The organism is Alteromonas sp. ASW11-130 (genome assembly GCF_026183735.1).
Classification (GTDB): Bacteria; Pseudomonadota; Gammaproteobacteria; order Enterobacterales; family Alteromonadaceae; genus Alteromonas.
Window position 1 is genome coordinate 57,672 of record NZ_JAPFRE010000019.1, and the last position, 57,671, is coordinate 115,342.

The 57,671-nt window shown below is 45.1% G+C and carries 53 protein-coding genes and 1 riboswitch (1 of these 54 only partly in view); of the genes, 22 read left to right on the plus strand and 31 right to left on the minus strand.

The annotated features are described in order from the left end of the window. Positions 1-146: the 5' portion of a DUF1289 domain-containing protein gene (locus tag OPS28_RS07205; RefSeq protein WP_265608780.1), read on the minus strand. 142 nt of this gene lie to the left of the window's left edge; the window shows 146 of its 288 coding nt (coding positions 1-146); its start codon is at positions 144-146; the stop codon falls past the left edge of the window. A 34-nt stretch (positions 147-180) separates the two neighbouring features. After that, the gene (locus OPS28_RS07210) at positions 181-414 is read right to left on the minus strand and encodes a hypothetical protein (protein ID WP_265608781.1); all 234 of its coding nucleotides are present in this window, start codon (positions 412-414) and stop codon (positions 181-183) included. 815 nt (positions 415-1,229) lie between these two features. Here OPS28_RS07210 and OPS28_RS07215 point away from each other — a divergent pair. Next, complete coding sequence (locus OPS28_RS07215; RefSeq protein ID WP_265608782.1) at positions 1,230-1,460, plus strand: hypothetical protein; 231 nt, start codon at positions 1,230-1,232, stop codon at positions 1,458-1,460. Positions 1,461-1,472: 12 nt separating this feature from the next. Further along, positions 1,473-1,964 (plus strand): hypothetical protein, encoded by a 492-nt coding sequence (locus tag OPS28_RS07220; RefSeq protein WP_265608783.1) that lies wholly within the window; start codon positions 1,473-1,475, stop codon positions 1,962-1,964. 287 nt (positions 1,965-2,251) lie between these two features. Here the strand turns inward: OPS28_RS07220 and OPS28_RS07225 are convergent, their stop codons facing one another. Beyond that, positions 2,252-5,410 carry an efflux RND transporter permease subunit gene (locus OPS28_RS07225; protein WP_265608784.1) on the minus strand — a complete coding sequence of 1,053 codons (3,159 nt, stop codon included), beginning with the start codon at positions 5,408-5,410 and terminating at the stop codon, positions 2,252-2,254. Then, positions 5,410-6,630 carry an efflux RND transporter periplasmic adaptor subunit gene (locus tag OPS28_RS07230; RefSeq protein ID WP_265608785.1) on the minus strand — a complete coding sequence of 407 codons (1,221 nt, stop codon included), beginning with the start codon at positions 6,628-6,630 and terminating at the stop codon, positions 5,410-5,412. The genes OPS28_RS07225 and OPS28_RS07230 overlap by 1 nt, the downstream gene beginning before the upstream one ends. 138 nt (positions 6,631-6,768) lie before the next feature. Between OPS28_RS07230 and OPS28_RS07235 the strand changes: the two genes are divergently transcribed. The 6 genes from OPS28_RS07235 (at position 6,769) to arsB (ending at position 10,868) form a co-directional block, all read left to right on the plus strand. After that, positions 6,769-7,794 (plus strand): LysR family transcriptional regulator, encoded by a 1,026-nt coding sequence (locus OPS28_RS07235; protein ID WP_265608786.1) that lies wholly within the window; start codon positions 6,769-6,771, stop codon positions 7,792-7,794. Positions 7,795-7,796: 2 nt separating this feature from the next. Continuing rightward, positions 7,797-8,204 carry an alternative ribosome rescue aminoacyl-tRNA hydrolase ArfB gene (gene arfB / locus OPS28_RS07240; RefSeq protein ID WP_265608787.1) on the plus strand — a complete coding sequence of 136 codons (408 nt, stop codon included), beginning with the start codon at positions 7,797-7,799 and terminating at the stop codon, positions 8,202-8,204. A 122-nt stretch (positions 8,205-8,326) separates the two neighbouring features. Continuing rightward, complete coding sequence (locus OPS28_RS07245) at positions 8,327-8,653, plus strand: metalloregulator ArsR/SmtB family transcription factor (RefSeq protein ID WP_265608788.1); 327 nt, start codon at positions 8,327-8,329, stop codon at positions 8,651-8,653. Continuing rightward, positions 8,653-9,117 carry an arsenate reductase ArsC gene (locus OPS28_RS07250; protein ID WP_265608789.1) on the plus strand — a complete coding sequence of 155 codons (465 nt, stop codon included), beginning with the start codon at positions 8,653-8,655 and terminating at the stop codon, positions 9,115-9,117. Before OPS28_RS07245 ends, OPS28_RS07250 begins: the two co-directional genes overlap by 1 nt. Positions 9,118-9,143: 26 nt before the next feature. Next, the gene (gene arsH, locus OPS28_RS07255; RefSeq protein WP_265608839.1) at positions 9,144-9,839 is read left to right on the plus strand and encodes an arsenical resistance protein ArsH; all 696 of its coding nucleotides are present in this window, start codon (positions 9,144-9,146) and stop codon (positions 9,837-9,839) included. Between the two features lie 3 nt (positions 9,840-9,842). Next, complete coding sequence (gene arsB / locus OPS28_RS07260; protein WP_265608790.1) at positions 9,843-10,868, plus strand: ACR3 family arsenite efflux transporter; 1,026 nt, start codon at positions 9,843-9,845, stop codon at positions 10,866-10,868. Positions 10,869-10,927: 59 nt separating this feature from the next. On the opposite strand, the gene lpdA is transcribed toward arsB, so the two are convergent. From lpdA to ampD, 6 genes are all read right to left on the minus strand, one after another. Further along, on the minus strand, positions 10,928-12,346 hold the full coding sequence (lpdA, locus tag OPS28_RS07265) for a dihydrolipoyl dehydrogenase (RefSeq protein WP_265608791.1): 1,419 nt from the start codon (positions 12,344-12,346) through the stop codon (positions 10,928-10,930). 150 nt (positions 12,347-12,496) lie between these two features. Next, the gene (aceF, locus tag OPS28_RS07270; RefSeq protein ID WP_265608792.1) at positions 12,497-14,482 is read right to left on the minus strand and encodes a pyruvate dehydrogenase complex dihydrolipoyllysine-residue acetyltransferase; all 1,986 of its coding nucleotides are present in this window, start codon (positions 14,480-14,482) and stop codon (positions 12,497-12,499) included. Positions 14,483-14,500: 18 nt separating this feature from the next. Further along, a complete protein-coding gene (aceE, locus tag OPS28_RS07275) occupies positions 14,501-17,173 on the minus strand; it encodes a pyruvate dehydrogenase (acetyl-transferring), homodimeric type (protein ID WP_265608793.1) in 2,673 nt (890 codons plus the stop codon). Positions 17,174-17,344: 171 nt separating this feature from the next. Further along, positions 17,345-18,091, minus strand: a complete 747-nt coding sequence (locus tag OPS28_RS07280) for a GntR family transcriptional regulator (RefSeq protein WP_265608794.1) — start codon at positions 18,089-18,091, stop codon at positions 17,345-17,347. A 226-nt stretch (positions 18,092-18,317) separates the two neighbouring features. Then, on the minus strand, positions 18,318-19,157 hold the full coding sequence (gene ampE, locus OPS28_RS07285; RefSeq protein ID WP_265608795.1) for a regulatory signaling modulator protein AmpE: 840 nt from the start codon (positions 19,155-19,157) through the stop codon (positions 18,318-18,320). Next, complete coding sequence (gene ampD / locus OPS28_RS07290) at positions 19,154-19,705, minus strand: 1,6-anhydro-N-acetylmuramyl-L-alanine amidase AmpD (protein ID WP_265608796.1); 552 nt, start codon at positions 19,703-19,705, stop codon at positions 19,154-19,156. Before ampD ends, ampE begins: the two co-directional genes overlap by 4 nt. A 107-nt stretch (positions 19,706-19,812) precedes the next feature. On the opposite strand from ampD, the gene OPS28_RS07295 reads away from it, so the two are divergent. The 9 genes from OPS28_RS07295 to OPS28_RS07335 all read left to right on the plus strand — a co-directional run bounded on the left by OPS28_RS07295 (position 19,813) and on the right by OPS28_RS07335 (position 27,061). Then, positions 19,813-20,313, plus strand: a complete 501-nt coding sequence (locus tag OPS28_RS07295) for a retropepsin-like aspartic protease family protein (protein WP_265608797.1) — start codon at positions 19,813-19,815, stop codon at positions 20,311-20,313. Positions 20,314-20,332: 19 nt separating this feature from the next. Then, a complete protein-coding gene (nadC, locus tag OPS28_RS07300) occupies positions 20,333-21,190 on the plus strand; it encodes a carboxylating nicotinate-nucleotide diphosphorylase (RefSeq protein WP_265608798.1) in 858 nt (285 codons plus the stop codon). Between the two features lie 229 nt (positions 21,191-21,419). Then, positions 21,420-21,836: a pilin gene (locus OPS28_RS07305; RefSeq protein WP_265608799.1), complete on the plus strand. Its 417-nt coding sequence runs from the start codon at positions 21,420-21,422 to the stop codon at positions 21,834-21,836. 83 nt (positions 21,837-21,919) lie between these two features. Then, entirely contained in the window at positions 21,920-23,131 is a 1,212-nt protein-coding gene (locus tag OPS28_RS07310) for a type II secretion system F family protein (RefSeq protein ID WP_265608800.1), read from the plus strand. Positions 23,132-23,218: 87 nt separating this feature from the next. Continuing rightward, complete coding sequence (locus OPS28_RS07315) at positions 23,219-24,094, plus strand: prepilin peptidase (RefSeq protein ID WP_265608801.1); 876 nt, start codon at positions 23,219-23,221, stop codon at positions 24,092-24,094. A gap of 2 nt (positions 24,095-24,096) precedes the next feature. Then, a complete protein-coding gene (gene coaE, locus OPS28_RS07320; RefSeq protein ID WP_265608802.1) occupies positions 24,097-24,708 on the plus strand; it encodes a dephospho-CoA kinase in 612 nt (203 codons plus the stop codon). A gap of 458 nt (positions 24,709-25,166) precedes the next feature. Continuing rightward, the gene (gene zapD, locus OPS28_RS07325; RefSeq protein ID WP_265608803.1) at positions 25,167-25,919 is read left to right on the plus strand and encodes a cell division protein ZapD; all 753 of its coding nucleotides are present in this window, start codon (positions 25,167-25,169) and stop codon (positions 25,917-25,919) included. A gap of 35 nt (positions 25,920-25,954) precedes the next feature. Further along, positions 25,955-26,185, plus strand: a complete 231-nt coding sequence (gene yacG / locus OPS28_RS07330; protein WP_265608804.1) for a DNA gyrase inhibitor YacG — start codon at positions 25,955-25,957, stop codon at positions 26,183-26,185. 9 nt (positions 26,186-26,194) lie between these two features. Further along, positions 26,195-27,061 carry an aspartoacylase gene (locus OPS28_RS07335; protein WP_265608805.1) on the plus strand — a complete coding sequence of 289 codons (867 nt, stop codon included), beginning with the start codon at positions 26,195-26,197 and terminating at the stop codon, positions 27,059-27,061. On the opposite strand, the gene mutT is transcribed toward OPS28_RS07335, so the two are convergent. The 3 genes from mutT to OPS28_RS16980 all read right to left on the minus strand — a co-directional run bounded on the left by mutT (position 27,056) and on the right by OPS28_RS16980 (position 31,168). Continuing rightward, positions 27,056-27,442, minus strand: a complete 387-nt coding sequence (gene mutT / locus OPS28_RS07340; protein ID WP_265608806.1) for an 8-oxo-dGTP diphosphatase MutT — start codon at positions 27,440-27,442, stop codon at positions 27,056-27,058. The genes OPS28_RS07335 and mutT overlap by 6 nt on opposite strands. Further along, on the minus strand, positions 27,442-30,150 hold the full coding sequence (gene secA / locus OPS28_RS07345) for a preprotein translocase subunit SecA (protein ID WP_265608807.1): 2,709 nt from the start codon (positions 30,148-30,150) through the stop codon (positions 27,442-27,444). Before secA ends, mutT begins: the two co-directional genes overlap by 1 nt. 133 nt (positions 30,151-30,283) lie before the next feature. Beyond that, entirely contained in the window at positions 30,284-31,168 is an 885-nt protein-coding gene (locus OPS28_RS16980; protein ID WP_269468623.1) for a M23 family metallopeptidase, read from the minus strand. A gap of 325 nt (positions 31,169-31,493) precedes the next feature. On the opposite strand from OPS28_RS16980, the gene OPS28_RS07355 reads away from it, so the two are divergent. Next, positions 31,494-32,255 carry a hypothetical protein gene (locus tag OPS28_RS07355; protein ID WP_265608808.1) on the plus strand — a complete coding sequence of 254 codons (762 nt, stop codon included), beginning with the start codon at positions 31,494-31,496 and terminating at the stop codon, positions 32,253-32,255. A gap of 115 nt (positions 32,256-32,370) precedes the next feature. Here OPS28_RS07355 and lpxC read toward each other — a convergent pair whose 3' ends face one another. The 17 genes from lpxC to OPS28_RS07440 all read right to left on the minus strand — a co-directional run bounded on the left by lpxC (position 32,371) and on the right by OPS28_RS07440 (position 51,383). Continuing rightward, on the minus strand, positions 32,371-33,282 hold the full coding sequence (gene lpxC / locus OPS28_RS07360; RefSeq protein ID WP_265608809.1) for a UDP-3-O-acyl-N-acetylglucosamine deacetylase: 912 nt from the start codon (positions 33,280-33,282) through the stop codon (positions 32,371-32,373). Between the two features lie 152 nt (positions 33,283-33,434). Further along, on the minus strand, positions 33,435-34,598 hold the full coding sequence (gene ftsZ, locus OPS28_RS07365) for a cell division protein FtsZ (RefSeq protein WP_265608810.1): 1,164 nt from the start codon (positions 34,596-34,598) through the stop codon (positions 33,435-33,437). A gap of 107 nt (positions 34,599-34,705) precedes the next feature. Continuing rightward, on the minus strand, positions 34,706-35,935 hold the full coding sequence (gene ftsA / locus OPS28_RS07370; RefSeq protein ID WP_265608811.1) for a cell division protein FtsA: 1,230 nt from the start codon (positions 35,933-35,935) through the stop codon (positions 34,706-34,708). A 7-nt stretch (positions 35,936-35,942) separates the two neighbouring features. After that, the gene (locus tag OPS28_RS07375) at positions 35,943-36,683 is read right to left on the minus strand and encodes a cell division protein FtsQ/DivIB (protein WP_265608812.1); all 741 of its coding nucleotides are present in this window, start codon (positions 36,681-36,683) and stop codon (positions 35,943-35,945) included. Beyond that, positions 36,683-37,654 (minus strand): D-alanine--D-alanine ligase, encoded by a 972-nt coding sequence (locus OPS28_RS07380; RefSeq protein ID WP_265608813.1) that lies wholly within the window; start codon positions 37,652-37,654, stop codon positions 36,683-36,685. Before OPS28_RS07380 ends, OPS28_RS07375 begins: the two co-directional genes overlap by 1 nt. Then, positions 37,651-39,093, minus strand: coding sequence for a UDP-N-acetylmuramate--L-alanine ligase (gene murC, locus OPS28_RS07385; RefSeq protein WP_442863975.1), 1,443 nt, complete (start codon positions 39,091-39,093; stop codon positions 37,651-37,653). The genes OPS28_RS07380 and murC overlap by 4 nt, the downstream gene beginning before the upstream one ends. Next, a complete protein-coding gene (gene murG, locus OPS28_RS07390) occupies positions 39,093-40,166 on the minus strand; it encodes an undecaprenyldiphospho-muramoylpentapeptide beta-N-acetylglucosaminyltransferase (RefSeq protein WP_265608815.1) in 1,074 nt (357 codons plus the stop codon). Before murG ends, murC begins: the two co-directional genes overlap by 1 nt. Next, complete coding sequence (ftsW, locus tag OPS28_RS07395; RefSeq protein WP_265608816.1) at positions 40,159-41,436, minus strand: cell division protein FtsW; 1,278 nt, start codon at positions 41,434-41,436, stop codon at positions 40,159-40,161. Before ftsW ends, murG begins: the two co-directional genes overlap by 8 nt. Further along, positions 41,433-42,740, minus strand: a complete 1,308-nt coding sequence (gene murD / locus OPS28_RS07400) for a UDP-N-acetylmuramoyl-L-alanine--D-glutamate ligase (RefSeq protein ID WP_265608817.1) — start codon at positions 42,738-42,740, stop codon at positions 41,433-41,435. Before murD ends, ftsW begins: the two co-directional genes overlap by 4 nt. 13 nt (positions 42,741-42,753) lie before the next feature. Then, a complete protein-coding gene (gene mraY / locus OPS28_RS07405; RefSeq protein WP_265608818.1) occupies positions 42,754-43,836 on the minus strand; it encodes a phospho-N-acetylmuramoyl-pentapeptide-transferase in 1,083 nt (360 codons plus the stop codon). Continuing rightward, positions 43,830-45,233, minus strand: a complete 1,404-nt coding sequence (locus OPS28_RS07410; protein WP_265608819.1) for a UDP-N-acetylmuramoyl-tripeptide--D-alanyl-D-alanine ligase — start codon at positions 45,231-45,233, stop codon at positions 43,830-43,832. Before OPS28_RS07410 ends, mraY begins: the two co-directional genes overlap by 7 nt. Next, positions 45,230-46,759 (minus strand): UDP-N-acetylmuramoyl-L-alanyl-D-glutamate--2,6-diaminopimelate ligase, encoded by a 1,530-nt coding sequence (locus tag OPS28_RS07415; protein ID WP_265608820.1) that lies wholly within the window; start codon positions 46,757-46,759, stop codon positions 45,230-45,232. Before OPS28_RS07415 ends, OPS28_RS07410 begins: the two co-directional genes overlap by 4 nt. Continuing rightward, positions 46,749-48,521 carry a peptidoglycan D,D-transpeptidase FtsI family protein gene (locus OPS28_RS07420; protein ID WP_265608821.1) on the minus strand — a complete coding sequence of 591 codons (1,773 nt, stop codon included), beginning with the start codon at positions 48,519-48,521 and terminating at the stop codon, positions 46,749-46,751. Before OPS28_RS07420 ends, OPS28_RS07415 begins: the two co-directional genes overlap by 11 nt. Next, complete coding sequence (gene ftsL, locus OPS28_RS07425; protein WP_265608822.1) at positions 48,521-48,850, minus strand: cell division protein FtsL; 330 nt, start codon at positions 48,848-48,850, stop codon at positions 48,521-48,523. The genes OPS28_RS07420 and ftsL overlap by 1 nt, the downstream gene beginning before the upstream one ends. Beyond that, entirely contained in the window at positions 48,847-49,782 is a 936-nt protein-coding gene (gene rsmH, locus OPS28_RS07430) for a 16S rRNA (cytosine(1402)-N(4))-methyltransferase RsmH (RefSeq protein WP_265608823.1), read from the minus strand. The genes ftsL and rsmH overlap by 4 nt, the downstream gene beginning before the upstream one ends. Further along, complete coding sequence (gene mraZ, locus OPS28_RS07435; RefSeq protein ID WP_265608824.1) at positions 49,779-50,237, minus strand: division/cell wall cluster transcriptional repressor MraZ; 459 nt, start codon at positions 50,235-50,237, stop codon at positions 49,779-49,781. Before mraZ ends, rsmH begins: the two co-directional genes overlap by 4 nt. A gap of 378 nt (positions 50,238-50,615) precedes the next feature. Continuing rightward, positions 50,616-51,383 carry a SapC family protein gene (locus OPS28_RS07440; RefSeq protein WP_265608825.1) on the minus strand — a complete coding sequence of 256 codons (768 nt, stop codon included), beginning with the start codon at positions 51,381-51,383 and terminating at the stop codon, positions 50,616-50,618. A 273-nt stretch (positions 51,384-51,656) separates the two neighbouring features. Between OPS28_RS07440 and OPS28_RS07445 the strand changes: the two genes are divergently transcribed. Beyond that, positions 51,657-52,853, plus strand: a complete 1,197-nt coding sequence (locus OPS28_RS07445) for a dipeptidase (RefSeq protein WP_442863974.1) — start codon at positions 51,657-51,659, stop codon at positions 52,851-52,853. On the opposite strand, the gene OPS28_RS07450 is transcribed toward OPS28_RS07445, so the two are convergent. Next, a complete protein-coding gene (locus OPS28_RS07450) occupies positions 52,850-53,872 on the minus strand; it encodes an alpha/beta hydrolase (RefSeq protein ID WP_265608826.1) in 1,023 nt (340 codons plus the stop codon). The genes OPS28_RS07445 and OPS28_RS07450 overlap by 4 nt on opposite strands. A 171-nt stretch (positions 53,873-54,043) precedes the next feature. Next, positions 54,044-54,156, plus strand: a riboswitch (cyclic di-GMP riboswitch). 98 nt (positions 54,157-54,254) lie between these two features. On the opposite strand from OPS28_RS07450, the gene OPS28_RS07455 reads away from it, so the two are divergent. The 3 genes from OPS28_RS07455 to OPS28_RS07465 all read left to right on the plus strand — a co-directional run bounded on the left by OPS28_RS07455 (position 54,255) and on the right by OPS28_RS07465 (position 57,652). Continuing rightward, positions 54,255-54,950, plus strand: coding sequence for an AAA family ATPase (locus tag OPS28_RS07455; protein ID WP_265608827.1), 696 nt, complete (start codon positions 54,255-54,257; stop codon positions 54,948-54,950). Beyond that, positions 54,910-55,251 carry a replication protein RepA gene (locus tag OPS28_RS07460; RefSeq protein WP_265608828.1) on the plus strand — a complete coding sequence of 114 codons (342 nt, stop codon included), beginning with the start codon at positions 54,910-54,912 and terminating at the stop codon, positions 55,249-55,251. Before OPS28_RS07455 ends, OPS28_RS07460 begins: the two co-directional genes overlap by 41 nt. A 310-nt stretch (positions 55,252-55,561) precedes the next feature. Continuing rightward, positions 55,562-57,652, plus strand: coding sequence for a tetratricopeptide repeat-containing diguanylate cyclase (locus OPS28_RS07465; protein ID WP_265608829.1), 2,091 nt, complete (start codon positions 55,562-55,564; stop codon positions 57,650-57,652). Positions 57,653-57,671 lie beyond the last annotated feature (19 nt).

Here is a 57,671-nt window from a genome sequence, read left to right on the forward strand (position 1 = left end):
ATTTTTAGCCAGTATAGGCGTTCCTCACGGCTTCTGAAACAGCCTAAACAAAAGCCTCGCGGCCCTGACTGACACACACCAATACAGGGGCTGGGTACCTCGAAAAATTCCAATTGTGAAGGAGACGGTTCTCCTTTGGCTGCCATAGTATTGTATTCTGATGTGCATAGGTGATAAAAATTAGTCTACCAGTGTATATTCAATAGTGGAAACCACCCGCGCTTTTTTAATGTATTGGAGAAGATTGTCATTGGCAGTGACGGAGCATTGTTCTTGAGTTGCACTTATGGCTTTCCCCGAAGCGCTAACAGGAGCTTGCACAAATTTACAGTTTGTAGAATCGCCCCCTACCTCCCGCATTCCTCGTGACGCTTCCCCCATATCAACCTTCATTTGCTGCGAACGTGAAAACAAATATTCCCTGCTGGCCTTCTAATCAGGGCAAGTAAATACCCCCCATCACCTATCCGATCTAAAATGGAGTGCTTTAAGGTTCTATATACTTTGTACACTGTCAAAAAATTTGCTGTTGGATCGGAGCGCACGGTAGCGAAATTTCGCCCGTTCATCACCATAATGTGAGTTTATTTATCTCCCATTTTAGGGACGCCACTTGTTACCGCCCCGTTGTCCAAAACACAGGCAGCTAAAAACTTTGTCATTATCAGAGTCATTTTTTTGCTCCCATGCAAGGCTACTAATTAATCCCCCGTTTCATAAATATCTGTAGATCCCTTGAGCATTCTTATTCTGAACGCCCCTTTACAAGACAACCCGCTCTCACGTTTTAACCGTGGCAACGACATTAGTAAATTTACGTCCGAGGAACGTAACTCCCAGCACCAGGTCCTATGCAATAATGCGGACGGTTGCTTTGTACATTTACGCGATTGACGTTAGCTAAGTGCCCCATGTTAATCATCCACTATGGCATAAGGATGGCTTATAAAAGGGAGAATGAAGCCGAACGCTGAAGATGATATTTTTTTCATTTATGCATGGGGACAGGAAAATAAGGAATGCGACAGTGGGGTAGCTACTCCCCTAACCCTATGAAATTTATGAGTAAATAAATTCGGCGACCAAAACGTGTAAAATGTCTTGAAATTTTAAAGAAGAAGCAATGAACTTTTAAACAAAAATGTTGTGAAATGTATCCATTGGCTATATATAATTAGTACTAGGCTAAACATACCAGTTTAGCCGTGTTGCACGTTTTGGAGGTTTTTATGGCTATTCAACGTAATCGGGCTGGTTCACGTAAAACAGTGGATTTGGACGAGAACACCAACCAGCAACTAGAAAGACTAAAGGAAGTTTTTGGGACCACATCAAATTCTGACGTTATTCGCAAAGCGATTAAGTTATCTATTCTTTTGGCTAATGAAGCTGACAACGATAACTCCGTTGTCTTTGAAAGAAAAAATCAGGACAGAGTACTATTACGACTAGATTCTTAAGGGATATCAGGGATGCCGGACGGTAAACAGGAAGAGACGACTTCTGCACAAAAATCCACGCTGAAAGAGACCGTCCAGGCGAAGCATGAAGCGACTAAATCCGGTGCTGAAACTGATTCAGCACCGTCACCCGACCAACGCCAGAAAAAAGATAAACCAACCGAGTCAATGGGTTTGGAGGATGCAGTCACAAATGACGCTGCCATAAAAAGGGTCGAGCGTGAAGCCGCCGTTGAGATATTACGTAATGAAGCAGAATTAAGGAAAAACGCTGCTGAAGACATTTTAAATTTATTTAGAAAAGCCAATCTGTTCGTACTGGGGTTTCTCATCATTCTCCTGATAGTAGACATATCCTTAATCTACGCTGGAGAAGCGAGTGTCGAAGATCGCATCGTTAATGAGAAGGTAGTGATGTCATTAATTGGTGCTACCGTAATTCAATTAGGCACTATCATGATCTCGCTATCTAAATATCTTTTCCCTACGTCGGACAATAACTAAGTAAAGTCAGGCACTTTCGTTTCTATAGCTCGCGCCTACCCTATTTTCTAGCTGCAATAATAAATACGTTTAGCTGCTGCACCACCAGTCTTGAATGACCTCGTCACCATGCACGTTCTATAGCCTCACTGGTGGCGTAGAGGAGGGTGTGGATTTGCACACTGATATTGAAATAGTGCTTGAGTGCACAACGCGGCCAATATGAACTCCATTGGCCGCTTTCTGTCATGACACCTAGCAAAATTCAAGCGTGAGCAGTTCGCCACACCCTCTATTGCGCATGAGTATTATTTACTTAGCACTAGTTCGGTGGCTGGCTGTTTTGCTCGCGTTCTGCGAAGTAGTGAATAGAACACCGGGGTCAAAAGCAAACCAAAAATAGTGACCCCTATCATACCTGCAAACACCGCCACGCCCATGGCTTGACGCATCTCAGCTCCCGCACCGGTTGAGATCACCATAGGTAATACACCCATAATAAACGCAATGGACGTCATGAGGATCGGCCTTAAACGCAGTTTGCTTGCCTCTAATATTGCCTCTAAGGTATTCATGCCCTGCGCTTCCAAGTCTTTGGCGAACTCAACAATCAAAATTGCGTTTTTAGTCGCCAAGCCAACTAAAACGATCAAGCCAATCTGGGTAAACACATTATTATCTCCCCCAGCTATGCCCACGCCCACTAATGCGCTTAACAAAGTCATGGGAACAATCAATATTATCGCTAACGGTAAGGTTAAGCTTTCATATTGCGCCGCAAGCACTAGAAATACCAACAGTACCACCAAAGGAAATACGATGAGGGAGGCGTCACCAGCAAGTATTTGCTGATAGGTCAGATCGGTCCACTCATAGCTCATCCCAATCGGTAATGTTTCATCCAGAATTTTTTCTATTGCCGCTTTAGCTTGATCTGAACTGAAACCCGCCGCCGGCGCTCCATTAATTTCAGCCGTGTTGTAACCGTTGTAATGCATTACGCGATCCGGCCCAGCACTATGTTCTACTGATACAAATGAGCCTAGCGGGATCATCTGGCCTTCACTATTGCGAATTTTGTACTGAGGGATCTGGTTCGTATCCTGCCTGAATTGCGAATCTGCCTGTACATTGACCTGATAAGTACGGCCAAACAAGTTAAAGTCATTCACGTACACAGAGCCTAAATATGCTTGCAATGTACTGAACAGACTGTCGGTTGTTACACCCTGACTTATCGCCTTGGTGCGGTCAACATCTACGTCTAATTGGGGAACATTCACCCTGAAGCTTGAAAACGTATCCGTTAATGCCGGATCTTGCCAGGCTTTTCCTACTACCTGTTGAGTCACTTCATCAAGCGTTTTAAAACCTAAGTTAGCTTTATCCTGAATTTGTAATTTGAATCCGCCAATGGTACCCAGCCCCATCACTGGCGGAGGTGGGAAAATGGCAACAAATGCCCCTTTTATTGCGCCAAATTGCTGATTTAACTGCACCGCAATAGCACCAGCGGACAGTTCAGGTGTCGTTCTTTCTGCAAAGGGTTTAAGTGGTGTGAATAACACGCCTGAACTGCTGCTATTGGTAAACCCGTTAATATTTAGACCTGGAAATGCCACAGCATCCGCTACACCAGGGTGTTGCATGGCAATTTCCGACATTTGTCTAATCACATCTTCGGTGCGATCCAAGGAAGCCGCATCAGGTAATTGAGCGAATGCTACCAAATACATTTTATCTTGCGCCGGCACATAGCCCGTAGGTGTACTTTCAAATTGTTGCCAGGTCAACGCGAGTAAACCCATGTATAGCACAAGTACCACACCACCTTTGCGTACTAAACGATTGACCCCACGGGTATACGCCTTGCCACCACGGTTAAACATACGATTAAATGGCCCAAACACACAGCGTCCCAACAATGAATCCATCACTTTGGTTAATGCGTCTTTTGGCGCATCGTGGTTTTTAAGTAGCAGTGCGGAGAGGGCAGGACTTAAGGTTAGCGAGTTAATTGCTGAAATAATGGTAGAAATAGTAATAGTTAACGCGAACTGTTTATAAAACTGGCCGGTTAATCCAGACATAAAAGCGGTAGGGATAAATACCGCAGCCAGCACCAAGGTGGTGGCAATAATGGGCCCTGTAACCTCTTTCATCGCTTGTTGGGTGGCTGCAACTGAGCTCAAGCCCTGGGCGATATTTCGCTCGACATTTTCCACTACGACGATAGCATCATCCACCACGATACCGATAGCCAATACCAAGCCAAACAATGACAACGCGTTAAGTGAAAACCCCATCAATTGCATAAACGCAAAAGTACCCACCATAGAGACTGGAACTGCCACTAATGGAATAATGGAGGCGCGCCACGTTTGCAAAAACAGTACAACCACCAACACAACTAACAGCACGGCTTCGAGTAATGTATTGACCACTGCTTCTATCGACCCTCGAACAAATACCGTTGGGTCATAGACAATTTCATATACCAATCCCTCAGGAAAGTTCTGCGATAATTTTGCCATGGTAGAACGAACGTTATCGGAGATATCGATCGCGTTTGAACCGGGCGCTTGAAAGATTGGGATGGCAGCTGCTGGTTGGTTGTTTAGTAAAGAGCGTAGTACGTAATAATCCGCCCCTAATTCGACCCTGGCGATATCTTTTAAGCGCGTAAGTTGTCCTGTGGATGAACGCTTAACGATAATGTTTTTAAATTCGCTTTCGTCCTTTAAACGTCCACGTACGTTAATGAGTAAATTGAAATCACTGTTACCTGAAGGTTGAGCCCCTAGACTACCGGCGGCCGCCTGCTGGTTTTGTGCGCGAATGGCACTGACCACATCCGTAGGGTTTAAATTGAGTTCTGCCATACGGTCTGGATTGAGCCACACCCGCATACTAAATTCGCCCGCGCCAAAAACCCGAGCCTGTCCCACACCTTCCACCCGTGCCAGTTCGTCTTTAACAAATTGCTGGGCGTAGTTTGACAAGTAAAGCATGTCATAGCGGCTATCGGGCGACGTTAAATGTACTACCATTGTTAAATCAGGCGATGACTTTTCGGTCACTACGCCCAAACGCTGTACTTCTTGCGGTAATCTTGGTAGTGCGCGATTAACTCGGTTTTGCACAAGCGTGGTCGCCTCCCCCGGATCAGTGCCGATAGCGAAGGTTAACGTTAATGTCATTCGTCCATCTGAAGTGGATTGTGACGAACTATATAACAAACCTTCTACCCCATTGATCTCATCTTCCAGGGGGCTGGCTACAGTTTCTCCAATTACTTTGGGGTTTGCACCTGGGTAGTTTGCCGTGATCACGACAGTTGGTGGTACGACATCAGGATATTCAGTAATCGGAAGCTGCCACACCGACAGTGCACCAGCGATAAATATCATCAGTGAAATAACACCTGCGAAAACTGGGCGCTTGATAAAAAATTGCGCGATATTCATCAATTGCCTCCCGCTGAAATACTTGAAGATTCACGCATAGCGGTAGCAATTTCGGCCCGTTCTTGCCATTTCATAAGCGCGTTAAGTGCTTCTTGGGGCGCCATATCAATTTCATTCGGTGCGACTACCGCACCGGGGCGAACACGCTGTAAGCCATTAAGTATTATGGCTTCGCCAGCTTGCAGACCTGATTCAACGACGCGCAACTTGCCTAATTTATCGCCTACTATGATGGGCCGATAACTAATGGTGTTGTCGGGACCAACCACAAAAACAAACTTGTTATTTAGATCAGTACCTATTGCTTTTTCGCTGATCAACACGCGGGGTTGTGTTTCACTGCTGGTCAGTTTGATATGCGCAAACATACCCGGCAGCAATTTACCATTTTTGTTGTCGAACACTGCGCGAACGCGGATCGTGCCAGATGTAGGATTAACCTGGTTATCAATAAAATCCAATTTCCCCCAGTAATTTTTTTCCGGGTTGGAGCCTACTTGTAAAGCAACCGCTAGATCAGAAGGTATTGTACTGTGTGTCTCACGTTTAGCTAAAAAATCTAAATAGGTTTGCTCATCCACATCAAAATATGCATGCAGCTTGTCAGTAGATACCACAGTAGTCAGCACAGTATCACCCGCTTTCACAAAATTGCCAGCGGTAACATTCGCGCGGGAAATACGGCCGGTAATGGGGGCTTCTATTCTGGCAAAGCCTCTTTGCAAGCGTGCGATATCAAGTTGTGCCGCCACAGCCGCTACTTGTGCCTCAGCTTGCGTAACGCTTGCCTGACGAGTATCAAGTACTTCTTCAGACACAGACTGAGAGGCTTTCAATTTGTTGGCACGGGATAAATCCTGTTGCGCAAGTTTAAGCTGGCTCTGCACGCTTTCTAACTGCGCTTCGAGATGCTTTACTTCGGCCTGAAATTGACGATTATCAATTAGAAATAAGGTGTCGCCTTTTTCAACCTTATCGCCTTCCCGAAAAGCGACGTAGTCTATATAACCAGACACGCGAGGACGTAACGTAACGGTTTGCGGTGCTTCCAATCGCCCACTGAAAGAATCCCATAACGCTACTTTTTTACTAATAACCTGAGCGGTATCAACAGGAGTAGCGTGCGGGCCCTGATTGGGCTGCGCGCGATTTACTTCACCGCACGCTAGTAGAATAGTGGTGACCCAAAGGACAATACTGAACTTGAAAGAAATATGCATCTTCGCTACCTGAAAATTGGATTGAGCGCATTATGCCTTCGACAATTCAACATTAATAATTATATTTCCATATACATTTCATCACACAATGTTATATATTTGCACTTCGCCACCCCCCAAGTGAAAAGGTAACGTTTTATGCGCAGCAACGATCTTAATCTACTGATGATTTTTGACGCCATCATGACAGAAGGGGCCATAACTCGTGCAGCCGATCGCTTGGCTATGACCCAACCTGCGGTTTCTAATGCGTTGTCACGTATGCGTATTGCGTGGAAAGATGAACTTTTTGTAAAAGATGGACGGGGTATTCAGCCTACGTCTTTTGCTTTAAATTTATGGAGTCAAATTAAGGGACCACTAGGGCAATTGGAAGATGCCGTTAACCCAAGTCATTTCGATCCAGCTACGGCAAGACGCACATTTCGCATATCTGCATCCGATATTATCGTCGATATGTTGTGGGGACCATTGCGTCACATTATTGAAACTGAAGCGCCTGGAATAAACATTTACGCTATGCCGAATGCTGCGGCGAATACTGAAAAGGTATTGAATGACGCAGAAGCCGATTTGGTGATTGGTAAGTTTCCGATGGCTGATAACGTCATTCGAAGCGAGCAAATTCTTGAACCTAGTTATGTATGTATAATGCGCCCAAATCATCCGCTTGCTAAAGAAGAACTGACATTACAGGGTTTTGCAGATGCGGATCATCTTTTAGTGTCTATCTCAGGTGATGTGACGGGTATTACAGACCAAGCACTTATGAATGTCGGACTGACACGCCGAGTCGCGATGTCTGTCAATCATTTTCATGCCGTAGCGCCTTTACTTCAACAAAGTGATTTAATTTGTGTGGTACCGTCCATTGCAGTTGAAAAAGAAGTTTTCTCAGGCAAGCTGGCGGTATTCGAAACCCCGATTGAGTTAGCTAAAACGCCAATAGGTGTAATGTGGCATAAACGCCAAGACCATGATTTAGGCTTGCAATGGTTACGACGTTTGGTAACCCAATTTTTGCGAGAGCGAAGCGATCAGCATAAAGCACTGCTTTCTCGCTGTTGTCGCAAAGGCTATTGTCCTGATGCATTAAAGGAACTGATGGCAAAACGAGCCAATGAAGATTGTACGTTACCTGTTGTTGATATGAAAAGGGCATAAAAATGTCAGGCTATAATGCTAAGTTAGGTGAAGCAGATGTTGAATTAAGTGCCATTCGCGCACAGGGTTCTGGCGGGCAAAACGTTAATAAAGTAAGTAGCGCGATACACTTACGTTTCGACATTAATGAATCGACGTTACCTGACGAAGTAAAAGTGCGTCTTTTGAGAACTAAAGACTCAAGAATTACGACTGACGGTGTATTTGTATTGAAAGCCCAGCAATATCGAACGCAAGAGCAAAACCGAGCCGATGCAATATTGCGGTTGAACGAGTGGATAACTGAATCAACCAAAGTGCAAAAAAAGCGTCGCCCCACCAAAGTTTCCCGGGCTGTAAAAGCCCGTCGGCAGCAAGCCAAAAAGGCTAACAGCGATAAAAAATTACGTAGACAAAAACCTGATTTCTAATATCTAGGTTTGACATACGAAATTTCATATATATGATACGCCATATATCACTTCCAGCCTCATCAATATATTTATGCGCTGCGTGAGCGCCCATTTTTACGGGTTGGGATAAAGGAGGCTATATGGGGTTTCCCCTGCAATTTTTTAAATGTCTGGCAGACGATACCCGTCTAAAAATCTTATTGCTTATTGCGACCCGCGAAGAACTCTGTGTATGTGACTTCCAGTCCTCACTTAAACTGAGCCAACCCAAAATTTCCCGTCATCTTGCGGAATTGAGACGGTGTGAATTAGTGCAGGATGAACGTCGCGGGAAATGGGTATTTTACCGCCTGCATGACCAATTACCCGAGTGGGCGCATGATGTACTCAAACTGACTCACTACAACTGTCCTGAATATTTAGTAGAAACCCTTAAACAACTTTCCCCTTGTTGCGAGAATGACTAATGAAAATCCTTTTTATCTGCACCCACAATCGGTGCCGTAGTATTTTGTCTGAAGCTATTACTAATCAGTTAACCGATAGCAATGTGGTCGCACGCAGTGCAGGCAGTCAACCCGTGGGTGAAGTCCACCCTCTTTCGCTTAAGTATCTTAAGCTAACAGGGTTCGATACAAGCGGACTTTTAAGTAAATCCTGGGATAAACTTGAAGACTTTGCCCCCGATGTAGTCGTTACCGTCTGTGACAGTGCAGCGAAAGAAAGTTGCCCGGTATGGTTTGGCGAGGCAATTAACGTTCATTGGGGATTAGAAGATCCCTCGAAAATGAATGATGCATCACAAGCGGAACAAGCGTTTTTGCACACTATTGACATCATCAGTACACGTGCAAAAGCCCTAAACTACATTGCTCAACAACCAAAAACAGAATGGCACCACGCGTTAAAAAAATTAGGAGCGAATGAGTGAGTGTAACCGATTTATCTACCCCCAACTTGAACGAAGATGAGTTTATCATCCCTGAACAAGCGCAATTGAAGCGTCAAGCGTCAACACATAAACCCCGTATTTTGTTACTGTACGGTTCGCTTAGAAAACGTTCATTCAGCAAATTGGTCGTTGAGGAATGTGCTCGATTACTAATCCGAATGGGCGCGGAGGTGCGCATTTATGATCCAAAAGGATTACCTCTCCCTGATGGTGATGAAGACACACACCCTAAAGTTCAGGAATTAAGAGAACTTGTCGTATGGTCTGAAGGTCAGGTGTGGTGTTCACCTGAAAGGCACGGTTCAATGACGGGAATTATGAAGTCACAGATTGACTGGGTCCCCCTTTCGTTAGGTGCGGTGCGGCCTACTCAGGGAAAAACACTGGCCGTAATGCAAGTTGAAGGCGGATCTCAGTCGTTTAATGTAGTCAACCAATTGCGGGTGTTGGGCCGCTGGATGCGCATGATCACTATCCCTAACCAGTCGTCAGTAGCCAAAGCATTTCTTGAATTCGACGACGATAACCGTATGAAACCCTCAGCCTATTACAATCGAATAGTTGATGTAATGGAAGAGCTAATGAAATTCACATTGCTTACTCGCGACAACAGCGATTATCTGGTCGATCGTTACTCAGAACGGGTCGAAACTGCTGAGCAGTTATTACAACGCGTAAACCAAAAAAATAATAAAGGATAAAGTATGGGCTTGTTTGAACGTTACCTCTCTGTTTGGGTAGGGTTGTGTATTGTCGTTGGGGTGGTCGCTGGAACTTTGTTTCCTGATTGGTTCGCCTTAGTTGCCGATCTGGAATATGCACATGTGAATTTAGTAATCGCTGTGCTTATTTGGTTAATGATTTACCCAATGATGATCCAGATTGATTTCGCCTCACTCAAAGACGTAGGCAAAGCCCCTAAAGGCTTAGTGTTAACCTTGGTGATCAACTGGCTAATTAAACCTTTTACTATGGCGTTGTTAGGTTGGTTATTCTTTGAGGGCATTTTTGCCCAGTGGGTTGACCCACAATCGGCCAGCGAGTACATCGCGGGCATGATTTTATTAGGCGTCGCACCTTGTACCGCCATGGTATTTGTGTGGAGCCATTTAACTAAAGGTGACGCGAACTACACCCTCGTACAAGTGTCTGTTAATGACGTTATCATGGTGTTTGCATTTGCCCCTATTGCCGCTTTTCTGCTTGGGGTAAGCGATATTGAAGTACCTTGGGAAACCCTGCTGTTATCTGTAGTGATTTATGTTGTGCTGCCTTTAATCTTAGGTATGGCTACACGTCAAATTCTACATAATGATAAGGATGATATGCGCTTAAATCACTTTATCGCGCAATTAAAGCCCTTCTCGATTATTGGCTTACTGCTTACGATAATTTTATTGTTTGGCTTACAAGCTGATACTTTGCTGGAAAAACCACTTGTTATCGGCATGATCGCAATCCCGTTGCTTATTCAAACCTATGGCATCTTTGCGTTAGCTTACTTTATTGCGCTGAAAATGCGTTTGCCTCATCGCGTGGCCTCGCCAGCGTGCATGATTGGTACGTCGAACTTCTTCGAGCTTGCCGTTGCTATGGCTGTTTCATTATTCGGCCTGCACTCTGGTGCTGCTTTAGCAACCGTTGTGGGGGTATTGGTAGAAGTTCCCGTAATGCTGTCACTGGTGTGGTTTGCCAATCGCACCCGGCATTGGTTTGAAACACCGGCGTAAACCGCTGCTAAAAAAAACGCCCGCATAAAGCGGGCGTTTTTTTATGTCTAATAACGAAGTTACTTCTTCTTCGCCTTAGGATTTGGCATATCAGTAATGCTTCCTTCGAAGATTTCTGAGGCCAGACCGATTGACTCATTAAGGGTTGGGTGAGCATGGATGGTTAATGCTACATCCTCTGCGTCTGCGCCCATTTCAATGGCAAGCCCGATTTCACCAAGCATTTCACCGGCGTTCGTCCCAACCATAGCCCCACCGATAACACGACCTGATTCTTTATCAAAAATCATCTTGGTCATACCATTAGTAGCATCAGATGCAATTGCACGACCTGAAGCAGACCATGGGAAAGTAGCCGTCTCATAGCTTACGCCCTGCTCTTTCGCTTCTTTCTCAGTTAAACCAACCCAAGCAACTTCTGGCTCAGTATAAGCAACTGATGGGATGCAACGAGGGTCAAAGTAATGCTTCTTACCAGAGATCACTTCTGCGGCAACATGACCTTCGTGGACGGCTTTATGCGCAAGCATTGGCTGACCAACTACATCACCGATAGCATAAATGTGTTCAACATTAGTTTTCATCTGTTTGTTAACATTGATGAATCCGCGGTCGTCTACTTCGACGCCGGCTTTATCCGCATCTATTAATTTACCGTTCGGGCGTCGGCCCACTGCCACTAACACTTTATCGTAACGAACAGCTTCTGAAGGCGCTTGTTTACCTTCGAACGTGACATACAGACCGTCTTTCTTTGCTTCTACGTTAGTGACTTTGGTTTCAACCATAACGTTGAACTTTTCTTTGTACGACTTCATGAACACTTTCATGATGTCTTTATCGGCCGCAGGAATTAACTGGTCTAAAAATTCAACCACGTCAATTTTGGAGCCGAGCGCTTCGTATACTGTGCCCATTTCCAGCCCGATAATACCACCACCTAGCACTAACATTTTTTCAGGCACGTCTTTAAGCTCAAGTGCACCCGTTGAATCAATTACGCGATCGTCTTCGGGAATGAAAGGTAATGATACCGGCTCAGAACCTGCTGCGATTATTGCCTGCTCAAACTTGATAGTAGTTTTACCGTCTTTACCTTCTACTTCCAGTGTATTTGCACCCGTGAACTTGCCGTAACCTTGTACGTGCTTCACTTTGCGCATTTTGGACATACCTGACAGACCTTTGGTCAACTGACCTACTACGCTATCCTTGTAGCTGCGCAACTTATCCAGGTCAATTTTCGGTTCACCAAAGGTTACGCCGTGAGCGCCTAAATGACTGGCCTCCTTGATTACCTTAGCCACGTGTAAAAGCGCTTTGGAAGGAATACAGCCTACGTTAAGGCAAACACCACCTAAGGTGTCTCGGGCGTCAACGATGACGGTTTCGATGCCTAAATCGGCTGCACGGAATGCGGCTGAATAGCCACCTGGTCCTGCTCCTAATACGACTAACTGAGTTTTGATTTCGCTCATTGTGACCTCAAATCTGTCCTGTTTTTATAAAACGAATAAAGCTGGATTTTAACCAGTCGCTGGTAGGGCGTAAAGCTAACTAGTCAAAAAGCCTCATAAAATGTGTAAATCGGGGATGATGCATCATCATCCCCGGCTGCTAAATCAGATTTACAATAAAATCTGTCTTAAATCTTCCAGCACTTGTTTCAAGTGCACCGCAAAACGCGCCGCCACAGCACCATCGATAACCCTATGGTCGTACGAAAGTGATAAGGGCAACATCAGGCGCGGTTCAAACTCAGTACCGTTCCATTTGGGTTTCATATCACTTTTCGATACCCCCAGGATCGCCACGTCAGGTGCGTTAACAATGGGTGTAAATGCAGTACCACCAATACCGCCCAGACTTGAAATGGTAAAGCAGCTACCTTGCATGTCTGCAGATTTCAACTTCCCATCCCGGGCTTTTATGCTAATTTCCATCAACTCTTTGGAAAGTTCATGGATGCCTTTTTGATCCACATCGCGCACCACTGGGACCACTAAGCCCCCGGGCGTGTCCACTGCAATACCTATATGGTAATACTTTTTCTGAATTAAAGACTCGCCGTCAGCAGAAAGTGAAGTATTAAATATCGGATAAGCTTTTAATGCATCCGCTACCGCTTTCATCATAAATACCAGCGGCGTTATCTTGATTCCTAGCTTACGTTTTTCAGCCACCGCATTTTGATCTTTCCTGAATGCTTCCAGGTCGGTGATATCCGCTTCTTCAAACTGCGTGACATGGGGAATGGTTACCCAGTTCCGATGCAGATTCGGCCCGGAAATTTTCTGAATGCGCGTTAATGGCTTCTTTTCCACTTCACCGAATTTGGCAAAATCCACTTTCGGTGGTGCAATTACCTGTAACCCACCTTCGCCTTGAGCAACTGAACCTGCCGTTGCTTTAGGACGAGCAAGTTCATATTTCACATATGACTGCACATCTTCTTTTAGAATACGATTTTTAGGACCACTGCCTGAGACCTGCGTCAGATCTACACCAAACTCTCTCGCCAAACGTCGAACCGATGGCGATGCGTGTACCTTGCCGGACTTCTGTTTTTCACCCGCTGACGGGTGGTGCGGAACCGGAGGGGGTTTAGGTCGACTGGTATCCTGTGTAGATTCTGCTTTGCGTGATGACGCAGTAGAGGCGGATGGTTGCTCGTCAGACGATGACTTTGCCTCGCCCGCTACTTTAAGCATTAAAATAGCTGAACCTTGAGAAACCTTATCACCTTGCTTAACCATCAACTTAGTAACCGTTCCACCTTGGGGTGCTGGTACATCCATAGTCGCCTTATCGGTTTCTAAGGTAATCAAACCATCTTCGGCGTTAATCGTGTCCCCTTCAGCAACCAATAGCTCAATGATGTCAACGTCACTCGCATCCCCAATATCGGGAACAGATACTTCAATTTCCTGTTCTTCACCTGTAGAAGCCGAAGAGGAAGCATCGGCTTGAGCAGACTCTTGTGCTTCTTCAGCGACATCTTCCTCACTACCCGCGCTTTCAAGTAGGAGGATTAATGACCCTTCGCTGACTTTGTCACCTACGTTAACTTTTAGCTCTTTAATTTTCCCTGCTTGAGGTGCGGGCACATCCATAGTTGCTTTATCTGTTTCCAACGTGATAAGGCCATCTTCCGCTTCAACCGAATCCCCTATAGCAACCAGAATTTCGATAATTTCAACCTCTGCGGCGTCGCCAATATCGGGGACTTTTACCTCGACTGTGCCGCCGGTTCCGGAAGATTTCGCCGCTGCTTTTTCTTGCCTAGGCTGATCTTTCGATTCTTCTTGCGCTTGCGGTTCTTCTTTGCTTTCGTCAGCTTCGTTAGACGTGTCTTCATTGTCAGCATCCGTTTCATCAGACACTTCAATTTTTGCTAGTAAGTCACCTTCACTGATTTTATCGCCTACTTTCACACATAGCTCTTTAAGCTTGCCAGCAAAGGGAGCGGGTATATCCATACTGGCTTTGTCACTTTCAACCGTGACCAGAGAGCCTTCCTGTTCTACATCATCTCCCGCAGAGAGACAGAGCTCAATAACTTCCACGCCTTCTTCACCTAAATCAGGTACGCGTACTTCTTTAATATTCGACATATTAATGTTCTCCCTGAGTTATGCGTAAAGCGGGTTAATTTTTTCAGCGTCGATGTTCAACTTTTCCATCGCGCTAGTGAGCGTTTTCTTATCCACGTCACCTGCTTTAAATAGTTCGTAAAGCGCAGCAAACGCGATGTGATTTGCGTCCACCTCGAAGTGTTTACGCAGATTGGCGCGGCTGTCTGAACGGCCAAAACCATCTGTTCCCAACACTCGGTAACTACCGGGAACGAATGCCCGCACCTGGTCAGCATAATTCTTAATATAATCTGTGGCGGCAATAGTCGGGCCGTCAATTCCTTCTGCTAACACTTCCGTGATATAAGGTCTACGGCTGTCTTTATCAGCATGTAACATATTATGACGGTCACAATCGAAACCATCTCGGGCTAATTCGTTAAACGAAGTCACACTGTATACTTCAGAGACCACGTCAAATTGTTCTGCTAGCATATTCGCAGCTTCGCGAACTTGCAGGAGAATCGTACCCGATCCTAGCAATTTAACCTTTCGTTTGCGCTTCTTGTCCCCAACTGTATCCAACAGGTAAATACCTTTGACAATGCCCTCTTCTATTCCTTTTGGCATTTCAGGTTGGGCATAGTTTTCGTTCATTACGGTTAAGTAGTAGAATACATTTTCCTGCTCTTCCATCATTCGGCGTAAGCCGTCCTGAACGATAACCGCAATTTCGTATCCGTAGGTTGGGTCATAGCTTACACAATTGGGAATCAGTGCGGCTTGTGTATGACTGTGTCCGTCCTGATGCTGTAAGCCTTCACCGTTGAGCGTTGTTCGTCCTGCCGTTCCCCCCACAAGGAAACCCCGTGCCTGACTGTCGCCCGCCGCCCAGGCAAGATCGCCTACGCGCTGGAAACCAAACATAGAGTAGTAAATGTAAACCGGAATCATCGGCAGATCGTTTGTACTGTACGACGTACCAGCCGCCAACCATGACGCCATGGCGCCTAGTTCATTGATACCTTCTTGCAGTACCTGACCTTTTTTATCTTCACGGTAATAAGCTACCTGGTCAGAGTCCTGAGGCTCATATTTTTGACCCTGAGAAGAGTAAATACCCACTTGACGGAATAAGCCTTCCATACCAAAGGTACGTGCTTCATCTGGAATAATCGGCACCACACGTTTACCAATCTGCTTATCTTTTAACATGGCCGTTAACACGCGCACAAATGCCATGGTAGTTGATATTTCGCGATCACCAGAGCCTTTCGTTACCGCTTCAAATGCTTTTAACTGAGGTGCGGGTAATTCTTCACTGCTCTTATCTAAGCGCCTAGGCATAAAGCCATGCAACGCATCACGACGGGCGCGCAGATACTTCATTTCTTCACTGTCATCGTCGAACTTGTAGTAGGGCAAGTTTTCCAGCTCTACATCTTCTACTGGAATATTGAAACGATCACGATAAGCCTTAACCGCATCCATATCCATTTTCTTGACCTGGTGGGCAATATTTTTTCCTTCGCCCGCTGCGCCCATGCCGTAACCTTTAACGGTTTTCGCCAGAATAACCTGAGGACGTCCTTCTGTGTTTACTGCGCGGTCATAGGCTGCGTAAACTTTAACAGGATCATGACCACCACGATTCAAGCGCCAGATATCTTCGTCTGACATATTGGCGACCATTTCTTTTAGTTCTGGGTACTTCCCAAAGAAATGTTCGCGCGTATATGCGCCACCTTTGGCTTTATAATTTTGATATTCACCATCGACCGTCTCGTTCATCAGGTCCAGTAATTTTCCTGATGTATCCCGAGCAAGCAGTGGATCCCAATAGCGGCCCCAAATAACTTTGATGACTTCCCAGCCTGCGCCTCGGAACGTCCCTTCCAATTCTTGGATGATCTTCGCGTTACCACGCACCGGCCCATCAAGGCGTTGTAAATTACAGTTGATAACAAACGTTAGATTGTCTAACCCTTCACGCGAAGCAAGACCAATTGCGCCCAAGCTTTCTGGCTCGTCACACTCACCATCGCCTAAGAAACACCATACACGCTGTTGCGAACAATCTTTCAAACCACGATTGGTTAGATATTTAAGGAAACGCGCCAAATAAATTGCCTGCATTGGACCTAAGCCCATTGATACAGTAGGAAATTGCCAGAAATCCGGCATTAACTTTGGATGCGGATAGGAAGACAGCCCGTTACCTTCCGCTTCTTGGCGGAACATATCCAGTTGGTCTTCGCTCAAGCGCCCTTCTATGTACGCGCGAGAATAAATACCAGGAGAAACGTGGCCCTGAATAAATAAAAAGTCGCCACCATCTTTGTCATTCGGGGCGCGGAAGAAGTGGTTAAAACCCACATCATATAGCATAGCCGAAGAGGCAAAGCTGGAGATATGCCCCCCCAATTCAAGATTCTTCTTGGATGCACGCAACACCATCATTAAAGCGTTCCAACGCAACGCATTACGAATTTTAGCTTCCAGCGTTTGATCGCCAGGCATAGTCGGCTCTTGCCCTGGCGGAATGGTGTTTATGTATGCAGTAGTGGCATCATAGGGTAAGTGGGCACCGTTTCTACGTGCTTTTTCAATCAATGATTCCAACAAAAAGTGCGCTCTTTCGACGCCTTCTTCTTCTAAAACAGACTCTAACGACTCCAGCCATTCTTGTGTTTCTTGCGGATCCACATCTTGGTGCATCATCTCAGTCATGGTGCCATCCTATTTTTGCTGATATAGAAAACCGCCTTTAGCTATTATTCTAAAGGCGGATACTAATGTTAAGTTTTACTTACTGTAAGCTGTTAAAGCTCACCCTATTCGCTATTCAATGTAGAATTGCTTTAATTTTACTTTTTACTTTTTACTTTTTACTGCTTACTCTTAAGATTCCAGTCGACGCAGCGCACGTTGCACTCTGCTATCCCGCTGATTAATGCTTAACAGTGTTTGTTCAATATAAGCCAGATGATCGTTACACGCTTGTCTGGCCGCATCCGGATCCCGTTTCGCAATAGCAGCAACGATCGTTTTGCGTTGTCCAGCTAATTCGTCATATACGTTCACGTGTTTTGACAACATGGTCAGGTTACGTTCAATGTTGTCCACTAACATGCTTTGCATGGTACGCATCACGTGAAGTAACACCATATTATGTGACGCTTTCGCCATAGTCAGATAAAACTGTCCCAACCCTTCAGCTAGCTCGCGTGGCGTCTGCCCTGAGTCCCTACCTGGCAGATTCGCTAATGCTTCCTCCAGTGCCATGTAGTCTTCGGGTTGTCCCCGCAAAGCCGCGTAATAAGCAGACATGCCTTCAAGTGCATGCCTAAACTCTAGTAAATCAAACTGAGTTTCAGGCCTTCTGCTAATGAGTGACATCAACGGATCCATCACCGCCGCATTGATGTCCCGACTGACATAAGTTCCTCCGCCCTGTTTACGCTCTACCAGGCCTCTGGCCTGGAGGTTGCCAATGGCTTCGCGCAAAGAAGGACGCGACACATCAAACTGCGCAGCTAATTCTCGCTCAGGAGGTAGCTTTTGACCCGCCAGCAATGAACCATCTAAAATCATAGACTCCAATTGCTCAGTGATCACGTCAGCCAGTTTTTTGCGCCCGTGTTGCATCTGGTCCCATTCCAAAACAAATTTATGCGTGCTCAATTTGTAAACAATATTGAGTCTTGCAGGTAAATTGGTAATACCATTTTACCCGCGTAGTGTAGGTGAGATTGTCAGATTGGTAAACTATTACCGAGGTTTAAAAAACATTACTGTAGCGTAATTATATCGCTTAGCCTTTACTTATCATGAAGTTACCATTCATCAAAAACTGGTCTGACATGAGTTTTAGTTAGTCTGTGATACCGATAATGGTTAAGAATGCAACAACTACAACGGTCATTTTCATTGTTCTCTTGGCCAATTCCACATAACTTGCTGGGGCAGAGTGAAATTCTTCACTTGTGGCGTTATCTGCGGTGGCTTGGGTCGCAACGTGGGTGATGACCTGCTTAGCCGAAACTGAGATATTTGTGAGGTACTTTAGCCATGTAGGGAGTGCTCGGGTAAAGTCCCCAATAAACAGATAACCTGCCGAGGTTATTCGCGCTGGAACATAGTTAAGCCATTCATACCATATATTCAATTGTTTTGAAGGCAATTTTTTGGCGTTACCCGCGAGAATCGTCCAGTCTCTCACTACTGCATATAACACCACTCCAGCGGCACCAAATACAGTGAACCAGATTACAACTGACGTATAAAATTGAAAGTTAACCCAGGCTAATTCTCGCCCTATCGTTCTATTTATAGCAACAGGGTTATTTGCGGGCACAGTGGGTAACAGCTTTTGGGCTGTCAAATAACAAGCCTCATTATCTTTTCTGACCCATGCTTCGCGGTAATTGCGATACTGATTAGCGGCATTAGCTTGTCGCAATGCAGCCATTACAATAAAACATTCTAGTAGAAATTGAAGCAATCCAGGCAACCAATCAGCAAGAAGGTATGCCATCAGTACGGGAAAAAAAATCGCTAAGGTAATTGAGATCATGTCTGTTTTGGGTGATACCAGCTGTTTCTCAATTAGCCATTCTGCATAGCGGCCTGTAGACCACATCGAATAAAGCTGCGCTTTTCTTTTTAACGTTCGGTCAAGCAGTAATGCTATTAAAATAATGATAAGGGTCATTTCGCGGTTCCTTGACTAATTGATTGTCTGAACAGACACCAGTTAAACGCTTCGCCGGGATCTGTTTTTCGTCCAAACGCAATATCGCAATGTCCGACTATTCTTCCTAACGTAATTGCTGGGTAATGGGTAATGATTTCGTTAGTCAGAGCGACTAAACTCGCATATTGTTCCCCGGTGAATGGCGTAGTATCAGTTCCTTCCATTTCAATGCCGATAGCGAAGTCATTGCAACGGTTACGCCCTTGAAAAGATGACAATCCGGCGTGCCACGCTCGTTTACAGAACGGGACATACTGCTCGACCTCACCGTTTCGCCGGATAACACAATGTGCTGAAACTTTTAAATGGGCGATTTCTTTAAAGAAAGGATGCGCGTTAGGGTCTAAAGTCCCGCTGAACAAGTCTTCTATATAATCCCCGCCGAATTCACCCGGGGGTAATGAGATGTTATGGATAACCAAAAGCGAGATATCGCTAGCTTCAGGCCGTTCATCATAAAATGGCGATTGTTTTTGGATGGCTGACGTATAGTAGTCGTAGGGCACAACAGACGCTCCTATTCAAACAGTGAGTAAAGTCTGACAGCCACAAATGTAATCTACAAGTGAAAATGGTATAAAGGGCAAAATGTTGTTGATGTGGGAAAGTAGACATGACTGAATCAGGCGGAAAATGGATGTATATTCTGGCGTGGTTATGTGGCTTAGGATTGCTTGCAGCTGTGTTTAATAACGTATTGGAAAAGCGCTACAACCCTAACCAACAACCAGATTCGTACCGTTCAGGTGGCCAGGTGGAAGTAAAGCTTAAGCAGAACCGATTCGGCCACTATGTGACAAGTGGCACCATAAATGGGCAGACGGTGACCTTTATTGTTGATACGGGGGCAACTGACGTAGCAATTCCTGCTCATCTGCAAAATAAACTGTCACTTACACCGGGCCGTACCGGTTTAGCCAACACCGCAAATGGAACGGTTCGTATTGCCTTAACTGAAATAGATACGTTAACCATTGGTGATATTCGCTTGAACAACGTTAGAGCAAACTTAAATCCGGGTATGTCTGGGAATGAAATTTTGCTTGGAATGAGTGTTTTGCGCCAACTAGAGTTTACTCAGCGTGGAGAATGGTTAATATTGCGTACCTTTTAAAATAATTGGATTACCGCACATGAATCGCCCGTCTCAGCAGGATATCAGTAGCCAAGTCAAACACGCTCTTGAGGAAGATCTCGGAGGTAGCATTAATATTGAAAACGATATTACTGCCTGTTTAATTGATACTAACACCACAGCACAGGCTAAAGTCGTCACCCGAGAAGACTGTACTGTATGCGGGGTCGAGTGGGTAAATGAAACGTTTTTCCAAATAGATAGAACGCTGGAAATTACGTGGTTTGTGAAAGATGGTGATCAAGCGCTAGCAGATGCAACACTGTTTACTGTGAGCGGAAACGCCCGCGCTATTCTTACCGCCGAACGAACCGCGCTTAATTTCTTACAAACCTTAAGTGGAACCGCCACAACGACAGCCAGATACGCCAAGCTTTTAGCACATAGCGATACTCAAATACTGGATACGCGCAAAACGTTACCGGGTATGCGACTTGCCCAAAAGTACGCCGTGACATGTGGGGGCGGCAAAAACCATAGAATAGGTTTGTTCGACGCCTTCTTAATTAAAGAAAACCACATTGCTGCCTGTGGCTCTATACCTAACGCAATTAGCACAGCAAAACGCCTGCATCCTAAAAAACCCATTGAAGTAGAAGTCGAAAACTTCGATGAACTAGAACAAGCGGTTGATGCGAAAGCAGATATTATTATGTTGGACAATTTTACTAACGAACAGATCCAACAGGCAGTCGACATCAATCAGGGACGGAGTAAACTGGAAGTGTCAGGCAATATTACTGATGAAAGGCTGTTTTCGTTGTCGAAACTAGGTGTCAATTACGTATCGTCAGGTGCGTTGACTAAACACGTTAATGCGATAGACTTATCGTTACGATTAACAATAAAGGATTGATATATATGCGTTTAATCGAGGATCGAAAGTTATAAATTCGTCTCCCCAGGAGCGCCAAAGATAATCAAACCTAACACTTACGTATAACCGCTCATACTTGTCAGTAAGCAATTGGCCTCTATACTGAGAATCAAGTACCGGGGTCGTAACAAAATTAAACGCCTCAGGTATAGGTAGAAATGAAATTGAAACTGCTAACAAAGCAAGACTAACGTCCCGGAGAAAGACCATGAACCAAGTACAAGCTAACAACCAAAAAGGCTTTACCTTAATCGAATTAATGATTGTTGTAGCAATCATCGGTATTCTAGCTGCGATTGCTTTGCCAGCTTACCAAAACTATACGCAGAAAGCGAAATTCACAGAAGCTGTGAATGCAACTGCCGCTGTTAAGTCTGCGGTTGAAGTGTGTGCACAAACCGTTGGCGGCGCTACCCCATTGAATGACTGTGACGGTGGCTCAAATGGCATACCAGCTGATACCACTACACTTACCACTACAAACGGTGTGGTAGTTTCAACTGCTTCTGCTGCTTCTGGTATAACAAAAGCGGACGGCACTGCAGCGACATATACGCTTACTCCTACTTTCGCAGACGGTAAAGTAACTTGGGTAGCAGTTTGTGACCCAGCAACACTTTGCTAATTGTCAAAGAATATTGTAAAGATAAAGCCCAGTGATAACTGGGCTTTGTTGTCTCCAGCGCCTTTAAAAGTCAGGTTATTATCATGGCAAAAGCAGCATCCATCTTTGTATGGCAGGGAAAAGATAAAGCGGGGAACAATCGCAAGGGCGAAATTTCTGCAATGTCGCTTGCCGAAGCAAAAAATTTACTACGCCGCCAAGGTATTTCTGCCAACAAAGTAAAGAAATATGCAAAACCCTTGTTCGGTGGGGGTGGTAAAAAAATTGAGCCTGCTGATATTTCCGTTATGTCCCGACAAATCGCTACCATGCTGGGTGCTGGCGTAACACTTATCCAGTCATTGGAAATGATCGCGCAAGGCCATGCCAAACCTTCTATGCGCAAAATGCTCGGTGAGATTACCGAAGAAGTTAAAGCTGGTACTCCACTATCAAATGCGCTGCGTAAGCATCCTGAATATTTTGATGATTTGTATTGCGACTTAGTGGCTACAGGAGAGCAGTCGGGTGCGCTTGAAACCATTTACGACCGCATCGCTATTTATAAAGAAAAAGCAGAAGCATTAAAGTCAAAAATTAAAAAAGCAATGTTTTATCCTGTGGCAGTGTTGATCGTTGCTTTTATCGTTACCACTATTCTTCTTATTTTCGTGGTTCCTCAGTTTGAAGAAATATTTAGTAGTTTTGGTGCTGAACTTCCCGCTTTCACACAGATGGTGCTAGCCCTTTCGGCTTTTGTTCAAAATTATGGGCTTTTCATCGGAGCAGGGATAGGTGTAGCTGGCTATCTTTTTATGAAGCGTTACAAAAAGTCGCAGTCATTGAGAGACAAAGTCGACAAACTCCTATTACGTATTCCAGTCATTGGCGAAATTTTGAAAAAAGCCAGTATCGCCCGTTTTACCCGAACCCTTGCCACTACCTTCGCGGCTGGCGTGCCACTAATCGGCGCGTTGGATTCGGCCGCCGGCGCATCGGGTAATGCTGTTTACCGTGACGCCATTTTATTTATCAAAAAAGAAGTGGCAGGCGGTATGCAAATGAACACTGCGATGCGAGCCACTGCTGTGTTTCCTGATATGGTGACACAAATGATTGCTATTGGTGAAGAGTCAGGTGCGGTTGATGAAATGCTAAGTAAAATTGCAACCATTTATGAAGCGGAAGTGGATGATATGGTTGACGGCCTTACCAGCCTATTGGAGCCTCTTATTATGGCAGTCCTGGGTGTCGTGATTGGTGGACTAATCATTGCGATGTACCTACCAATCTTCCAAATGGGCAATGTAGTGTAACGATAAAATAAGCAACAATGTACGATTCACATTGTTGCTCTCTTCACTTTCTGGCACCCTTTACACAAAAATAAAGCAAGTAAACTTATGGACGCCTTTATACATTTAAGTTTTACCAGCCCTCCCTTTTTCCTGGGCTTAGTTTTTATCGTCAGTCTTATGGTAGGTAGCTTTTTAAATGTCGTGATTTATAGGCTGCCTATTATGATGGAAAAAAGCTGGAAGAAAGAGTACCAGCACTACTTCCACCCTGATGGCTCGCTACCAAACCCACAACCATTTAACTTAGTGAAACCCGACAGCACCTGCCCACGTTGTCAGCACAAAATTCGTCCATGGGAAAATATTCCTCTCATTAGCTACCTGTTACTCAGAGGTAGATGTGCAAAATGCCGTGCGCCTATTTCGATGCGCTATCCACTGGTTGAGCTTCTTACCGCATGCGCGGCTACTTTCATTGCCTGGCACTTTGGTCCTTCAGCGCAAGCGTTAAGTGCAGTTTTAATCACGTATATCCTAATTAGCTTGATCTTTATCGACCTGGATAAAATGCTGTTACCGGATCAACTTACCTTGCCGTTACTCTGGTTTGGTTTAATTTTAAGCACACAAGCCGTGTTTGTTACCCCCTCGCAAGCTATAGCGGGAGCAGCCGCGGGCTACTTAAGCTTATGGTCTGTATATTGGTTATTTAAGTTAGTTACGGGTAAAGAAGGCATGGGTTATGGTGATTTTAAACTTCTTGCGGCATTAGGTTCTTTCACCGGCGTGATGGGATTACCCATTATTATCCTATTTTCTTCTTTAGTCGGTGCTATATGCGGAATCATCATGATGGTAACGCAAAAGAAAGGAAGCTCACTAGCGATTCCATTTGGCCCATATTTAGCTATTGCGGGTTGGCTAACCCTAATGTTTAAAACGGAAATAGTTTCAGCCTACTTAAATTGGGTTCTCGCTTAACTATGTTTTTTGAAGATAAATTTGTGGTAGGACTGACGGGCGGAATCGGCAGTGGTAAGTCCAGCGTCAGTAAGGAATTTGAAAATTTAGCGATAGATGTCATTGATGCGGATGTCATTGCTCGCGAAGTCGTGCTTCCGGGCACACCCGCTTTATCTCAGATATCGTCATATTTTGGCAATGATGTATTGAACGAGGATGGGTCGTTAAATCGCGCGATATTGAGACAACGCGTGTTTAATAATGACGTAGAAAAAGAATGGCTTAATGCACTATTACACCCCGCGATCCGTCAGCGAATGGCTATTGCTATCAAAGACACCACCAGCCCATACTGCATCCTGGCTGTTCCTTTACTGATAGAAAACAATCTCACCAGCCTGGTAAATCGTGTGTTAGTGGTTGACTGTCCAGAAACATTACAAATACAACGTGCCAGCCGACGTGATGGGAGTAACGCCAGTTTGATAAAAAGCATCATAAACTCTCAAGTACCGCGTGAGACACGACTAAGCGTCGCTGATGACATAATTGTAAACGATGGCTCCCTGGCGGAAATCCCACGATTAGTAAATGAACTGCACATAAAATATCTGCAATTAGCTAAAAATTAGACAGTATTACTGGTTGTTAACACCGCATTAGATACTAACCTGCGGAAGTAATAATATGCTTCCGTGTTGATGTTTCTGCGCTTACCCCCTGGATTACTGAACAGCTTTAGGTGCCGATAGTGTGAAGGCTCGAAGGTCCAGTCAGCATTAATGCACACAGCCCGCCATGTAACAAACTCTGCTAACAAAGATAAAAAAGACCATCTGCTATTTGTAAACTGGGTTATAATGCCCGCCACCCGCGTCTTGCCCCGTTTCATCCAACGATGATGGATTCTTCTTTCTCCGCACTAGTCACACACTGATATATATTGGTATAACATGTTGCTATATCTGATCACTTACCATCTCCTATAGGTATCAATAGCAATCCATACTATTGTGGGGGCGGGTAAAATGCTTGAATTTTGCGTGGTTTTACGGTGTAGTGCGCACCGAATATGGCAATGAGGGACTACATGACTGAATCTGTTTTTGAATTTCCACTAAAGGAGAAGGTCCGAAATTACCTGCGCATTGAGCAGCTTCTGGTGCAGCTTAAGACGGGGGCAAAGGGCGAAAACAGTACGTTACAGATGTATTTTTTTGATCGTCTTTTTACCTTACTTGATTTGGTAGATCGGCTGGATTTACGCACAGATGTACTGAAAGATATTGAAGTGCACGAGCGAAATTTGGTTTATTGGTCACAGCATCCAAATATTGATAGCACCGCTTTAGAGCAGGCGCTTCAATCAATATTAAGGTTGAAAGAAAAATTGAAGGCCAGCAAAAAGTTTGGCCATGAATTAAAAGATGACAAATTTTTAAATTCAATCAGACAACGATTTGTTATACCAGGTGGCGCATGTAGTTTCGATTTACCCAATTTGCATTTTTGGTTAGTACAACCCTTAGTAACCCGCCAACACGATATTCAGCAATGGATGGACAATTTGAAACTTATACAGGAATCAATTGCCATTAGTTTGTCCTTTTTGCGAGAACGCGGTCATTTTTCCCCGCATACCGCTGAGCATGGGTTTTACCAAGGCGTGGCGGAAGACAAAAATGAATTGATTCGGGTAAAGTGTGACGTGGGAGAAGGCTACTACCCCACCCTAAGTGGTAATAAATACCGTTATGCTATACGTTTTATGTGGTTTGAACCCGGTGAACAGCAATCGTCATCTGTAGAATCTAAAGTAACATTTTCTATTGCTGCCTGTTAGAATTTACATTTTAAAATTAGGAAGAATACCTTTATATGAAAGTGAACTGTCCGACCTGTCAAGTCGATGTAAACTGGGAAGACAAAAGTGAATTTCGTCCTTTTTGTTCTAAACGATGCCAAATGATCGATTTAGGCGACTGGGCGAGTGAAAGCAATGCAATAGCTGGGAAACCCCAAGCCACGTCGGGCGCACCTACGTCAATAGATATCGAAGAAATTGAAGCTGCCTTGGCAAAACAAAGTGATTCTTTTTTCACCCACTAGGGCCCGATCATGATAGAAAAGGTGATGTTTGTTGCAGGTACTCATGGTAATGAGATGAGTGGCATTCAGCTAATTAAAAATTGGCAACACAATGGGTGTCCATACAAATATTCTTCCTTTGAACTCACCAGCATGCTCGCTAATGAAGAAGCTATCTCCCGTCATGTGCGTTTTGTGGACGAAGATCTCAACCGTCAGTTTTCACCAGCAAAACTAACGAACCCTGATATTTCACTAGAAAGTCAGCTTGCCATAGACATCAACGCTAAACTTGGGCCCAAAGGCGAATCTCAATACGATTTAGTGGTAGATATTCATAATACTACAAGCAACATGGGTGCGACGCTAATTCTTCCATCAAGTGAGCCCTTTTACGTCACTATGGCAAGATACATAAAACAAGTATTGCCTGAAGCGAATATATTGGTTGAAGATGAAAAACCTTATGAACAGCATCCTTATTTATGCACACTAGGCAAGCATGGCGTCATGATAGAAGTCGGGGCCCAGCCACAGGGCGTGCTTAGAGAAGATGTTTATCAGCTGACAACTTTGCTGGCAGGCTCTGTCGTGGCATTTTGTGAAGCCTTCAATACTAATAAGCTAACTCACTTGGAACCTTGTCTGGCATTTCGTTTCGTTGAAAACATCCTGTTTCCGCTTAATGAAAAGGGTGAGCGTACGGCGATGATTCACCATCAGTTGCAAGACGCTGACTTTGTGCCACTACTGAGTGGGCAACCAATATTTAAGAGTTTTGATGGAACTGAGATAGTGTGGGAAGGCGAAAAAGAAACGTTCCCCCACTTTATTAACGAGGCAGCCTATAGCAAACAACACATTGCATTCGCTACCGCAGAGTCATTTGTACTATGAAGCTTTCAACACGTCTAGAATAGCAACGTTTGCGGCGGGGAAGTCTTCAGCTTTAAGCGACGTTATCTGACTCCACTTATGCTTTTGTCCCTCAACGCCGTGAGGCTCGCCGCTAAAATCAGTTACCTCGCGTACCAAAAGAGCTACTCTTTTATCGCCGTAGTCATGGGTAATATCAATTAATGGCTGACAGTTATTAACAGTAATGCCGACTTCTTCGAACAGCTCTCGTCTCAACGCATCAACTACACTTTCTCCAGCATCGATTTTCCCCCCGGGAAACTCCCACTTACCGCCTTGGTGTTGGTGGTCTGGTCGCAGGCAGATAAAAACTTCATCTGCTCTGCGTATAACACCAACAGCAACCTGAACAATTTTCATTAATTTAATTTGCCGTGGCACTGCTTGTATTTTTTACCCGAACCGCATGGGCAAGGGTCATTTCGTCCCACTTTCGGCCCTTCTCGGACAGCAGTTTGTACACGGCCACTTTCAGAATTAGGGGTCGCCGTTGCTTCTTCATGTTTGAAGTTTTTCGGTGTGCTGTTGGCTTGCCGACGTTGTTCTTCAACTTTTTCGACGTCAGATTCAGCTTTTACCTGAACACGACTCAAAATTGTGATCACTTCAACTTTAAGTGCTTCAAGCATTTGTGAGAATAACTCGAAGGACTCACGTTTGTATTCCTGTTTGGGGTTTTTCTGCGCGTAGCCACGTAAATGGATACCTTGACGCAAGTGATCCATCGCGGCTAAATGCTCTTTCCAATGACTATCCAGGTTCTGTAGCATGACTGCTTTTTCAAATTGTCGTAAGACCCCTTCACCTACAGCTTTTTCTTTTTCAACATAGGCTTCTTCAATCTGCGTTAGAATTCGTTCACGAACTTTTTCTTCATAAAGCTTGTCATCGTCGTCCAGCCATTTCTGAATTGGAAGATCAACAGCGAAATCCGCCTTTAACCGCTCTTCAAGCGCAGGCACATCCCACATTTCTTCCAAGGATTGTGGCGGGATATATTCATCAATCACCCTATTTACCACGTCTTCGCGAACGACTTTGATGGTTTCGCTGATATCGCCTTCATTTAACAGCTCGTTGCGCTGTTCGTAAATCACTTTACGCTGATCGTTGGCTACATCATCGTATTCCAGTAGTTGCTTACGAATATCAAAGTTGCGGCCTTCCACTTTGCGCTGTGCGTTCTCGATTGCACGCGTTACCCACGGATGTTCAATCGCTTCACCTCGCTCCATGCCTAAACGCTTCATCATTCCAGCCATTTTTTCTGAAGCGAATATGCGCATTAAGGCATCATCCAGAGAAAGGTAAAAACGGCTAGATCCTGGATCACCTTGACGGCCGGAACGTCCACGTAGCTGGTTATCTATACGGCGTGATTCATGACGTTCTGTACCTATGATATGTAAGCCGCCTGCTTCCAATACTTTGTCATGGCGTTCCTTCCACGCAGCTTTGATTTTTTGAATTTTCTCTTCAGTAGGATTTTCTAGTTTTTCTACTTCAGCCTGCCAATTACCCCCAAGGACGATATCGGTGCCTCGACCGGCCATATTTGTTGCAATAGTCACAGCCCCGGGTTTACCGGCCTGTTCAACAATATCTGCTTCTTGAGCATGGAACTTTGCATTCAAAACTTTGTGTGGAATTTTCGCTTTTTTCAAAACGCGTGAAAGCAGTTCGGAGTTTTCGATTGAAATGGTACCCACTAAGGTAGGCTGACCACGTTCAACACACTTTTTAATATCTTCCACGATAGCTTCGTATTTTTCTTCCGCGGTAAGATAAATTAAGTCCGCTTTATCGTCGCGGATCATGGGCTTGTTAGTCGGTATAACGACCGTTTCCAGGCTGTAAATATGTTGGAATTCGAAGGCTTCTGTATCAGCAGTACCTGTCATGCCAGATAACTTGTCGAATAAACGGAAATAATTCTGGAAGGTAATGGAAGCCAAGGTCTGGTTTTCATTCTGAATACGCACGCCTTCTTTCGCTTCCACTGCCTGATGGAGCCCTTCTGACCAACGGCGTCCTTCCATCGTTCGACCCGTGTGCTCATCAACAATCACAATGTTATCGTCTTTTACAATGTAGTCGACGTCCTTTCTAAACAGCTTATGCGCGCGCAAAGCAGCATTAATATGATGAAGTAAAGAAATATTACCCGCATCAAATAAAGACTCTTCCTGCGGTAAAATGCCTTCTTCTTTCAGGATAGCTTCGACGTGAATTTGACCATTTTCGGTGAGGTGAATTTGGCGTGCTTTTTCATCGACGGTATAGTCCCCATCCCCCGGATTATCTTCTTCATCTTCTTTTTCTTGTTGTACCAATTTTGGAATTATCGTGTTAATACGACGATACAATTCCGAGCTGTCTTCAGCTGCCCCTGAAATAATTAAAGGCGTACGTGCTTCGTCAATTAAAATTGAGTCGACTTCATCCACTACAGCATAATTCAGTTCACGTTGTACCCGATCTTGTGGACTGAACGCCATATTGTCACGTAAATAATCGAAACCGAATTCGTTATTAGTGCCGTAGGTAATATCTGCTCTGTAAGCTTCACGTTTGGTTTCTGAGGCCATACCGGGGATATTACATCCTACAGTCATGCCCAGAAAGGCGAATAAGGGTCTGCTCCAGTCGGCGTCACGCTTAGCCAGGTAATCGTTCACGGTTACGACATGAACCCCCTTGCCAGACAACGCATTAAGGTAGGTCGGTAAGGTAGCGGTTAGTGTTTTACCTTCACCCGTACGCATTTCGGCAATTTTACCCTGGTGCAAAACTTGCCCACCTAGCAATTGCACATCAAAATGACGCATGCCAAAAACACGCTTACTCGCCTCACGAACAGTGGCAAACGCTTCGACTAAAAGATCATCAAGTGACTCGCCTTTTTCAATTCGGGTTCTAAATTCAGCTGTTTTGGCCTTAAGCTCATCATCGGTAAGCGCTTCGTAATCCGCTTCAAGCGCATTAATGGCAACGACAGATTTTTGTAGTTTTTTTAATAGTCGGTCATTTTTACTACCGAAAATTTTCTTGATGACACTTGCAAACATGTTTTTGAGATCCCACTACCTGTACTCAACGATAATCTGTTACCAAAGAGCAATTTAACTTAAAGCGGTATTAAAAGCGCTGTGCTTATTAGTACCTGTTATTTAATTTATACTTTTTTATTTATTCTGATTTCTATTTTGCACGGCCATCCACAAAAGGTAATGGATTGACGTGCCGGCCATTCTTTAATACTTCGTAATGCACGTGTGCCCCGGTGGAGCGACCGGTACTGCCCATTTGCGCAATAACCTGGCCTTTGGTTACCACATCTCCGACAGCGACATGCACGGTCTGATTATGCGCGTAACGCGTTTTCATGCCGTTGATATGATCGATTTCAACCATCTCACCATATCCATATCGTTTACCAGCCCAACTCACTATTCCCGCCCCCGTAGCGATGACCTCATCACCGCTATTGCCGGCAAAATCTAACCCGGTATGCTGCGCAGACTCACCTGTAAAGGGATCTTCGCGCAAGCCGTAATAAGATGACAACCAGCCACGCTGTATCGGGCGTCCTGACAACTGCACCTCAGTGTCGATATGGTGGCCTCTTACCAAACTTTCAAGCATGGATAGTTGAGACTGTTTTGTCGCTAGACTTTCCTGCAGTTCGGTAATAGCCATGTCTAAGGGATGAGAACCCGAGGGTGAGTTAACCAAAACAGGTTCAATTGCCTCTAAATCCTCGTCGCTTATGCCTAAACTTTGCGCGAGCGTAACCACCCGACTTTGCAACGCGTAGAGTTGGACATTCGCTTGTGCAATATCCTGATTAACTACTGCTAATTGGGTCGTTGCACGTTCACTTAACGCATTTATTTGTTGCTGTACCTGCGCCACAATTTGTTGGGAAACGTGCACCCGTGCGAGGTTTTCACTAACCGAATCAGTAGACCGACTCGACACCAAAATAAACATTGACGATAGCACAGCGATACTCAATAAACGACGGACACTTATAGAGTGCTCGAAACATTTATTATCTTTGCTAATTGTTAATGTTAATTTCATGCATCGCCCTGAAAAAAATGGAGCCCTAGTTTACCTTTGAATGGCGCAAGGAACAAATAATACCAAACCATAATTATAGGTGTTGACTCAGCGCGAGCATTTTCTACTATCTGATTAGTCAATTTTGGAAATGAGCGCAGCTAAAAAGCTGACAAAACTACACCCTAAGAAAAAAGCGAAATGTGCTGACTATCAACCAGACACCAACTGTGAGTTTGGGATTAGCCAATGGACGCGTCTTTAGTAACAAAATTATTTACTTGGGAAAAAATAAGAGAAGTGATTACTATCAACCAGACACCAACTGTGAGATTGGGATTAGCCAATGGACGCGTCTTTAGTAACAAAATTATTTACTTGGGAAGAAATAAGAGAAGTGATTACTAAAAAGCAACTTTTAGTTGCGCCTATATTAACGCTTCTACTAACAGGTTGCGGTGAAAGTCTAGAGGGTAGTGAGCAGGTTAAGGTTCAACTAGGCAATGTTAACCTTTGTTTAGAAAAGAAATACGCTTCGGACGTATTACCACCGAGGTTATCTGCCATTTCTTCTAAATTAGATAATAGCTATGACACAATGCGAGTTGTCTTTAAGCCTGAGGAACTCAGGAATGCCATAGACACTTATGAACCCGACAGTAACGTTATTAATGGCAAAAAACGCGTCACTTCCAGAGGGGTTATTTTCTCAAACAAGCGTGCGGTCTCAGGCGTCAGTCAGGCTGGTAAATTGTTGCTAGATAAAACTCGTGGATCATCAGAGGTCTTTGAATATGACGAGACCAATAAGGCATTTAGAGTTTACTTACATAACAGTCGCACAAGTTGGAGCTTTGTAAGGAGTGACCTATTGCCCGATAACATTGATAAATTTACTATTCAAGATTGGGAAATGGCTTATTGCTCAAAGTACCGATATGACAGAACCTTTACCTGCATAGTGCAACGTATTCACGAAGGTGTTCATTATCAAACCTCAATAGACGAGGAAAATTTTAAGAATTTCGATAAATATGAATCATTCATCCATGAGAAAATTGAACATTGGAAAAGAAATTGTGAGTTAGCATCAGACCATGCTATCTAAGGAGCATGGTCTATTCTGAATGCCGCTTACAGATTCACGTTCAATAAAAAGCCGCCTTTCAAGGCGGCTTTTTACTTTTTACTTTTTACTTTTCACTTTTCAATAACTTATTCATCTACGCTAAGACGGGTGAAGCGTAACGAATGGGAACTTCATCCTGATTTTCATAAGTGACAAATTCCCAGCTATCCTTGTCATTTAAAACAGCGTTCAGAAGTTTATTATTTAAACCATGTCCGCTTTTAAACGCCTTAAGCTCACCAATAATACTGTGACCACCCAAGTACAGGTCGCCCACTGCATCGAGAATCTTATGCTTAAGAAATTCATCTTCGTAACGTAAACCTTCGGGGTTCAAAATACGAAACTCATCCAATGCCACAGCATTTTCCATACTGCCACCTAAAGCCAGATTATTTGCGTTCATGTACTCTAGGTCACGCATGAAGCCAAAAGTTCGCGCCCGGCTTACTTCATTTACATATGAACAGGAATCAAAATCCATAACCATATGCTGGCGCGTCTGACTGATGACCGGATGATCAAATTCGATACGAAAATCTACACGGAAGCCATCATGCGGACGTAATTCCGCCCACTTATCGTCTTCGGTTACTTTTACCGCCTTTTTGATCCGAATAAAACGTTTAGGCGCGTTCAATTCTTCAATTCCGGCAGATTGTAGTAAAAATACAAACGGACTGGCACTGCCATCCATAATGGGCAGTTCGTTGCTATCAACCTCAACAATAATATTGTCTATACCCAGCCCCGCTAATGCGGACGCTAAGTGTTCTACGGTGTGAATGCTAACACCATCCTCGTTATTCACACACGTACATAACATGGTATTTCCTACGGCATTAGCGCGCGCAGGAATATCTACATGAGGGTGCAGGTCGATACGTCTGAACACAATTCCTGTGTTGGCAGGCGCAGGCCGGAGAGTCATGGTGACCTTCTCCCCTTTATGTAGACCAATTCCAGTTTCTTGAACTGAATGTTTAATTGTACGTTGCTTAATCATTTTGTTTGTTGCTTTTTACCTGTTCCAAAAGCGGCCGCGAATTATAGTGAGTGATTACCCACTTGTCAAAAAATTACAATTCTTAGCTAAGTAATGGCAAACCATCAACTTTTGACAACAAAACCGTGTAAAAATTCCTCGTTTTGTGAATATTAATCAGCTTGCTTGCGTAAAAACGCAGGTATATCTAAGTATTCAAGATCGTTGCCAGGTTGCGCTTCATCTTCAACTTTTAACGCTTGATTACCGTCTGTACCCCCTACACTGCGCGATTCGTTAACTGAACTTACCCCGAACTCGCGGGCAGAATTAGTCAAACGCGCACCTTCAGAACTTACTAAAGAAATATCAGGCTTTCGTTCTGCGCCAATACCTGTGGCAACCACTGTTACACGAATCTCATCAGCCAGTTCCATATCGATAACCGTACCCACAACTACCGTCGCATTTTCAGAGGCAAATGCTTTAACCGCATTACCCACCGTCTCAAACTCGTCAATCGCAAAATCTGGCCCGCAGGTAATATTTACTAGAATACCACGTGCGCCTGACAGATCGATGTCTTCAAGTAGGGGACAGGCAATAGCAGACTCGGCCGCTTCTTCCGCGCGGTCTGGACCAGAGGCCGCACCGCTACCCATCATTGCTGTACCCATTTCAGACATAACTGTTTTAACATCTGCGAAGTCGACATTGATAAGACCCGGACGCGTAATTAGCTCAGCAATACCTTGCACCGCACCGCGCAACACATCGTTGGCTGCACTGAACGCTTGTAATAGCGGAGTACCAGGGCCCATTACTTTAAGCAGCTTCTCGTTAGGTATAGTGATCAATGAATCAACGTGCTTAGATAATTCCACGATACCTTGATCAGCAAACGCTGTACGCTTTTTCCCTTCAAACGGGAAAGGCTTGGTAACAACAGCTACCGTAAGAATACCCATTTCGCGAGCGATTCTGGCAACTTCAGGCGCAGCACCCGTACCCGTTCCACCGCCCATTCCGGCTGTAATGAACACCATATCAGCCCCGTCGAGTGACTGACGAATCGTTTCACGGTCTTCCTGCGCGGCATCGCGTCCGATATTAGGATCCGCGCCAGCGCCTAAACCTTTAGTTACGTTAGAACCTATTTGCAATGTGACGTCTGCGCTAGAGCTTCGTAGCACCTGCGCGTCAGTATTAACTGCAATAAACTCTACTCCTTCAATGCTTTGAGACACCATGTGTTCAATTGCATTGCCGCCACCGCCGCCAACGCCGATGACTTTGATTACGGCTTCTTCGCCGTGACTATCCATTAATTCAAACATACTTACTCTCCGGATTTGTACGTCTTACCACACTAAGTCATTTCACAAACTGCCGGTTTGATGCCTCCTTGCTAACCGTTATGTCCTGACTTTAGCGCCCCTAAAAATTAAAATTCACCTTTAAACCAGCTTTGGACACGGTTGATGAATGAATCGCCGTTTTTCTGCTTGCTGACTTTTTTATTTTCTGTTTGCATCTTTCCATAGTGGAGCAGACCCACTGCGGTAGCAAAACCAGCGTCATCTGTGTATTCAGACAACCCTTTTACATTTAATGGCTTCCCTACTCTAACAGGCATTTGGAATAATTCTTCAGCAAATTCTACTGCTCCTTCCATCTTCGCTGTTCCACCCGTTAGTACTAATCCTGCGGCAATCTGTTCTTCAAAACCACTGGCACGAATTTCATCGTGCACTAATTCGAACAGTTCCTGATAGCGAGGTTCAATCACTTCTGCCAGAGTATGGCGCGACATTGCTCGCGCGGGCCTACCACCTACACTGGGTACCTCGATATTTTCTTCCATACTCACCATATCTTTTAATGCGCAGGCGTAATTAACCTTAATATCTTCAGCATTACTAATGGGAGTGCGGAAAATTTTTGCAATATCACTGGTTATCTGATTACCGGCTACTGGGATAACGGCGGTATGACGGATTGCACCATCTGTGTAAATAACGATATCCATGGTCCCTCCTCCGATATCCACTACACATACACCTAACTCACGCTCATCATCCGTTAACACTGCATAGCTGGAAGCCAATGCTGAAAAAATAATTTGGTCAACATTTAGCTCACAACGTTCAATACATTTTGTCAGATTTTTCGCCATATCATCAGCACACGTAATAATATGTGCGTCGGCTTCCATTCTTACCCCTGACATGCCAACTGGATTTTTAATCCCTTCCTGCACGTCAATAGTAAACTCCTGAGGTAACACGTGCAGTAATCTGCGTTCCGCTGCAATTGGCACTGAACGCGCCGCGTGAATAACATTATCCACGTCGTCCTGTGTCACTTCCTGGTTATTTATCGGCACCATGCCATTTTCATTCTGACATTTAACATGGCGGCCACTGATAGACATAAATACCGACGACACACGACAATCCGCCATCAGCTCCATCTCGTTTACGGCACGTTGCACAGACTTAACCACTAAATTCAAATCGTTTACGCCGCCCTTATCCATGCCTTTGGCAGCATGGGTACCGACTCCAACAATACTGATTTGATCGTCGTTTACCAACTCGCCTACCACCGCCTTAACCTGGCTGGTGCCAATATCAAGCCCTACGATTAAATTACGTTCAGTCGGTTTCGACATGGTAATACTAACTCTCTTCTTTATTGTTGTTTTCTGTTTCATCAACCCAACCTACTGCCAGGCCTGTGTCATATCTGAGATCTACATAGCGCACTTGCTTTGGCTGTTTGGCCAGAAGCGGATAAATATCTACAAATCGCTGTAACCGATCAATAAACTCTTGTCTTCCTAAATTGAGCTGAACATCATTATTCAGTTCAACCTGCCACGCAAACCGTTCACTTAATGACAATTCGCGTATCGAAATTCCCATTGTGACTAGCAGCGATTGCATAGCGTTATAGCCTTCCAATGCTGTTTTTTCACTGCCACCTGGGCCAAATAATTTTGGTAAAACTAATCCTTCACCAGCGGCGTTGAACGTCTCCCCGTAAGGATTCAGTAGCATGTCATCATTCCATTGGGCTACTGGAATTTGTTCGACCAAATATATTTTCAATTTATTGGGCCATTGCTTGCGCACCGAGGCCCGGTAAATCCAAGGCTGAGCTTCAACAAGCTGATAAACTTCATTCACATCCAACGAGAAAAAGCTACCAGGTTGCGATCTGCGTATAAGCTTTTCCAGTTTGACTACATCCACGTGTTTATAGTCACCGGAAAAATCTACTACCTGCACCGGCATGCGCTGCTCATCTTGCAACCACTCGTACGTTTTAATCCCCGCTGCCACCATACCTGTTAGCACCAGCAGAAGAAACACCACGCCTGACCAAAATTGCACAGATTTGGTGTTAAGTTTTATCATTAACGCCAGTCCACTTTGTCTGCAGTGGCCTCTGGCATACTGGTTGCCAATATCGCCATGCATAGCTCGTCAAAATCCAACCCAGCCTGCTTTGCCGCTTTGGGTACCAGACTCTTTTGTGTCATACCTGGTACTGTATTCGCTTCCAATAAATAAAACTGGCCAAGTTTGTCTTGCATAATATCAACCCGCCCCCAGCCCCGCGCCGATAACGATCTGAATGCTCGGGTGGAAAGCGTTGCCAATTCCGCTTCTTTTTCCGAATCCAACCCGCTCGGGCAAAAATATTGCGTTGTATTATCCTGATATTTGGCAGAATAATCATAAAAAGTATGGGGGGTAGACATGCGAATAGAAGGTAACGACTGGCCCTGCAGTATACTGACGGTAAATTCGGCACCTTCTATGTATTGCTCTAGCAGGACTTGGTTATCATATTTAAACGCGTCCTGAATAGCTGCTTCGAGCTGCGCTGCACTTGTCACTCTGGCCATGCCGATACTCGAACCTTCACGAGCGGGCTTGACCATTACCTCATCCCCCAACTGACGCATTATAACGCCGCATGATCCAGCTTCAAAGTAGGATTTGTCAGCAATTTGATATTTTGCGGTTGGCAAGTTCAAACATTGCCAAATTTGCTTGGTATGGATTTTATCCATACACAAGGCTGAGCCCAATACGCCGCTGCCGGTATAGGGGATCTTTAACAGTTCCAATGCCCCTTGTAAGGTGCCATCTTCTCCCCCACGGCCATGCAACATAATCACCACCCGATCTGTTTTTTCAGTCAGTAACTCGGTGATTGGCTTCTTAGCCGGGTCAAATTCAAACGCATCTACTCCCTGGCGCTGTAATGCACTAAGTACAGCTTTACCTGAATTGAGTGAAACTTCACGCTCGGCAGACTCGCCGCCAAACATAACGGCTACACGACCATATTCCGATGCAGAGTAAGACAGCCAACTCATTCTGTCTCTCCTCGCAATACTGCAGGTTCTAGTTTACTGGCTGCCAATTGCTGCGCTATCTGCCCAATATTACCCGCGCCCTGAGTCATCACGATGTCACCATCTTGCACAACATTCGCCAAAATATCGGCTAACTTATTCGGGTTACCAATGTAAATAGGCTCTACCTGTCCCCGCAGCCGAATTGAACGGCACAAACTCTTACTATCCGCCCCTTCGATGGGGTCTTCGTTTGCCGCATACACATCCAGCATCAGCAACACATCCACCCCCGACAACACCTCCACAAAATCTTCGTAGAGGTCTCGCGTACGCGAAAACCGATGTGGCTGATAAATCATAACAAGGCGGTTGTCCGGCCAATTGGCGCGAGCAGCCGCAATAGTTGCTTTCACTTCTGTAGGGTGGTGGCCATAGTCATCCACCAAAGTGACATTGCCGACTGTTGTAGTAAACTGACCTAACATTTCAAAGCGGCGACCAATGCCACCAAAGTGCGCTAAGGCTTTAACAATAGCTTCATCATCAATACCTTCTTCGGTTGCGACGGCAATCGCCGCTAATGCATTGAGTACATTATGTTCACCTGTTAAATTCAACGTGACCTGCAAATTGGTATGACCTTTACGAATAACTTCGAACTTTGCCTGGCCAAAGCTTAACGAAACATTAACACCCTGCACATCGTTAGACGCGTTGAATCCATAACTGATAATACTGCGGCCAATATCTTCCCGGATAGATTGAATATTCTCATCATCGCCACACACAATAGCCTGGCCGTAGAACGGCAGATTATGCAGGAACTCAAGATAGGTCTCTTTCATTCTTGAAAAATCACCATCGTAAGTATCCATATGATCCGCTTCGATATTAGTCACTACCGAAACAATAGGCTGTAAGTGTAGAAAGGAAGCATCACTTTCGTCCGCTTCTGCAATCAAATAAGATCCTCTACCCAATCGCGCGTTCGTTCCCGCACTATTAAGCAGCCCTCCAATTACGAATGTGGGGTCAAGCCCTGCTTCGGCGAAAATTGTCGCAATTAAACTGGTTGTGGTGGTTTTACCGTGAGTACCGGCTACCGCGATGCCATGGCGAAAACGCATTAATTCTGCCAGCATTTCGGCACGCCGAATAATGGGAATACGATTTTCCCGGGCAAATTGAATCTCAGGGTTCTTTTCATTAATAGCGCTAGAAACGACGATCACATCTGCCGCTTCTACATTTACCTGACTATGGCCCTGGTAAATAGTCGCACCCAGCTCTTGAAGTCGCGTGGTCATGCTATTTTGCTGAATATCAGAACCGGCTACCTTGTAGCCTTCATTCAGAAGAACCTCAGCAATACCGCCCATGCCTGCCCCTCCAATGCCAATAAAGAAAATGTTTTTCACCTTCTTTTTCTGGGGATTTTGGAAATCGGCTGCCATAATCATGCTGCGTTCTCCAAGATAAGTTCACACTCGCGCACCACTTTTTCGGTGGCATTTGGCATAGCGTGTTCACGCGCTTGCTTTGCTACTTTTACGCAGGCATCAGGGTCATTTAACCAAAGCTTAACTGCCGCACCAAGATTGTCTTCAAGTTGGGCTTGCGGGATCATGACGGCCGCCTGGTGGTCTACCAAAGACAATGCATTGCGGGTTTGATGGTCATCGACAGCATGGGGAAGGGGAACGAATATTGCCGCTCGGCCAGCTGCGGCCACCTCAGCTACTGTCAATGCGCCAGCTCTACATATAATCATATCCGCCCATTCATACGCACTTGCCATGTCTTCAATAAATTCTGAAACTTTCACTTCACCTTCGCTATCTTTATATGCTTCACTTACTTCTTCAGCGTTGCCCTTACCGCATTGATGCCAGATTGTTAAACCTCGCAATTTTTTGCACGTCTTGGGAACAGTGATGTTTAACGCGCGAGCGCCTAAGCTTCCACCTACCACTAATAATCGCATAGGTTGATTTACTGACTCTTTTTTGCTGGATGCAACGAATGCCTCCCGTACTGGATTACCCACAGTAACACAACGTTCGGGGGCGTACTTGAATGCCGACTTCACTTCGTCAAAACCAAGTAATATTTTTCTCGCCAAACGGCCTAACATGCGGTTCGTTAATCCCGCTCTTGCGTTTTGTTCGTGAATTAGCAAGGGAATACCCGCCAGCCAGCCGGCAACTCCGCCCGGCCCACTCGCATAGCCGCCAAAACCGATAATTAGATTGGGGGAAATACTTTTCACTATTCGTCGTGCAGCCACAATGCTTTTAATTAAATCGATAACGCCCATGAGCCGCACGAACAGCCCCTTGCCGCGTAATCCCCTCACTTTTACAAAATGAAGCGGAAAACCATTTGCTGGCACGACCTGTGCTTCCATTCTTTCTTCTGTTCCCAGCCAGTCAACGTGCCACCCTCTGTCTCGCAACGCATGGGCCACTGCTAAGGCAGGAAAAACATGTCCGCCGGTTCCGCCAGCCATAATTAAACACTTCTTACTCATGGGAAGCCTCCGCTGACACAGAAGACAACATGGCTTTTAATTTTTGTTTGGCGTCTTTCTGCTTCTGACGGCGATCACTTTTTGCTTTAATCTTTCGATCAAGGGCCTGCACACCTTCAACCCGTAGTTCAAAATCAATTCTCAGTAAAATCGCCGTCGCAATGGTCATAATAATAATACTTGAACCGCCATAGCTGACTAACGGCAAGGTTAATCCCTTGGTCGGTAAGATTCCGGCGCTAGCACCAATATTAACCGCAGTTTGAAAACTAAACCATAGCCCTATGCTATAGGCCAGATAGCCTTCAAAAGGACGACTTTTTAACAGCGCTTTATTGCCGATTTGTAACGCGCGCATGGCCAGCCAGAAAGTCAGCATCAATACTGAGACTACACCTATAAAGCCGAGTTCTTCCGCAAGAATCGCCATGACAAAGTCGTTATGTGCTTCAGGTAAAAATTCTAACTTTTGCAGGCTGTTACCTAACCCTTGACCAAACCAGTTACCACGTCCATAAGCCATAAGCGACTGAGTTAACTGATAACCTGTACCGAAGGGATCGGCCCAGGGGTCTAGAAACGACGTCACTCTGCGCAAGCGGTACTCTTCGAACACGATGAGGGCTACCACCGCCATTAAGCCTACAAATACCAAAGCGAAGAACTGCCAAAGCTTTGCTCCAGCAAGAAATAATAGGCCAATAGTAGTCGCAAACATCACCACGACGGTTCCCAAATCAGGTTGCGCAAGCAGCAAAATTGCCAGAACAAAAAACACCACCAGCGGCTTGATGAAGCCCTTTAAATTTTCGGTGACTTCTTCATATCTTCGGACCAGATAACCCGCCAGGTAAGCAAAGAAAAAGAGTTTAGCCGGTTCCGCCGCCTGAATCGTGATAGGCCCAATGACCAACCAGCGCGTACTTCCGTTCACATTGCGTCCGATTAATAAAACAGCGATGAGTAAACCGATCGCCAGTAATAATAAATAGGGATTACTGAAGTGCCAAAAACGCATGGGTAATTGCAATACGACCATTGCTGCTATTAGCGCAATGATGATGTAGATACCATGTTTAATAGCGATATGAAAAGGCGCATCATAGAGTTTCGCCGACACAGGCATTGAAGCAGACGTGACAATTATCAACCCAATCGACATCAAGGCAAGGGCAACTATCACCAACCCAATATCATAGGGACTATTATGGTCACCCGAACCATGGCGAGCATTGAAAAGTGAAACCAGACTGGTGGCTTTGTCGCTCATGCCACCACCTGCCGAATTGATTCATCAAAGACCTTGGCGCGGTGCTCGTAATTATCAAACATGTCCAGGCTTGCACACGCTGGCGAAAGTAACACGATGTCATCTTGGCAGGCTAATTCATGGGCAGTCTGAACCGCTTCGAACATAGACGCAACGTGAGTTGAACAAGGCGTGAGTGAAGCGATTTGTTTACCGTCTTTTCCCAGCGTAATAAGGTAATCTACAAATTGTTCTATCGCAGGTTTTAAAGCAGTAAGATCAGCACCTTTGCCGTCACCCCCGGCGATGAGGATAAGTTTGCCTGATTTTATCGCCCCAATACCAGTAATAGCAGCTTGCGTGGCACCTACATTGGTTGCTTTTGAATCATCAATCCAGCTAACGCCATTGTGCAAGGCAATTTGCGTACAACGATGCGGTGCGGGTATAAAGCTGTACACCGCTTCTGCGGCTTCATCGCGCGGTAAACCGATAGTTTTGGCCAATCCTAACGCAGCTTGTACATTCAAGATATTGTGCGCGCCCACTAAAGGTAATTTAGCTATTTCAAGCAATGGCTCTGCTTCGTATGTGATCCAGCCTTTATCGACTGCAAATCCTTCCGTGCTGGCATCCACCCCAATCGTAGTGACGGGGATAGAACTATCTATCGGATACGTTTCTGGATGACCTCGCCACACTACTGCCTGCTTACAATGGGTAAAGATTTTTTGTTTGGCTTGCAAGTAGGCAGACATGGTTTTATGCCGATCCAAGTGATCGTCGGACAAATTTAACAGCGCGGCAGCGTCTAATTTTAGCGAGTGGGTAGATTCCAATTGAAAACTGGAAAGTTCAAGTACCACATAGTCATATGTATTTTGTGCGATCTCCAGAACGGGCTTACCTACATTCCCTGCCGCGACAGTATTTAATCCGCACACTTTTAGAATGTGTGTCAGAAGGAGTGTTACTGTAGTCTTACCATTCGACCCCGTTATTCCCACTAGCTTACTGGAGCTGATACGGGCGAATAACTCAATATCACCTAAGATTTCGACGTTTGAAGCACGGGCCTGTTGAATCGCGGGATGGGCTAAATCGATACCCGGACTGACTACCAGCACATCAACATTTACCCAATAACTAGCTGAGGGCATGCCGAGCTCTACCGGTTCAGTCACATCCTGTGGTATAAGCAAATTTGCTCTGGTATCCCACACTTTTAACATAGCATCGAACTGACGTAAAAAACGCAACGTAGCCTGACCGGTCTTACCCAGTCCTGCTACAACTACCGTTTTGTTAGTCAATTCGTTCAACATTTCTCTGTTACTTTTACCGTAATTTGAGGGTTGCCAAACCCACTAACACCAAAATAAGGGACATGATCCAAAACCGTACGATGACGCGCGGCTCTGGCCATCCTTTTAATTCGAAATGATGATGGATGGGGGCCATTCTGAAAATACGTTTACCCCGTAACTTAAACGATCCAACCTGCAAAATTACCGACAGCGTTTCCATCACGAATACGCCCCCCATGATAATCAATACGATTTCCTGACGGACTAATACAGCTAAAATACCTAACGTGCCACCAAGTGCCAGTGAGCCGACATCGCCCATAAACACTTGAGCAGGGTAGGTGTTGAACCATAAAAAACCCAACCCGGCGCCCACGATGGCGGTACACACAATGACTAACTCGCTGGTCATTGGAATATGCGGGATATTTAAGTAAGAAGAAAAATTCACATGTCCGGTGACATACGCGAATATGGCAAACGCGCCTGCGACTAAAATAGTGGGGACAATTGCCAAACCATCCAGGCCGTCAGTCAGATTAACTGCATTACTAGTACCTACCACGGCAAAATACACTATGACCAGATAAAACAATCCCAGTTGCGGCATCACGTTTTTGAAAAATGGCACTAACAAGGCTGTTTCTGATGGCAGCACGGCCGAACTGTATAAGTAGAAGGCCACGACGATAGCTATCATTGATTGCCAAAAGTACTTCCAGCGTGCAATGAGACCTTTGGGATCTTTACGTATGACCTTTCGATAATCGTCGATAAAACCGATAATGCCATATCCAATCACCACACTTAAGGTCACCAATACATAACGGTTGGTTAAATCAGCCCATAACAACACACTGGTGACAATAGCAGACAAAATTAACAATCCACCCATTGTCGGCGTACCGGCTTTAGACAGGTGACTCTGCGGACCATCCTCGCGAACGGTTTGGCCAATTTGCATCCGTTGCAAGGCTCGGATCATTTTGGGCCCTATCAAAATAGCAATAAGTAATGCCGTCAGGGTGCTTAAAATTGCCCGCATGGTCAGGTAGGAAAAAACATTAAAGCCTGACTCGTATTGGGTTAGCCATTCAGCTAGCCAAATTAGCATGCGATTCGCTCCCGACGGCGATCAAGCTTTCCCACGGGGGATTCCTCTATGGCAGTCACTACGCGCTCCATACGAGAGCTGCGTGATCCTTTTACTAAAATAGATATATCACGATGTTCAAAAGACAAGATGTCTTCAAGGCTATTGATTAAACTTTCAATGTCACTGAAATGATATCCGTTCGGCCCAAAAACAGCGCTCGCACATTGGCTTAATACACCTAACGTAACCAGGGTATCGATCCCCTGCTCAAGCGCATATTGGCCAACCTGTTCGTGGTAATAGCGGGCCTTCTCCCCCAGCTCTGCCATATCCCCTAAAATTAAGATGCGTTTTCCAGAAAAACTGGCAAGGGTATCAATGGCTGCCGATACAGAGGCTACATTAGCATTATAAGTATCATCTAATAACCTTACCTGGTTGGTCAGCATTTTTACATTCAGCCGGCCTTTAACTTGCGCCATGTTTAACAGACCATCACGCACGTCATCCAGTGTCGCGCCCACTTCCAGTGCCAACGCCGCCGCTAACAACGCATTACCTACATTATGAATACCAGGAATGTTAAGTTGAATAGACACTTCACCCTGTGGACAAATGAGTTCGAATTCGGCGCAGCCATTCAAACCAATAGTAATTTCCTGAGCGGTAAAATCTGCTTCGTGTTGTTGGCCGGGAGAAAAAGTTAATACATTATTGTAACGAAGCTTCCCTTCCCAGAAATTGGCAAACTGGCTATCCACATTCAAAATGGCGACACCCTTTTCATCCAGCCCTTTGAATATTTCACTTTTTGCGCGTGCCACCCCAAGTAAACTGCCAAAGCCTTCCAGATGCGACGCAGCGGCATTCACAATAGTGGCTACGTCAGGTTTAACTAAATTGGTAGTATACGCAATTTCACCTAAATGATTAGCTCCAAGTTCCATCACCGCAAAGTCATGTTCTGGTTCTAATCGAAGCAAGGTTAGCGGCACGCCAATATCATTATTAAAGTTACCCTGGGTCGCCAACACATTACCCCGGCGGGACAAAATCGCCGCAGTCATTTCTTTCACCGTGGTTTTACCTGAACTGCCCGTAATCGCGATAGTTTTTGGGTTGACTACGCGTTTTATCGCCGCGCCTAATTCGCCGAGGGCCAGCTTAGTATCTTTCACATAGATAGTCGGCAAATCCGACTCTATTTTTTCGCTGGCAATAACGGCAGCCGCACCGGAACGTTGTGCGTTTTTAACAAACGAGTGGCCATTAAAGTTGTCGCCCACCAGCGCAAGATACACATCTCCTGGTTTTAACGTGCGGGTGTCGGTACTGATATTCGTTACTTCACAATCTTTGCCTTCTAGGCGACCGTTAGTTTGTTGCGCAATCCATGACAGCTTTGTTTTTATCATTTGCTGTACTCCTGTTGTAACCGGGCTATTACTGCTCGCTCGTTATAATCGGTGCGATTGTCACCAATAATTTGATAATCTTCGTGGCCTTTACCGGCAACCACAATTAAGTCGCCAGGCTTACTTTTATCCAGACAAAGCCGTATCGCTTTTTCTCTATCTGCTTCTAAAATCGCCTTTTCAGGGTTGTTTAAACCTTGTCGGATATCATCTGCGATTGCAGCTGGTTTTTCCGATCGGCTGTTATCAGTCGTGATAACAATATGGCTAGCATGTTGCTCAGCCACCTGCCCCATTAGCGGGCGCTTTCCTTTATCTCGGTCGCCACCACAACCGAACACACACCAAATTTCACCTTGCGTATGTTGTTTAGCACTGTCCAACACCTTTTCTAGCGCGTCAGGGGTGTGCGCATAATCTACGACCACATTTCCTGTTTGCTTGAATGAGAATATCTCCATTCGGCCAGGTACAGGATGCACACGGTCTATAACGTTCACAATTTCAGCAAAGCGTTCGCCCTGCGCAAGCAGCGCAGCAACCGCACTTAACGTATTGTAAACATTGAATGTGCCGAAAAGCGGTATGCTGACCTCTGCACTCCCGCAATGGGTTTGTAAAGTAAAACTGCTACCTTCCGCATGATAGTGAATGTTTGTGGCAAAACAATGGCTTTGAGAAGTGAATTGTGGGTCAACTTCACCGATTCCTGTCCAAAAAATTTTTAATTGCTTGTCCGCATTCTTTTTCCAGTTTTGACTTTCCGGATCCTGCGCGTTTAATACAATACTGTGTAAGCCCGCTTGTTTAAGTAATTGCCGTTTAGCCTGCGCATAGTCCTCCATTGACGTATGGTAATCCAAATGGTCACGACTTAAATTGGTAAATACTGCGATATCAGTTTTTACTTGGTCAATCCGCCCTTGCACAATGGCGTGAGAGGAGGCTTCAAATGCTGCCTGCCCCACATCCAGCTGAACAAAGTCGGCCAAGATGTACTGAATACGAATAGGATCGGGCGTAGTGGTACCGTCGGGCTCAGGAATATAGTGCGTTTCTGGGCCTTCATACAGCCCATGGCCCAATGTACCGATAGCGCCGCAGCGGGTGCCAAGCAATGATTTAAGTTGGGTTACTAACTGTACCACAGAGGTTTTACCATTGGTGCCTGTTACTGCGATAGTTGCCATTTTCTGCGCAGGATAGTCGTAAAATGCCGCAGCCAATGATGACACCATATCCGATAATTTATACAGCGAAATGATGACACTGTTGCCACGCATCTCTAAATGCCCATGTTGCTTTTTATCTTCTGTTTGGGCAAGAATAACCTTTGCCCCAAGGCTGATTGCCTGCGGAATAAAATCTCTTCCATCAAGGGCATGGCCTTTAATCGCAACAAAAGCTAATCGAGTGGTAACTTCGCGGCTATCCAGGGTTAACCCTGAAATACGAATATCCGGTGCATCCACACCGAATTTAGCCATCAACGCACGGGTGCTTTGAACGAAAGCATTAACTACCATTGCTCGCTCCTTTTAACCACTGAGTTGAAGTAACCTGGCGATCATCTGGAGGCACATTCATAAGCTGAAGTGCTCCCCCCATAATTTTAGAAAAGACGGGGGCAGCTGTATCGCCGGCGTGATAGAGATCGCCGCCTGGTTCATTAATTAATACGATTGTAACCAGCCTTGGGTTAGTCAAAGGCGCCAAACCAGCAAAAATATTGACATACTCTTCACCATAACCTCCAGCAACGGCCTTTCGGCTAGTGCCGGTTTTTCCCGCAACACGGTATCCCTGTACCTTCGCTTTTTTTCCTGAACCATCTTCCTGGGTCACGCTCTCCATCATATCGATGATGGCTTTTGCATTGTGTTCGCTGATGACGCGCTCTTCTTGCGGCTTCCAGGTAGTGGACTGAGGTTTATGCACTATATTGAGCGGCCGCTTTATTCCCCCATTGGCGAGTGTGGCGTACATACGAGCGAGTTGCGCCGTAGTAACAGAAATACCATACCCGAAAGACAGCGTGGCTAATTCAAACTCAGACCAACGGCTACGTTCGTGAAAAATACCACTCGCTTCACCGGGCATATTAGTGCCGGTATCTGACATAAGACCAAGATTATAATAAGTATCTAACAAGAAATCTTTGGGCACCGACAGGGCTAATTTCGATGTGCCCATATTACTGGAATGCTGAATAATTTCTTCTAAGGAAAGCTTACCGTAATTACGAAAATCTTTAACCAGACTGCCACCCAAACGCATCCAGCCCGGTGAGGTATCAATGATGTCGCCAACTTTCGTTTGCCCAAATTCCAATGCTGCCAGTACAGCTAGTGGTTTTAACGACGAGCCGGGTTCAAAGGCATCGGTGATGACTCGATTACGCATACGATGAGGCGAAACATTTTCGCGATCATTTGGATTGAACGAAGGGGCATTTACCATCGCCAGAATATCGCCATTTTGCACATCCACAACCAATGCCGAAGCAGATGTCGCTTTGTAGTAAAACATGGCTTCTTTGATTTCACGATAAGCCAGCGCCTGAATACGCTGATCGATAGTTAGCTGTACCGTTCCAGCTGCTTCGCCCGCCTCTGATTGCAAAATTTCTACCTGACGGCCTTTGGCATCGCGACGAATAATCCGTGAGCCTGGCGTGCCTGTTAGCCAGTCGTTGTACAACCGTTCTAAACCTTCAATACCGTTGTCATCTACATCAGTGATACCGATAAGTTGTGCCGTCACTTCCCCATTGGGATAATAACGGCGGCTTTCCTGGCGTAGATATATACCGGGAATTTTAAGCTCTTCTACATATTCTGCCATTGCTGGAGAAACCTGACGTTGCAGGTACACGAAGCGACGCGAAGGATTAATTACCTTACTTCGCAACATTTCCACATCCTGGCCTAACACTTCTGCCAGCGCTTGCCAACGACGGGTTTGCGATAAACCGTCCTGCTGATGGATAATTTTGGGATCGGCGTAAATTGCCCGCACAGGCACACTTACCGCTAACTCTACGCCATTACGGTCGGTAATTAACCCCCGATAACTCGGCATATTACGAGTACGCAAAGTACGGTTATCGCCTTGCTGAATAAGATTATCTGGTGCGATTACCTGAATGTATGCTGCACGAATAGCTAAACCAGTAAATACCAATATGATAGCAAGCAATACCACCACAAAACGCCAGTGCACCAATGAGGGTGTCACGTTTTGTTTCGCACCTGTGCGTTTGTTAGCAGAGCGTATCGCAATAGTCATTAGAATCGCACCACCACTTCTTCATCTACGGTGGGCCGACGCATATTTAAATGCTTTTCGACAAGCGCTTCAATACGATTGTGCTCTGTTAACGCTCGCTGTTCCAGTACCAGATTACGCCACTGCACATCCAGCGCATCTTTTTCCTGCATGTGCTTTTCCAGCGCAATAATTTGCTGACGATTGTTATGGGTACTTAAGATCACAGCAAATGCGCTGACAAGCACCATTAAATACAATAAAACCCGCAGCTTGTTGCGGGTAAGATCACTGATAATAATCAGCAGTAAATTAAAGTTGGTCGAAGACCCGTTATCGGTTTTGCTCATAGCTTCTGCGCCACCCTCAATACGGAACTTCTAGCCCTGACGTTGCGGTCGATTTCCGCCTGAGTAGGCTTAATTGCTTTACCTATTCCTTTGAGCACTTTATCAGCGTCAATTTCTGCCTGCGTAATAGGAAGGCCCGCAGGTACTGATTTTCCTTTGCTCTGTTCTTTGATAAAGCGTTTTACTAACCGGTCCTCTAAAGAATGAAAAGAAATAACGGCCAGCTTCCCGCCCGACTTCAATACCGCGGTAGCCGCTTTCAGTCCTTGACGAAGTTGATCCAATTCTGCATTAATGTAGATACGAATGCCCTGGAATGCACGAGTGGCCGGATGCTTATATTTATCTTTTACTGGCACTGCTTCGTCGATTAATTGCGCCAATTGCAACGTACGCTCGATAGGTGTGTGTTTCCGTTGGTTTACGATGGCATGTGCTATGCGCTTACCAAATTTTTCTTCACCAAACTCTTTAATTACCTGTGTAATGTCCTGTTCTTCTGCGTGCGCTAACCATTGGGCTGCACTTTCGCCGCGACTGGTATCCATACGCATATCTAAGGGGCCGTCACGCAAAAAACTAAAGCCTCGTTCAGCGTCGTCCAATTGCGGCGAAGACACACCTAAATCCATTAGTACGCCATCGATTTTCCCAGCTAGACCAAGTTCGCTAAGGGCTTCCGCCATTTCGGCAAATGGACGATGAATAATAGTGAAACGGGGATCATCCGCCAGGGTTCTCGCGGCCTCAATAGCTTGTGGATCGCGATCAAAAGCGATGAGTCGGCCATGCTCAGATAAATGGGTAAGAATAGCCCGCGAGTGTCCACCCCGTCCAAAAGTAGCGTCAACATAAAGTCCGTCGGGATCGATGGCTAATGCATGGATACACTCATCAAGAAGCACCGATGCGTGAGAGAATGGAGTACTCATAATGAGAAATCCTGTAAACGCTCGGTAAGTTCAAAGTTACCTTCACGTTCGGCTTCCATATCATTCTCAATTTGACCGGCCCAGTTTTCTGCACTCCAGACTTCAAACTTGTTCAGCTGACCAACTAACATCACCTCTTTTTCTAAGCCTGCATGTTGGCGCAACGGAGAAGGCAGCACAAAGCGGCCATTCTTGTCCATTTCAGCTTCTGTTGCATAACCTAATAAGAGACGTTGCATACGACGTTCAGCGGGTACCATACTGGAGAATTTGCTGAGTTTCAGCTCGATTTCTTCCCATTCGGGAAGTGGGTAAAGTAACAAACAGCTTTGCTGTGTATCGATTGTACAGACCAGTTGTCCGTTGCAATCATCAAGCAGCGGCTGACGGTATTTTGTTGGTATTGCCAGCCTACCCTTTGTGTCAAGATTGATTGCGTTAGCGCCGCGGAACATTCCCCTAGCCTTTTATATTGTTGCTGCTGTTTTTCTAGTCTTGTGTGTTCTGGTCTGTAGAAATTTGCTAATCGATCCACAATTTGCCACTTTTACCCACTGGTTGACAGTTTAGGTACCACCTTGCCCCACTGTCAAGGAAAAAAGTCGCTTCAAGCCTACGTATTTATTGACCTACAACTGTTTTTGCATACAGTGGTTATGCTAAAGTGACTGAATTAGAGTAGAAAAAAGTCGGAGAAATGCGCTCACTAGAGGAACATTAAATCTTCTGGAGAATGAATTTTCTTTTGTATTTGTTTTTTCGACGACATACCACGAAGAAGGCGAAAAGTGATCACTCACTTTTCGCCTTCTTTTGATTCGACTATTTATGCGTTACTGAGAAGCTTTCTCAGGCGCTTTCGACTGTTCTGTATCCGCACCCACTTGCATATTGGCAATGGCTTTATCGGTGTTTTTAGACAGTTCAATGAGTCTATTTAACTGGCCCATCGACATCATTAGCGCATAGATAGCGCCCATGAAACCCGCTTTATGTAACTCAAGTACCTTCGCGTCATCCAGCTCAAGAAGCTTTTTCTCATTGATGTTCATCATACCGGTAACGTTTCGCTTGCTACCATCATCATAAGCAACGTGAATTCGAATAGGTTCCAACAAATCGGCTTCAACCACTTGGGTGACAAAACGTTGAGTGGTCAATTCGCTGTTTGCCAGATCGGCTAAAAATTGCTGACGATCTTTAAGTACGTCTGTCGCTTCACCGTTTTCAGTGAAAAGTGGCAATCCATCTTCGGTAAATAGCGGGCTATTTTCGTCAATAAATATACCTAGCTTGTCACCATCAGGTCTCACATCGAAGGGGTAGCGCACAATGTTCATGGGCACGTGAGAAGCTTGCCATTGTCCGTCTTTTATAAATAGATTCTGGCCCTGCTCTACGCCCAGCATCGCTACAATATGATGACGATTGGTAGAAGGGTCTTTAATAAAAACAATGGGCATTGCACTTGCTAAACGCGCGAATTCTTTAATCGTTGCTGCTGCAAGATGCGTATTCTGGGCAAATTCAAATGAATGCTTAGAGGCGATTTTGATATTCTTATGTTTATCTTTATCCAGAGGGATATAGTTAGCTGCCATAATTTATTTCCAATTTTTTTAATCAGCGAGACAATGAAAATTCAGCCATGTGTCTGTTTTGCTTGTACTCACCATTTTTTTTTACTACCGCCAGGATCGCTCCCTGTGGTTCTGCCGGGCAGTATGGCTTATTTTTTTTCTCAAGTCACGGGACAACGTATGCCAAATTAACGACGAATATGAAGTAATTTGAAATTTGCGCCATGCTATTGTAGTAACTGTCTGAATCCCTTACGCTTAGCTTTATACAGAAAGGTTTGGAGATAACGTAAAGTGAGCAAGTTTTTTATTATTACTACGAGTGCATTATTAGCCTGGTCTCATTTGGCCCTAGCTAAGGTTGACGTTACCGAGAAGGCACGCACAATCGCAAAGAATACCATTATTGTTGATGGGCATATTGATGTTCCTTACCGCATAAAAGACAAGTGGGTTGATGTCACCAAGGCAACCAAAGACGGCGATTTTGACTACCCTCGTGCTGTTGAAGGGGGGTTAAATGCCCCCTTCATGTCAATATACGTACCCGCTTCACTAGACGGTTCTGACGCATCCACCCAGCTTGCCCACGAACTGATTGATTCCGTCGAAGCGATAGTTGCCCGCGCGCCCGACAAATTTGCCATTGCTTACACAACCGATGATGTGAAGACACAATTTGATAAAGGGCTTATTTCGTTACCAATGGGAATGGAAAATGGCTCGCCCATTCAAGGTGACCTGACGAACTTACGGATTTTTTATGACCGTGGTATTCGCTACATCACTTTAGCGCATTCCCAATCTAATCATATCAGTGATTCGTCGTATGACTTACGTCGTCAATGGAAAGGCTTAAGTCCATTTGGCAAAACGCTTATCCCAGCGATGAATAATATTGGTATGTTGATAGACATTTCGCATGTTTCGGACGATGCGTTCTATCAAACTCTTGAGCTATCAAAATCTCCTGTTATTGCTTCGCACTCGTCATTACGCAAGTTTACTCCTGGTTTCGAGCGTAATATGGACGATGACATGATTAAGGCGTTGGCAAAAAATGGCGGCGTTATTATGATCAATTTTGGTTCTGGCTTTGTCACCAAAGAGGCTCGCCAGTGGCGCGATGGGCTAATGAAAGCAGAAAACGCACTGATTAAAAAAGAAGGCAAAGACAGTGAAAAACTGGCAGACTTTGAAGCCATTTATCGCAAAGAAAACCCTTACCCTTATTCCACAATAGACGAAGTGCTTGATCATATCGACCATGTCGTAAAACTGGTGGGTATTGACCACGTAGGCATAGGGTCAGATTTTGACGGCGTAGGTGACTCACTGCCAATTGGCTTAAAAGATGTGTCTTACTTTCCACATTTAGTGCAGGGTTTACTTGACCGTAACTACAAAGAAGCCGACATCAAGAAGATCCTGAGCGGAAATATTTTACGCGTATGGAAGCAAGTAGAGGATTACGCGCAATCACACGGTTAATGCATTGACACAAATGTCCCCAGCATATCCGTCATTTGCCTAAATAACGGATTAGCCTGGGGAATGGTGCACTTTTCGAGCGTCGTTACTGCATGCTTCTTAAAGTGCATATCCGCTATAGACCGATAGTCCAGCGGTAAGTCGCCATGACAAAGGTCATACTCTTGGTCAATTAAGAACAACATATGCGCGCCCTTAACGTGCTTGAGTAAGGCCTCGACCCCATGCAACGGGGTCGTCAAATCGGCTTGCGAATGCGCGGCAAAGACGGGCACATTAATCTGTTGTCCACTTGCTAACTTATTTCGAATGTCGTGAATAATGCTCATTAATTGCAACCCAGCGTATCCCGAGACACCCGGATATTTATGTGGATTCGGGCCGGTTGCCTGATATGTTCCATCAATCAGTCGCGCTAACCATTTTGTGCCCCAGATTTTAGACATACTTTCAGCATAATCAGATAGCGCCAAGGCAGCGGAAAATAGCATTAAAGCGTCAATCTGCTCGGGATGAGTTAAGTAATAATCGGTGGCAATGGCGGCACCGGCAGAAAAACCACCGAGATAAATTTTATCGCCGAGCTGGGGTGCAAAGTGGATCATAGATTTTACATGACGGCGCCACGTCAGTGGCATATCGCCATCTTCCATCGCCTCATCTGCGTCGCGTAAACCGTGGCCAGGCGTTAAAGGCACTAACACGTTCATGCCTTCTGCATGTAGCTTTTCTGCAATAGCGCGCATATAAAACGGTGAGTCACTTAAGCCATGAAACAACACTGCTACTTTCTCGGTTTTCTGACCGTGATGCATGATGAAAGGCGCGTTACCTTCATTTCGTAACACAGGAGAACAAACACGAAATTGATTAGGTTCGGGATCTCGGCAACGGGCTATTTTGCCTAGCTGTTGCTGGTAATGTGAAGCAAACTTGTCAAATACGCCATCAATCGGCTCAAGGGGTGCTTTCGCGAAGGCAGCAGGAATAAAACAGATACAAATCCAAAGAATACGCATTATGAAGCCCTTTGCTTAATGAGGTTGTCTGTAAGACAAAAAATCCACTGATTAGGTATGGATTATTATCCCTAACTATTGACCGTCATGCTATCACATCAATAAATTAGCGCTAGGATTATCATATCTACGAAGACATTCGTCGCACTAAGCAACGTAAACCGTGGATACAAATGAAAAAGGCAAAGCAACACGAAAGGTTGTGACGCAAAGCTTCCGGTCTACTGCCATTAATGGTACAAAAAAGTGTATCACGTCATGGCTATGATAGCGGGGTTACCAAAGATAGGAACTGCTTTTACAATGATTAAGCGGGTTCGATCAAGGTGTACTTTTTCAGTCAACGATGAATAACGTTAATTATGATTTAAGGACTGTGACAATGATTATCTTGGTTGGAGGAGAAAAAGGCGGCAGTGGTAAAAGTTGTCTCGCACAAAATATCGCCGTATATCTTCGAACGGAAAAAAACGCTAACGTGCTAATGGTGGACTGCGATCCCCAGCGCACTACGTCAGATTGGATACAAGAACGTAAGGCTGATGATGCCCTGCCGGATATAAACTGTATTCAACTATATGGCAAAATACGCAATGAGCTAATCAGTCTAAATCGCCACTACGATTACGTGGTAATAGATTGTGGCGGTCAGGATAACCTCGCGTTGCGATCTTCGATGTCGGTAGCGGACCACGTTCTTATCCCACTTCGACCCAAACGTCGCGATTTAAAAACCGTCCCGCATATGGAAGATATCATCACCACTTGCCGTATGGTTAACCCCAAAATGAATGCCGCTTTCGTGATCACACAGTGTCCCTCGCTGCCCTCACTAGCCCCTAGAATTCTCGAGGCAAAAGAAGTGTGCCGTTCATTTGAGCTCGCTGTACTTAACTCTGTCACTTTCAGTCGCAATATGTATGACGACTCAGAAGAGTCAGGTCAGTCCGTTATTGAAAGCGAACCGAACGGTAAAGCTGCTATAGAAATTCGCAGTATATTTGATGAAATGTTAGCTAGAGCGAAGGAAAACCCGTATGAGTCTGTGCAGCCTGCGAAAGTCTCAGCCGTCGGCTAAGCCAGTTCGTCTGTCTGTTGATGACTTTATCAACCAGGCAATCGATTACGCGCAGGGCCGCAGTCGGTCCTGCCAGAATTCGTCCGTCGAGACTACGCGAACACCGAGTGATAATGCGAAGGTTTGCTTAAATAAATCAATGAAGCACGCCACTTTCAGTTTATCAGAGGAGGCTATCGTCCAACTTAGTGATTTATCGACCCGTACTGGCATATCTCGTTCACGGCTTTTACGAATATTGATTGCCCAGCAACAACAAAAAGAAACCGATAGTAATATTTGTGGCAGTAATATCCCGTAAGAGGGTTGTGTATATAAAAAGTGTTAGACAATAAATTGCGAAGTTATATACTCTGTTAAGCCGTGAGCATTTTTTGGTCACCCTTGGAATATATAACTAACTAACGGATTTGCAAAGGAAACTATCAGCCACTAAAGGCGTCATCAGGTAAGATGAAGTATGCGCAGTATCCCGCCGGTATTGCCTTTTAAAGAAGCAGTATGCTTACCCGACTGCATGAATTCAGTTGTATTAGTGGAAAAGTTTTTTCTCACTTGGATTAAGTATGTACGTGCGTTTGCTTGGGTGCATGTTATGCATTGTAAGCTTCTTGACAGAGGCGAAGTCTGACGCTATCCGAGTGATAACGTCAGCCCAAACCAAAGAACAGTTACAATCGATAGTGGCGTATCAAGACGCAGGCCGTTTGACGCAAGCCGAATCGCTCTCTCTATTGCTGCTGGAGCGGGCTCGTACCCAGCAAAACGATATCGATGTGGCAGCGGCATTTCACGAAATAGGCCACATTTCAATTCTTCAAAACAAATATGAATTGGCTCGCAACGCATTTAACAATGCATTAGAAATTTTTACGCGTGAAGGGTTACTAAAACCCATAGCTGTTATCCTGGCTGATATTGGTACCAGCTACCGCTACCAGTCAGAATACAACAAAGCCTTAAATTTTCATTATCGCGCACTCTCGCTGTTTCAATCTGAAGAGAATCGATTAGGCATTGCTGCTCAGCAGTTAAATATTGGCATCGTATTAAAGGAGTTGGGGCAATTTGAACCTGCGCTTAGCTACCTAAAACGCGCCTTAACTGAACTTCGCCAGCAGAATCGCCTTGAGTCCGTCAGTCAGGCATTGTCACATATTGGCGGCATATATGTAGACATGGGGCAGTATGAAGCCGCGCTTATGTACGCGAAAGATGCGTTGGCGATAAGCGAAGAAACTCAGTCCCGCCACCGCATTGCTAAAAATCTTAGTAGACTCGGCGATGTCTACCTGCGCTTAAACCAGTATGAATTAGCTAAAACCCACCTGGAAAAAGCCTTAGTAATATTTACTGAGCTGGAAGCACCTCGTGACCATGGTTCCGTGTTGACTGTTTTAGGCCAGGTGGAAATAGCCAGCGGTCACTCAGATGTGGGATTACAATACCTTAACGAAGCTTTAGCCATAGCCAATACTGATCACTACCCCAAGCTTAAAACAGACGCCCAACTTGCCTTAGCGCGCGCGTTCTTAAGTTTACAACAAAATGAGACAGCGCTTACCCATGCGTTACGGGGTGTAGAGCAAACAAGCCAACGGCACGAACTCAGTTTGCAGGCACAATTTCTTCAAGTAATTGTGGATATTTATGTCGCCCAGCAAAATTATGAAAAAGCATTTTCAACGCTTATACAAAAAAACCAAGTGGTTTCTAAGATTATGAGCGAAAACAGCGCCATGACTGTAGCCCAAATGCAATCTGAAATCGAGGTGGAGCGTCAGGCTCAATCTATTGAAATGCTTCGCAAAAATAGAGCCATAGAACTTGCCCGCGCTGAACAAACCAATCTTCGCACCACCCTTGCCTTGGGCGGCCTAACCGCCACCTTGCTTTTCCTTTTTTTATTGTGGGGTCGATACAATACCAAAAGACTCAACCTTAACTTACAAAATGAGGTTCGCAAACGAACCCAGGAGCTGGTACAAAAAAATAATGAATTAGAAGATGCCTACACTACCCTTGAGCAGGTAAGTTTACGTGACCGTCTTACAGGGCTTTATAATCGTCATTATTTAGAAGCACAGTTACCGGGTGAAATTCAGCGCTGCCAACATACGTTTGCCACTGCGAAGCCAGGTGAAGACATTAATGATGCAGATTTACTCTGTTTTTTGTTAGATATCGATAATTTCAAAAAAATAAACGATGAACATGGGCATATGGCGGGTGACCGTTTCTTAGTGCAGTTTACCGAAGTTATTCATGAAGTGTTTAGACAGACTGACTTATTAATCCGCTGGGGGGGGGAAGAGTTTTTGGTAGTGTGTAGGCAGGCTAATCGCGCTGAAATGTGCATGCTGGCTGAACGATTCCGAGTAGCGGTAAGCGAAAGAGTGTTTGAGGTGAACCAAGGCAAAACGATTCGGGCAAGTTGTAGTATTGGTTTTTGTACGGTGCCGTTGTTTGTCCATTCACCTTACCGGGTTAACTGGAAAAAAACCTTTTTAATTATGGATTATTGTTTGTATGCGGCTAAAGCGTCTGGAAAAAATTGTTGGGTGGGGGCGCTGTCCGCAAAAGACGAAGAAGTAGATGAAGCTTCATTGTCGCACTTTGCCAAGAAATTTGAATTCAACTCAGTCACCTTGGCCACCTCATTAAATAATCTGGCCAGTATCAACTGGCCAGGTGAAAAATAATGCATGTGATGAAGCCAAC

Coding starts and splice junctions, on each gene's coding strand:
- OPS28_RS07215 (WP_265608782.1), top strand. CDS start 1,230: ATGGCTATTCAACGTAATCGGGCTGGTTCACGTAAAACAGTGGATTTG.
- OPS28_RS07220 (WP_265608783.1), top strand. CDS start 1,473: ATGCCGGACGGTAAACAGGAAGAGACGACTTCTGCACAAAAATCCACG.
- OPS28_RS07225 (WP_265608784.1), bottom strand. CDS start 5,410: ATGAATATCGCGCAATTTTTTATCAAGCGCCCAGTTTTCGCAGGTGTT.
- OPS28_RS07230 (WP_265608785.1), bottom strand. CDS start 6,630: ATGCATATTTCTTTCAAGTTCAGTATTGTCCTTTGGGTCACCACTATT.
- OPS28_RS07235 (WP_265608786.1), top strand. CDS start 6,769: ATGCGCAGCAACGATCTTAATCTACTGATGATTTTTGACGCCATCATG.
- arfB (WP_265608787.1), top strand. CDS start 7,797: ATGTCAGGCTATAATGCTAAGTTAGGTGAAGCAGATGTTGAATTAAGT.
- OPS28_RS07245 (WP_265608788.1), top strand. CDS start 8,327: ATGGGGTTTCCCCTGCAATTTTTTAAATGTCTGGCAGACGATACCCGT.
- OPS28_RS07250 (WP_265608789.1), top strand. CDS start 8,653: ATGAAAATCCTTTTTATCTGCACCCACAATCGGTGCCGTAGTATTTTG.
- arsB (WP_265608790.1), top strand. CDS start 9,843: ATGGGCTTGTTTGAACGTTACCTCTCTGTTTGGGTAGGGTTGTGTATT.
- lpdA (WP_265608791.1), bottom strand. CDS start 12,346: ATGAGCGAAATCAAAACTCAGTTAGTCGTATTAGGAGCAGGACCAGGT.
- aceF (WP_265608792.1), bottom strand. CDS start 14,482: ATGTCGAATATTAAAGAAGTACGCGTACCTGATTTAGGTGAAGAAGGC.
- aceE (WP_265608793.1), bottom strand. CDS start 17,173: ATGACTGAGATGATGCACCAAGATGTGGATCCGCAAGAAACACAAGAA.
- OPS28_RS07280 (WP_265608794.1), bottom strand. CDS start 18,091: ATGCAACACGGGCGCAAAAAACTGGCTGACGTGATCACTGAGCAATTG.
- ampE (WP_265608795.1), bottom strand. CDS start 19,157: ATGACCCTTATCATTATTTTAATAGCATTACTGCTTGACCGAACGTTA.
- OPS28_RS07295 (WP_265608797.1), top strand. CDS start 19,813: ATGACTGAATCAGGCGGAAAATGGATGTATATTCTGGCGTGGTTATGT.
- nadC (WP_265608798.1), top strand. CDS start 20,333: ATGAATCGCCCGTCTCAGCAGGATATCAGTAGCCAAGTCAAACACGCT.
- OPS28_RS07305 (WP_265608799.1), top strand. CDS start 21,420: ATGAACCAAGTACAAGCTAACAACCAAAAAGGCTTTACCTTAATCGAA.
- OPS28_RS07310 (WP_265608800.1), top strand. CDS start 21,920: ATGGCAAAAGCAGCATCCATCTTTGTATGGCAGGGAAAAGATAAAGCG.
- OPS28_RS07315 (WP_265608801.1), top strand. CDS start 23,219: ATGGACGCCTTTATACATTTAAGTTTTACCAGCCCTCCCTTTTTCCTG.
- coaE (WP_265608802.1), top strand. CDS start 24,097: ATGTTTTTTGAAGATAAATTTGTGGTAGGACTGACGGGCGGAATCGGC.
- zapD (WP_265608803.1), top strand. CDS start 25,167: ATGACTGAATCTGTTTTTGAATTTCCACTAAAGGAGAAGGTCCGAAAT.
- yacG (WP_265608804.1), top strand. CDS start 25,955: ATGAAAGTGAACTGTCCGACCTGTCAAGTCGATGTAAACTGGGAAGAC.
- OPS28_RS07335 (WP_265608805.1), top strand. CDS start 26,195: ATGATAGAAAAGGTGATGTTTGTTGCAGGTACTCATGGTAATGAGATG.
- mutT (WP_265608806.1), bottom strand. CDS start 27,442: ATGAAAATTGTTCAGGTTGCTGTTGGTGTTATACGCAGAGCAGATGAA.
- secA (WP_265608807.1), bottom strand. CDS start 30,150: ATGTTTGCAAGTGTCATCAAGAAAATTTTCGGTAGTAAAAATGACCGA.
- OPS28_RS16980 (WP_269468623.1), bottom strand. CDS start 31,168: ATGAAATTAACATTAACAATTAGCAAAGATAATAAATGTTTCGAGCAC.
- OPS28_RS07355 (WP_265608808.1), top strand. CDS start 31,494: ATGGACGCGTCTTTAGTAACAAAATTATTTACTTGGGAAGAAATAAGA.
- lpxC (WP_265608809.1), bottom strand. CDS start 33,282: ATGATTAAGCAACGTACAATTAAACATTCAGTTCAAGAAACTGGAATT.
- ftsZ (WP_265608810.1), bottom strand. CDS start 34,598: ATGTTTGAATTAATGGATAGTCACGGCGAAGAAGCCGTAATCAAAGTC.
- ftsA (WP_265608811.1), bottom strand. CDS start 35,935: ATGTCGAAACCGACTGAACGTAATTTAATCGTAGGGCTTGATATTGGC.
- OPS28_RS07375 (WP_265608812.1), bottom strand. CDS start 36,683: ATGATAAAACTTAACACCAAATCTGTGCAATTTTGGTCAGGCGTGGTG.
- OPS28_RS07380 (WP_265608813.1), bottom strand. CDS start 37,654: ATGAGTTGGCTGTCTTACTCTGCATCGGAATATGGTCGTGTAGCCGTT.
- murG (WP_265608815.1), bottom strand. CDS start 40,166: ATGAGTAAGAAGTGTTTAATTATGGCTGGCGGAACCGGCGGACATGTT.
- ftsW (WP_265608816.1), bottom strand. CDS start 41,436: ATGAGCGACAAAGCCACCAGTCTGGTTTCACTTTTCAATGCTCGCCAT.
- murD (WP_265608817.1), bottom strand. CDS start 42,740: ATGTTGAACGAATTGACTAACAAAACGGTAGTTGTAGCAGGACTGGGT.
- mraY (WP_265608818.1), bottom strand. CDS start 43,836: ATGCTAATTTGGCTAGCTGAATGGCTAACCCAATACGAGTCAGGCTTT.
- OPS28_RS07410 (WP_265608819.1), bottom strand. CDS start 45,233: ATGATAAAAACAAAGCTGTCATGGATTGCGCAACAAACTAACGGTCGC.
- OPS28_RS07415 (WP_265608820.1), bottom strand. CDS start 46,759: ATGGTAGTTAATGCTTTCGTTCAAAGCACCCGTGCGTTGATGGCTAAA.
- OPS28_RS07420 (WP_265608821.1), bottom strand. CDS start 48,521: ATGACTATTGCGATACGCTCTGCTAACAAACGCACAGGTGCGAAACAA.
- ftsL (WP_265608822.1), bottom strand. CDS start 48,850: ATGAGCAAAACCGATAACGGGTCTTCGACCAACTTTAATTTACTGCTG.
- rsmH (WP_265608823.1), bottom strand. CDS start 49,782: ATGAGTACTCCATTCTCTCACGCATCGGTGCTTCTTGATGAGTGTATC.
- mraZ (WP_265608824.1), bottom strand. CDS start 50,237: ATGTTCCGCGGCGCTAACGCAATCAATCTTGACACAAAGGGTAGGCTG.
- OPS28_RS07440 (WP_265608825.1), bottom strand. CDS start 51,383: ATGGCAGCTAACTATATCCCTCTGGATAAAGATAAACATAAGAATATC.
- OPS28_RS07450 (WP_265608826.1), bottom strand. CDS start 53,872: ATGCGTATTCTTTGGATTTGTATCTGTTTTATTCCTGCTGCCTTCGCG.
- OPS28_RS07455 (WP_265608827.1), top strand. CDS start 54,255: ATGATTATCTTGGTTGGAGGAGAAAAAGGCGGCAGTGGTAAAAGTTGT.
- OPS28_RS07460 (WP_265608828.1), top strand. CDS start 54,910: ATGAGTCTGTGCAGCCTGCGAAAGTCTCAGCCGTCGGCTAAGCCAGTT.